Source organism: Aeromonas sp. sif2433 (genome assembly GCF_019218705.1).
GTDB classification, from domain to species: domain Bacteria; phylum Pseudomonadota; class Gammaproteobacteria; order Enterobacterales; family Aeromonadaceae; genus Aeromonas; species Aeromonas encheleia.
The window spans coordinates 1-57671 of sequence record NZ_JAHUXD010000011.1 but is presented as its reverse complement, the minus strand read 5'-3'; the positions used below and the strand labels follow the sequence as shown (position 1 = coordinate 57671).

General features: G+C 62.3%; 49 protein-coding genes and 2 tRNA genes (1 of these 51 running past the window's edge). 26 read left to right on the top strand and 25 right to left on the bottom strand.

The window, feature by feature from the left end; genetic code table 11:
* The 3 genes in view from KW825_RS16490 to KW825_RS16480 are tightly spaced (at most 1 nt apart) and all read left to right on the top strand, a layout consistent with a single transcriptional unit that may run on beyond the window.
* Nucleotides 1-255: the 3' portion of a VF530 family DNA-binding protein gene (locus tag KW825_RS16490; protein WP_042651680.1), read on the top strand. 15 nt of this gene lie to the left of the window's left edge; the window shows 255 of its 270 coding nt (coding positions 16-270); its start codon lies beyond the left edge, outside the window; its stop codon occupies nt 253-255.
* Entirely contained in the window at nt 245-496 is a 252-nt protein-coding gene (locus KW825_RS16485) for a DUF2960 domain-containing protein (RefSeq protein ID WP_042651679.1), read from the top strand. Before KW825_RS16490 ends, KW825_RS16485 begins: the two co-directional genes overlap by 11 nt.
* A 1-nt stretch (nt 497) precedes the next feature.
* On the top strand, nt 498-902 hold the full coding sequence (locus tag KW825_RS16480) for a hypothetical protein (protein WP_042651678.1): 405 nt from the start codon (nt 498-500) through the stop codon (nt 900-902).
* 201 nt (nt 903-1103) lie between these two features.
* On the opposite strand, the gene KW825_RS16475 is transcribed toward KW825_RS16480, so the two are convergent.
* The gene (locus tag KW825_RS16475) at nt 1104-1598 is read right to left on the bottom strand and encodes a hypothetical protein (protein WP_042651677.1); all 495 of its coding nucleotides are present in this window, start codon (nt 1596-1598) and stop codon (nt 1104-1106) included.
* A gap of 166 nt (nt 1599-1764) precedes the next feature.
* Here KW825_RS16475 and KW825_RS16470 point away from each other — a divergent pair, with 166 nt between their 5' ends.
* Nucleotides 1765-3738, top strand: coding sequence for a bifunctional diguanylate cyclase/phosphodiesterase (locus KW825_RS16470; RefSeq protein ID WP_218290475.1), 1974 nt, complete (start codon nt 1765-1767; stop codon nt 3736-3738).
* 82 nt (nt 3739-3820) lie between these two features.
* On the opposite strand, the gene rraB is transcribed toward KW825_RS16470, so the two are convergent.
* Nucleotides 3821-4156 carry a ribonuclease E inhibitor RraB gene (rraB, locus tag KW825_RS16465; protein WP_042651675.1) on the bottom strand — a complete coding sequence of 112 codons (336 nt, stop codon included), beginning with the start codon at nt 4154-4156 and terminating at the stop codon, nt 3821-3823.
* A 426-nt stretch (nt 4157-4582) separates the two neighbouring features.
* On the opposite strand from rraB, the gene KW825_RS16460 reads away from it, so the two are divergent.
* The 3 genes from KW825_RS16460 (at nt 4583) to KW825_RS16450 (ending at nt 7229) form a co-directional block, all read left to right on the top strand.
* Complete coding sequence (locus tag KW825_RS16460) at nt 4583-6859, top strand: immune inhibitor A domain-containing protein (RefSeq protein ID WP_218329821.1); 2277 nt, start codon at nt 4583-4585, stop codon at nt 6857-6859.
* A 213-nt stretch (nt 6860-7072) separates the two neighbouring features.
* Nucleotides 7073-7148: transfer RNA gene (locus tag KW825_RS16455), tRNA-Phe, on the top strand.
* Between the two features lie 5 nt (nt 7149-7153).
* Nucleotides 7154-7229: transfer RNA gene (locus tag KW825_RS16450), tRNA-Asn, on the top strand.
* A gap of 79 nt (nt 7230-7308) precedes the next feature.
* Here the strand turns inward: KW825_RS16450 and KW825_RS16445 are convergent.
* Nucleotides 7309-7530: a hypothetical protein gene (locus KW825_RS16445; protein WP_042651673.1), complete on the bottom strand. Its 222-nt coding sequence runs from the start codon at nt 7528-7530 to the stop codon at nt 7309-7311.
* A 583-nt stretch (nt 7531-8113) separates the two neighbouring features.
* On the opposite strand from KW825_RS16445, the gene KW825_RS16440 reads away from it, so the two are divergent.
* Both KW825_RS16440 and KW825_RS16435 read left to right on the top strand, forming a co-directional pair.
* Nucleotides 8114-9391, top strand: coding sequence for an alpha/beta hydrolase (locus KW825_RS16440; protein WP_218290473.1), 1278 nt, complete (start codon nt 8114-8116; stop codon nt 9389-9391).
* Between the two features lie 105 nt (nt 9392-9496).
* Entirely contained in the window at nt 9497-13060 is a 3564-nt protein-coding gene (locus KW825_RS16435) for an ATP-binding cassette domain-containing protein (RefSeq protein ID WP_218329820.1), read from the top strand.
* 44 nt (nt 13061-13104) lie between these two features.
* On the opposite strand, the gene KW825_RS16430 is transcribed toward KW825_RS16435, so the two are convergent.
* From KW825_RS16430 to trmB, 5 genes are all read right to left on the bottom strand, one after another.
* Nucleotides 13105-13314, bottom strand: coding sequence for a YgdI/YgdR family lipoprotein (locus KW825_RS16430; RefSeq protein WP_042651670.1), 210 nt, complete (start codon nt 13312-13314; stop codon nt 13105-13107).
* 202 nt (nt 13315-13516) lie between these two features.
* Entirely contained in the window at nt 13517-14809 is a 1293-nt protein-coding gene (locus tag KW825_RS16425) for a sulfurtransferase (RefSeq protein ID WP_218329819.1), read from the bottom strand.
* A gap of 29 nt (nt 14810-14838) precedes the next feature.
* Complete coding sequence (gene glsB / locus KW825_RS16420) at nt 14839-15759, bottom strand: glutaminase B (protein WP_218329818.1); 921 nt, start codon at nt 15757-15759, stop codon at nt 14839-14841.
* Nucleotides 15760-15860: 101 nt separating this feature from the next.
* A complete protein-coding gene (locus tag KW825_RS16415) occupies nt 15861-16193 on the bottom strand; it encodes a YggL family protein (RefSeq protein WP_042651667.1) in 333 nt (110 codons plus the stop codon).
* Nucleotides 16194-16224: 31 nt separating this feature from the next.
* The gene (trmB, locus tag KW825_RS16410) at nt 16225-16938 is read right to left on the bottom strand and encodes a tRNA (guanosine(46)-N7)-methyltransferase TrmB (protein ID WP_218290470.1); all 714 of its coding nucleotides are present in this window, start codon (nt 16936-16938) and stop codon (nt 16225-16227) included.
* Between the two features lie 346 nt (nt 16939-17284).
* Here trmB and KW825_RS16405 point away from each other — a divergent pair, with 346 nt between their 5' ends.
* Both KW825_RS16405 and KW825_RS16400 read left to right on the top strand, forming a co-directional pair.
* Nucleotides 17285-18352 (top strand): M28 family metallopeptidase, encoded by a 1068-nt coding sequence (locus KW825_RS16405; protein WP_218329817.1) that lies wholly within the window; start codon nt 17285-17287, stop codon nt 18350-18352.
* 202 nt (nt 18353-18554) lie between these two features.
* Nucleotides 18555-19736: a PLP-dependent aminotransferase family protein gene (locus tag KW825_RS16400; protein ID WP_042651664.1), complete on the top strand. Its 1182-nt coding sequence runs from the start codon at nt 18555-18557 to the stop codon at nt 19734-19736.
* Between the two features lie 65 nt (nt 19737-19801).
* Here KW825_RS16400 and KW825_RS16395 read toward each other — a convergent pair whose 3' ends face one another.
* Entirely contained in the window at nt 19802-21334 is a 1533-nt protein-coding gene (locus tag KW825_RS16395) for a cyclic diguanylate phosphodiesterase (protein WP_218329816.1), read from the bottom strand.
* A 290-nt stretch (nt 21335-21624) separates the two neighbouring features.
* Here KW825_RS16395 and KW825_RS16390 point away from each other — a divergent pair, with 290 nt between their 5' ends.
* The gene (locus tag KW825_RS16390; RefSeq protein ID WP_218290467.1) at nt 21625-22530 is read left to right on the top strand and encodes a TIGR01777 family oxidoreductase; all 906 of its coding nucleotides are present in this window, start codon (nt 21625-21627) and stop codon (nt 22528-22530) included.
* A gap of 147 nt (nt 22531-22677) precedes the next feature.
* On the opposite strand, the gene KW825_RS16385 is transcribed toward KW825_RS16390, so the two are convergent.
* A complete protein-coding gene (locus KW825_RS16385; protein WP_218329815.1) occupies nt 22678-25119 on the bottom strand; it encodes an ABC transporter permease in 2442 nt (813 codons plus the stop codon).
* 97 nt (nt 25120-25216) lie between these two features.
* On the bottom strand, nt 25217-25942 hold the full coding sequence (locus KW825_RS16380; RefSeq protein ID WP_218290465.1) for an ABC transporter ATP-binding protein: 726 nt from the start codon (nt 25940-25942) through the stop codon (nt 25217-25219).
* 234 nt (nt 25943-26176) lie between these two features.
* On the opposite strand from KW825_RS16380, the gene KW825_RS16375 reads away from it, so the two are divergent.
* On the top strand, nt 26177-26776 hold the full coding sequence (locus tag KW825_RS16375; RefSeq protein ID WP_042651659.1) for an arylesterase: 600 nt from the start codon (nt 26177-26179) through the stop codon (nt 26774-26776).
* A 130-nt stretch (nt 26777-26906) separates the two neighbouring features.
* On the opposite strand, the gene KW825_RS16370 is transcribed toward KW825_RS16375, so the two are convergent.
* The 3 genes from KW825_RS16370 to KW825_RS16360 form a co-directional block, all read right to left on the bottom strand.
* Complete coding sequence (locus tag KW825_RS16370) at nt 26907-27851, bottom strand: chemotaxis protein CheV (protein WP_042651658.1); 945 nt, start codon at nt 27849-27851, stop codon at nt 26907-26909.
* Nucleotides 27852-28204: 353 nt separating this feature from the next.
* Nucleotides 28205-29266, bottom strand: coding sequence for a porin (locus KW825_RS16365; protein WP_218329814.1), 1062 nt, complete (start codon nt 29264-29266; stop codon nt 28205-28207).
* Nucleotides 29267-29654: 388 nt separating this feature from the next.
* Nucleotides 29655-30065, bottom strand: a complete 411-nt coding sequence (locus KW825_RS16360; protein WP_042651656.1) for a CBS domain-containing protein — start codon at nt 30063-30065, stop codon at nt 29655-29657.
* Nucleotides 30066-30218: 153 nt separating this feature from the next.
* Here KW825_RS16360 and KW825_RS16355 point away from each other — a divergent pair, with 153 nt between their 5' ends.
* Genes KW825_RS16355 through KW825_RS16345 form a run of 3 tightly spaced genes read left to right on the top strand, consistent with a single transcriptional unit; the run spans nt 30219 to nt 33431 of the window.
* Entirely contained in the window at nt 30219-32129 is a 1911-nt protein-coding gene (locus tag KW825_RS16355; RefSeq protein WP_218329813.1) for an ABC transporter ATP-binding protein, read from the top strand.
* A complete protein-coding gene (locus KW825_RS16350) occupies nt 32122-32583 on the top strand; it encodes a DUF2390 domain-containing protein (RefSeq protein WP_218329812.1) in 462 nt (153 codons plus the stop codon). The genes KW825_RS16355 and KW825_RS16350 overlap by 8 nt, the downstream gene beginning before the upstream one ends.
* Nucleotides 32577-33431: a 23S rRNA (adenine(2030)-N(6))-methyltransferase RlmJ gene (locus KW825_RS16345; RefSeq protein ID WP_218329811.1), complete on the top strand. Its 855-nt coding sequence runs from the start codon at nt 32577-32579 to the stop codon at nt 33429-33431. Before KW825_RS16350 ends, KW825_RS16345 begins: the two co-directional genes overlap by 7 nt.
* A gap of 107 nt (nt 33432-33538) precedes the next feature.
* On the opposite strand, the gene KW825_RS16340 is transcribed toward KW825_RS16345, so the two are convergent.
* Entirely contained in the window at nt 33539-33745 is a 207-nt protein-coding gene (locus KW825_RS16340; RefSeq protein ID WP_218329810.1) for a hypothetical protein, read from the bottom strand.
* Nucleotides 33746-33925: 180 nt separating this feature from the next.
* On the opposite strand from KW825_RS16340, the gene KW825_RS16335 reads away from it, so the two are divergent.
* From KW825_RS16335 to KW825_RS16300, 8 genes are all read left to right on the top strand, one after another.
* On the top strand, nt 33926-34288 hold the full coding sequence (locus tag KW825_RS16335) for a DUF2061 domain-containing protein (protein WP_218329809.1): 363 nt from the start codon (nt 33926-33928) through the stop codon (nt 34286-34288).
* A gap of 244 nt (nt 34289-34532) precedes the next feature.
* The gene (locus KW825_RS16330) at nt 34533-34715 is read left to right on the top strand and encodes a hypothetical protein (RefSeq protein WP_218329808.1); all 183 of its coding nucleotides are present in this window, start codon (nt 34533-34535) and stop codon (nt 34713-34715) included.
* Nucleotides 34716-34843: 128 nt separating this feature from the next.
* Nucleotides 34844-35158 carry a 4-fold beta flower protein gene (locus tag KW825_RS16325; protein WP_218329807.1) on the top strand — a complete coding sequence of 105 codons (315 nt, stop codon included), beginning with the start codon at nt 34844-34846 and terminating at the stop codon, nt 35156-35158.
* 100 nt (nt 35159-35258) lie between these two features.
* A complete protein-coding gene (locus KW825_RS16320) occupies nt 35259-35957 on the top strand; it encodes a hypothetical protein (protein ID WP_218329806.1) in 699 nt (232 codons plus the stop codon).
* Nucleotides 35958-36057: 100 nt separating this feature from the next.
* The gene (locus KW825_RS16315) at nt 36058-36696 is read left to right on the top strand and encodes a hypothetical protein (RefSeq protein WP_218329805.1); all 639 of its coding nucleotides are present in this window, start codon (nt 36058-36060) and stop codon (nt 36694-36696) included.
* 416 nt (nt 36697-37112) lie between these two features.
* Nucleotides 37113-37544, top strand: coding sequence for a MerR family transcriptional regulator (locus KW825_RS16310; RefSeq protein ID WP_042651750.1), 432 nt, complete (start codon nt 37113-37115; stop codon nt 37542-37544).
* A gap of 56 nt (nt 37545-37600) precedes the next feature.
* On the top strand, nt 37601-38206 hold the full coding sequence (locus KW825_RS16305; RefSeq protein WP_218329804.1) for an NAD(P)H-dependent oxidoreductase: 606 nt from the start codon (nt 37601-37603) through the stop codon (nt 38204-38206).
* 162 nt (nt 38207-38368) lie between these two features.
* Nucleotides 38369-38962 (top strand): MliC family protein, encoded by a 594-nt coding sequence (locus KW825_RS16300; protein WP_218290455.1) that lies wholly within the window; start codon nt 38369-38371, stop codon nt 38960-38962.
* A gap of 57 nt (nt 38963-39019) precedes the next feature.
* On the opposite strand, the gene putP is transcribed toward KW825_RS16300, so the two are convergent.
* From putP to KW825_RS16260, 8 genes are all read right to left on the bottom strand, one after another.
* Complete coding sequence (gene putP / locus KW825_RS16295; protein ID WP_218329803.1) at nt 39020-40537, bottom strand: sodium/proline symporter PutP; 1518 nt, start codon at nt 40535-40537, stop codon at nt 39020-39022.
* A gap of 273 nt (nt 40538-40810) precedes the next feature.
* Nucleotides 40811-41737, bottom strand: coding sequence for a L,D-transpeptidase family protein (locus KW825_RS16290; RefSeq protein WP_218329802.1), 927 nt, complete (start codon nt 41735-41737; stop codon nt 40811-40813).
* Between the two features lie 171 nt (nt 41738-41908).
* Entirely contained in the window at nt 41909-43165 is a 1257-nt protein-coding gene (locus tag KW825_RS16285) for a mechanosensitive ion channel family protein (RefSeq protein ID WP_218329801.1), read from the bottom strand.
* A 133-nt stretch (nt 43166-43298) separates the two neighbouring features.
* Nucleotides 43299-44498 carry an acetate kinase gene (locus tag KW825_RS16280; RefSeq protein WP_218329800.1) on the bottom strand — a complete coding sequence of 400 codons (1200 nt, stop codon included), beginning with the start codon at nt 44496-44498 and terminating at the stop codon, nt 43299-43301.
* Between the two features lie 233 nt (nt 44499-44731).
* On the bottom strand, nt 44732-45202 hold the full coding sequence (locus tag KW825_RS16275) for a YhcH/YjgK/YiaL family protein (RefSeq protein WP_218329799.1): 471 nt from the start codon (nt 45200-45202) through the stop codon (nt 44732-44734).
* Nucleotides 45203-45501: 299 nt separating this feature from the next.
* The gene (locus KW825_RS16270; protein WP_042651643.1) at nt 45502-46608 is read right to left on the bottom strand and encodes a 1-acyl-sn-glycerol-3-phosphate acyltransferase; all 1107 of its coding nucleotides are present in this window, start codon (nt 46606-46608) and stop codon (nt 45502-45504) included.
* 227 nt (nt 46609-46835) lie between these two features.
* On the bottom strand, nt 46836-47387 hold the full coding sequence (locus KW825_RS16265) for a GNAT family N-acetyltransferase (RefSeq protein WP_042651642.1): 552 nt from the start codon (nt 47385-47387) through the stop codon (nt 46836-46838).
* Complete coding sequence (locus tag KW825_RS16260) at nt 47387-47941, bottom strand: GNAT family N-acetyltransferase (RefSeq protein WP_218329798.1); 555 nt, start codon at nt 47939-47941, stop codon at nt 47387-47389. Before KW825_RS16260 ends, KW825_RS16265 begins: the two co-directional genes overlap by 1 nt.
* 348 nt (nt 47942-48289) lie before the next feature.
* On the opposite strand from KW825_RS16260, the gene KW825_RS16255 reads away from it, so the two are divergent.
* A complete protein-coding gene (locus KW825_RS16255; protein ID WP_218329797.1) occupies nt 48290-50059 on the top strand; it encodes a M4 family metallopeptidase in 1770 nt (589 codons plus the stop codon).
* A 52-nt stretch (nt 50060-50111) separates the two neighbouring features.
* On the opposite strand, the gene KW825_RS16250 is transcribed toward KW825_RS16255, so the two are convergent.
* A complete protein-coding gene (locus tag KW825_RS16250) occupies nt 50112-51011 on the bottom strand; it encodes a LysR family transcriptional regulator (RefSeq protein ID WP_218290446.1) in 900 nt (299 codons plus the stop codon).
* Nucleotides 51012-51219: 208 nt separating this feature from the next.
* Here KW825_RS16250 and mdtH point away from each other — a divergent pair, with 208 nt between their 5' ends.
* Nucleotides 51220-52413: a multidrug efflux MFS transporter MdtH gene (gene mdtH, locus KW825_RS16245; protein ID WP_218290807.1), complete on the top strand. Its 1194-nt coding sequence runs from the start codon at nt 51220-51222 to the stop codon at nt 52411-52413.
* Between the two features lie 225 nt (nt 52414-52638).
* On the opposite strand, the gene KW825_RS16240 is transcribed toward mdtH, so the two are convergent.
* A partial coding sequence (locus KW825_RS16240; protein ID WP_218329796.1) for a VCBS domain-containing protein occupies nt 52639-57671 on the bottom strand: 5033 nt, incomplete at its 5' end.

Below are 57671 nucleotides of genomic sequence, written 5' to 3'. Positions count from 1 at the left end.
ACTCCGCCAGCACAGCGAAAGAACCCGCTGCACGGGCTGACCCTGGAGGCGATCGTCACCGCCCTGGTCGAGCATTACGGCTGGGAGCAGCTGGGGAAGGAGATCGACATCCGTTGCTTCACCCAGGATCCCAGCATCAAATCCAGCCTGAAATTCTTGCGCAAGACCCCCTGGGCCAGGGAGAAGGTCGAGAGCCTCTACCTGTACGTCCAGCGCAAGCAGGCGAAAAAGAAGGAAGACCCCGATGGCGTTTAAAATTACTTACACCTACGGCAAAAAAACCAAAGAGATCGGCTACGCCAACGACAAGTTCAACAGCATCTACGATGCCATCGCCGCGGCCGAGGGGATCAACCTGGCCAGCTTCCACGCCATGGAGGCCCAGCTGGCCCAGGTCTGCCGCCGCGACAAGAAGAGCGTGAAGGATTACCAGGAGAACTACTTCAAGGAACTGGGCTTCTCCAGCATCGTCATCGAGCGGGATCTGCAGGAGTAATATGCGCACCCTGACCCTGATGGCCGCCTCCCTGCTGCTGGCGGCCTGCAGCACCCCGGAACAGCACCTGGTCGGCAACGATCAGGATGTCCACGGCTGCCGTGCCAGCGCCGGCTACCAGTGGTCCAGCCTGACCAGCCAGTGCGTGCGGCTGTTCGAGCAGGCGGTGCGGCTGCAATCCCTCAAGGCCGATGAAACCGGCAGTGCCTTCGTGCTGTTCGGCCCCGATCAGCGCGAGGCCGAGCTGACTCTGCCAAGCGGCGAGCAGATCCGGCTGGTCCGCCAGGGGGACGAGGGCAACTGGTCCTGGCAGGGCGGCGCCTATCAGCTCTTCCCCTGGAAGGGTTATCTGCTCAAGTCCGGCGAGCAGGTACTGTTCCACGGTGACAGCGCGCTGCAAGGCTGAGCCTTCCATGACAAACCCCGGCCTCTGCCGGGGTTTTTGTTGATGCTGGCTGCTGCTGCACGCAGGCCTGAACCGCCAGGATGCGCCAATGGCGGTTCCCTCTCCTTGATGCTCGCTACCCCCCAAAAACAAACACCCCGTTGCAGGCAACGGGGTGTTTGGTGCGGACCGCCGCCATGACGGGCGGCGGGCAGGGCCGGATCAGTTGCCCAGGGTGGCGAACAGGCTCTGCTCCAGGCTGCCACGAGAGACGCAGACCGGGCTGATGGACGGCGCCAGCACGCGCTCGCCGGAGGACTCGACGAAGTAGAGCTGGGTGTTGCCCTTGACGTTGACGGTCGCCACGCTGTTGTTGCCGCTCTGGGTGATGATCAGGTTGATCTGCAGATTGGGGTTGCCCAGCGCCACTTTGGCGCCCATGGTGCCGCAATCCAGCCACTCGAGACCCTCGGCCGAATTCTCGACGTTGGCGGTCATCAGGCCGGAGCCACGCTGGCTGTTCTCGATGTTCAGGCCGTGATCGCCAAACCACTTCTCGGCGCGGGCCCACACCAGATCCACCGGGATCGCCAGCTCCTGGGTGTTGTTGGTCGCCTTGGCAACCGGCGGGGTATAGCGATACTGCTCGCCGCCATTGTTGTCACTGGCACAACCGACCATCAACAGGGCCAGGGCGCCCCCCATTATCTTCTTCATGTCGCTTCTCTCATCCATACGGCCACAGGCCAACCGGCGGCTATTATGGCGCCCGCGACACAGACTGTCAGCAGGGATCAACAGAAATGGTCAAGCCTTCGGCCACGCTTTACAAAAGTGGCCTGTTATCATAGATTTGCTCGAAGTCTCCCCCGTGAGTATCCCCGTGAATTCCTTGCTCACCCTGGCTCTGCTGCAGCAGATCATCGACCAGTTACCCATGAATATCTTTTGCCGGGATACGGACGGACGCTACCTGTTCGCCAACAAGGTCTTCGCGCGAGAGGCTGGCCTGCAGCACCCCCATGAACTCGTCGGCAAGACGGATGCCGAGATGCCCTGGGGCGATGTGTTCCGGGAGGAGGATCAGCGTCTGCTGGCCGAGCGGCGTCCCCTGCTCCATCAGCAGCTGCACTGCCACAGCGGCGGCACCACCAGCTGGATGGAGATCCACAAGATCCCGCTCTATGACGAGCAGGGCCACCCGCTTGCCCTGTTCGCCATGATCAGCGAGATAGATCAGCGCAAGGAGCTGGAGCAGACCTTCCGCCAGCAGCAGCTGCTGCAGCGTCGCCTGCTGGACGCCATCCCGGACCCTATCCGGCTGGAAGACCACCAGGGCCTGCTCATCGACTGCAACCAGGCCTTTCTCGACTTCATGGGGCTGGCGGCGAGCGAGGCGCTGGGCCAGCGGATCGCCCCTCGCCTGCCCGCCGTACAGCCGCTGGGACGGGGGGAGTATTGCCTGATGGATGCCAATGGCCAGGGCCGCCATCTGGAGGTGACCCGGGTCGACGTCCCGGATGACGAGGGCAACTCCCTCGGCATCCTGACCCTGAGCCGTGACATCACCGGGCTACGCACCACCCAGGCCCAGCTCCAGCAGGAGCAGCATTACGACAGCCTGACCGGCCTGCTCAAACTCTCCCACTTCCTGCAGACCAGCCGCCACCTCGGCGCCCGCCCGGCCAGCCTGCTGCTGGTCGATCTGCAACATTTTCGCGAGATCAACGATCGCTTCGGCATCCGCATCGCCGATCGCCTGCTCAGCCAGGTGGCCCGTCGCCTGCAACGGCTGGCGCCGCCCCAGTCCCTGCTGTGCCGGGTGGCGGCCGATGACTTCGCCCTGCTGCTGCCGGACTTGCCCCTTCCCCTGACCGAGTGGAGCCGCAACCTGCAGTACGAGTTGATGGTGCCCTATCAGGTCGAGGAGCACAGGATCCAGATCCCGGTCTTCCTCGGCATCGCCCAGGGCAAGGCCAACGATGCCGAGCGCCTGCTGAGCCATGCCGAGGCCGCCCTGGCCCAGGGCAAGCGCCAGCAGCAACACTGCACCCTGTTCGACCCCGAACTCGATGCCAAGCTCAAACGCCGTCAGCTCATCGCCGCCCAGCTGCCGCTGGCCATCAAGTCGGCCCAGCTGGTCGCCGTCTATCAGCCGATCATCTGCACCCACAGCAACCAGTTGCACGGCGCCGAACTGCTCTGCCGCTGGCCTCATGCGGAATTCGGCATGATCTCCCCCGACGAATTCATTCCCCTGGCGGAAGAGCTGGGGCTCATCGGCCAGCTCGGCCAGCTGATGCTGGAGCTGGGCTGTGCCCAGCTGGCGCGCTGGCAAGTGGCGGCGCCGGATCTGGTGCTCTCAGTCAACCTGTCGCCGCTGCAGTTCCGTGACCCCGAGCTCTGCCCGCAGATCTTCGCCTGCATCGAACGCCACGGGATAGCCCCCTGGCAACTGGAGCTGGAGATCACCGAAGGGGTGCTGATGGAAAATGCCGACGAGATAGAGAGCAACCTCGCAAACCTGATCGAGGCCGGCTTTCAGCTCGCCATCGACGACTTCGGCACCGGCTACTGCTCCCTGGCCTACCTGCCGAGGTTGCAGGTGGCGACCCTCAAGCTGGACAGAAGCTTCACCCAAGGGTTGGCGACCAACCAGGCCACCACCGCCATAGTGCGCTCCGTCATCGGCCTCGGCCATGAGCTCGGGATCAAGATCACCGCCGAAGGGGTGGAGACCCAGGAGCAGCAAGCCTGGCTGGCCCAGGCGGGCTGCGATCACCTGCAGGGCTACCTGTTCAGCCGCCCCCTCCCCCCGGCGGAATTCGCCCGCAACTACCAGTTGCCCGCGGACTGATGGACAGACAATAAAAAAGGCCACTTCAAGTGGCCTTTTTTATTGTCTGTCGAGGGCATCTCGACAATCTGGCTAGCGCGCCTTACTCCTGGAAGTAGGTGCCCCAGCCGTCGTAATCCACGCCGTATTTCTCGAGGACCGGCAGCATCTTCTCGATGTCGGCGACGATGGCTTCGATCTCCAGCTTGCGCACTACGGTGGCGTCGAAGCAGAAGATGGGGGCGCCGTCGTCCAGCTCCATCTCTTCGGCATCGGTCACTTCAAAACCGGCCTTGAACAGATCGACCGCCGCCTTCTCCAGCAGATCGAAGTCCTGGCAGGCAAAGTGGTGCTCAATCTCGTAGTCCACATCCGGATTGCTGCCGTCGGCCAGCAGCTCGTTGACGATGGCGGTGGTCTCTTCGCGCCACTCTTGCATGTTGATACTCATATAAACCCCAGACGGTATTTGATGGATGTCGACACCCGGCTGGCCGGCAATAGGCACTCTTGCCGCCAGGGGTATGGTTGCGGCAAAGCATACCCGCAGAGTGCATCCGGCTCAATGCGAGGGACCAAGATAACTGCCTCGCCCGCCCCCTCCCAAATGGTGGTGTCCGCAAAAAGGTTAAAAAAGGGTAATCAGCTGCCCAAGAATTAGATGCACATACATAACTTCACATCTTCTCAGCCACACCTTGTGTTCAGCGCCATTAGGCCACTCAAAACCAGTGCATATCACCTTATGGAGCTTGATGACAAATGCCCTGTCTGAGGGTATCAAGGGACGCGGGTGAATCACTGCCCGCCAGGAAAGCGGAGTCCGACGGGCTCCCTTTTTGATCATGTGAAGGAGCACATAGTAATGCCTAAAAAAACAATAATGAGCCTGCTTGTCGGCTCGACCCTTATGATTGGAAACCACGCCATGGCCGCCCCGGTCCATGGTCCCTTCGATGCCCCCCTCGCCGACGAGGTGAAGGTGCTGGAGATGCTTAAAAAGAGCGGCCACATCCCGACCCTGGCCTCTCCCGAGCAGGAGCAGGCCGCGCTGGCCCGCTATTACCGCGACAAGGCGCGGGCCTACCCAGGCGGCAGTGGCAGCCTGGCGCAGAAAGAGGGCAAGGTGCGGGAGCGCATCCTCAAGAAGATCCGCCTGAACGGCACAGCACGGCCGGGTGATCGGGTGCCAACCCTGCTGCTCAAGGCGATCGAGAAGGAGCACTACAGCGGCAAGATGCGCAAGGACAAGATCCTCGCCATCCTGGTGGACTTCCCGGACTACCCGAAGAACAGCCTCAGCCCCGAGCTCACCAAGATGTACTACCCGGACTACACCCCGGCGCACTACAACGATCTGCTGTTCTCGGCCAAGGGCTATGCGGGACCGGGCGGCGAGCGCTTCATCTCCATGCGCCAGTTCTACGAGCAGCAATCCGGCCAGAGCTACAGCGTGGGTGGCCAGGTGGCCGGCTGGTATACCGCCGCCAAGAGTGCCGCCTACTACGGCAGCAACCTCAACGAGACGGCGGTGCGGGAGCTGGTGAAGGAGGCGCTGCACCAGGTGGCGGGGGATCCTTCCATCGATCTCGCCCAGTTTGATCAAGAGGATCGCTACGATCTGAACGGCAACGGCAACAGAGACGAGCCGGACGGCCTCATCGACCACCTGATGATCTTCCACTCCAGCGTGGGGGAAGAGGCGGGCGGCGGCGATCTCGGCGAAGATGCCATCTGGGCCCATCGCTGGAACCTCGGCGCCCCCTACCCGATCCCGGGCACCGACAGCCCGAGCGGGAACTTCGGTGGCCAGTTCGCCGCCTACGACTACACCATCCAGCCCATCGACGCCGCCGCCGGGGTCTGTGCCCACGAATATGGCCACGATCTCGGGCTGCCGGACGAGTACGACACCAAGTACAGCGGCAAGGGGGAACCGGTGGCGACCTGGTCCATCATGTCGTCCGGCTCCTGGGCCGGGGTGATCGGCGGCACCGAGCCGACCGGTTTCTCCGCCTGGGCCAAGGAGTTCCTGCAGGCCTCCCTCGGCGGCAACTGGCTGCACGGCAGCAACCTGCGGCTCGACGATCTCAGCCCCCGCGGCAACGTCTACATGCTGGATCAGGCCAACGACAAGGGCCGCAACGACGACGTGGTGCGCATCAATCTGCCCGCCAAGCAGATCCCGCTCAACCCGCCCTACGCCGGCCAGTACCAGTACCACGGCGGCAAGGGCAACGGCCTCGACAACCGCATGAGCCTGGCGCTGGATCTGACCGGCAGGCAGAGCGCCAGCCTGGCGTTCAAGGCCTGGTATCAGATCGAGGAGGGCTTTGACTATGCGCGGGTGCTGGTCAACGGCGAGCCCATTCCGGGCAACCTGACCACCGCCGACGATCCGAACGGGGTCGGCTTCGGCGTCGGCCTCACCGGCAACTCCAACGGCTGGGTCGATGCCGAGTTTGACCTGAGCCCCTGGGCTGGTCAGCGCATCGAGCTCAGCCTGCAATACCAGAGCGACGCCGGCGTGGCCGAAAACGGCCTGTTCGTGGACGAGATCCAGCTGCTCGCCGACGGAGACGTCGTGCTGAGCGACGGGGCAGAGGGCAGCGCCGCCTTCACCCTGGCCGGCTTCGTGCAGAGCAACGGCAGCGAGGCCAAGGATCACTACTACCTGGCCGAGTGGCGCAACCATGCGGGAGTCGACAAGGGGCTGGCCCACATCAACGTGGCGGATCAGCTGATGCGCTACGAGCCGGGCATGCTGCTCTGGTACGTGGACAACAGCCAGGCCAACAACTGGGTGGGAGTCCATCCGGGTGAAGGCTTCCTCGGCGTGGTGGATGGGGATCAGCGCACCCTGAGCTGGAGCGATGGCGCCGTGGCCGGCACCCGCTACCAGATCCACGACGCCACCTTCAGCCTGGGCTTCCAGCGTCCGCTCGACCTCAAGCATCCGAGCGGCGCCCTGCTGCGCGACTTCTGGATAGCCCCGAACCGGGTGTTCAAGGATTCCCGCAGCTACCAGAGCGACGCCATCCCGGATGCGGGTCGCCTGCTGCCCGAGTATGGCCTCAAGATCAGCGTCACCGGCCAGGCCCGTGACATGAGCACGGGCCGCATCATCATCAGCCGTCATTGAGTCATGACGGAGTGCAACCGGGGGCCGCTGGCCCCCTTTTTGTGGCCGCCAGGCGGGAAGCCGGCGCCTGCTGTCCCTCGTGCCCCCCGGCAAGCGCCCCGGTGGCGGGGCGGCGGGGCGGCGAGCGGATTGCTCGGTTATCGAGCGAACGGCACCGCAATCTGCACCCCATGGTTGACACCCCAGTCCAGAAAGGGTTTAATGCGCGCCGTTGCCCAGATAGCTCAGTCGGTAGAGCAGGGGATTGAAAATCCCCGTGTCGGCGGTTCGATTCCGTCTCTGGGCACCAACAATTCCTCCTTAGTTCAGTCGGTAGAACGGCGGACTGTTAATCCGTATGTCACTGGTTCAAGTCCAGTAGGAGGAGCCAAATTTGAAAGGCCCGCTCACTCGAGCGGGCCTTTTTGCATCTGGCGTTCGCGCGCGGCGGCGCAGCTCTCCCCACAGAGCTATGACAGGTTCTCGTCACCGTGCCAGACGTGGCCGGCATAGCAGGCCCGCGCGACCTCGTGGCAAGGGTCATCGGCGTGGCGGCGGAAAAAATGCTGATCCCGTTGCAGCAGCAGCGAGCTCATCGAATGGTTGATGCTGGCCAGCGCCTCACCGGCGGTCAAGCCGGCGACCCGTTGATCGGTGGCCAGATGGGCCAGAACTCTCTCACGACTATTCATGATCGTCTCCCTCGGTGGATCGAGTCGTGATCTGACCATAGCAGCAGCTCTCCGGCTACCGCAAACTCGGTGCCAGGGGTGGCCCCGGGCCGGTCCCGATCCCCGTCAGATCGGTACTGGTTGGAGTCTCATCACCCGGCAGGCGTCGCCAAATGACAAGGCCCGCTCGAGGGAGCGGGCCTTGTCAGTCTGGTCATCTGCTAGCCGCCGTTACAGGCCGCCAGCAGCAGAGTGGCCCCGCAGGTGGCGCTGAACATCAGCAACCCAGCCTGCAACACCCCTTCCGGATCCGTCTGTTTTCTTCTCTTCCTGAACCTTATCCATTTAGGCTTCATCGAGCCCACCTCATCCTTTCTTGTGCGCGACTCCTGCGCCGGCTCTCCTGCCTTGCTCGGCAGGCGGCTCATCTTTGGACAAGCGCCACTCGCCGTCAATCACCCGCCGATAATAATTCCGGCCAGGCCCTCGCCTGGCTGGCAAGGTGGCTCGGCGGCCGCTCAACAATAGCGAAAAGCGGCGTGACCCATCCCCCATGCCAGGGCTATGATGAGCCGACGATTTCCTACCCTCAGGGAGACCCAAGATGAGCAGCCCCTTGCGTTATGTGCTGGACGGCATCCATTGCGAGCCACACTTCTTCACCGTGCCCCTCGACCACCAGCAGCCTGACGATGAGGAGACCATCACCCTGTTTGGCCGCACCCTCTGTCGCCAGGATCGGCTGGACGATGACCTGCCCTGGCTGCTCTTCCTGCAGGGAGGCCCGGGCTTCGGAGCCCCGCGCCCGACCGCCGCCAGCGGCTGGCTCAAGCGGGCGCTGCAGGAGTTTAGGGTGCTGCTGCTCGATCAGCGCGGCACCGGCCACTCCACCCCCATCCATGCCGAGGCGCTGGCCCAGTTCACGCCCCGCCAGCAGGCGGACTATCTCAGCCATTTTCGCGCCGACAGCATAGTGCGGGACGCCGAATACCTGCGCGAGATCCTGAGTCCGGGCCGGCCATGGAGCCTGCTCGGCCAGAGCTTCGGCGGCTTCTGCAGCCTCACCTATCTCTCCCTGTTCCCGGACAGCCTGCACGAGGTCTACCTCACCGGCGGTGTGGCCCCCATAGGCCGCAGCGCGGACGAGGTCTACCGCGCCACCTACCAGCGGGTCGCCGACAAGAATCGCGCCTTCTTCGCCCGCTTCCCCCACGCCCAGGCCATCGCCAACCGGCTGGCGAACCACCTGCATCACCACGAGGTGCGCCTGCCCAACGGCCAGCGCCTGACGGTGGAGCAGCTGCAGCAGCAGGGGCTGGATCTCGGCGCCAGCGGCGCCTTCGAGGAGCTCTACTACCTGCTGGAGGACGCCTTCATCGGCGAGCGGCTCAACCCCGCCTTCCTCTATCAGGTGCAGGCCATGCAGCCGTTCAACACCAACCCGGTGTTCGCCATCCTGCATGAGGCCATCTACTGCGAGGGGGAAGCCAGCAACTGGGCGGCCGAGCGGGTCAGGGGCGAGTACCCGGCCCTGGCCTGGGCGCCGGGCAAGGACTTCGCCTTCACCGGCGAGATGATCTACCCCTGGATGTTCGAGCAGTTCCGCGAGCTGATGCCGCTCAAGGAGGCCGCCCACCTGCTGGCCCACAAGGCGGACTGGGGCCCGCTCTACGATCCGGCCCGGCTGGCCCAGAACCGGGTGCCGGTGGCCTGCGCCGTCTACGCCGAGGACATGTACGTCGAGTTCGACTACAGCCGCGAGACGCTCAAGGGCCTCGGCAACAGCCGCGCCTGGATCACCAACGAATACGAACACAACGGCCTGCGGGCCGACGGCGAGCAGATCCTGGACCGGCTCATCCGCCTGAATCGGGATCGCTGATCCCGGCCCGGGCAGCAGGCCCGGGGCAATGACATCCTAAAATTGAGGGCGGCCCATGAGCCGCCCCACCCTGTCGGAAGCAACACACAATAATAAGGATCACCATTGGAACACCCGGAAACCTCGGCCGGCTGGCTGAGCCGTCTCTTCTATCACTGGACGGGCCCCTTGCTGCGCAAGGGTCTGAGCGAACCCCAGGTCAGCCTCGACGATCTCTATCCTCTGCTGCCGGAAGACAGGCGTGACGAGCGCGCCGACGCCTTCCTCGCGCTGACCGCCACCCGGCCGGTGCGGCCCTGGCCCATCATGGCCTTCATCTGGCATCACTACCGCGGCCGCATCGGCCTGCTCACCCTGCTGCAGTTGCTCGGCATGCTGGCGACCCTGGCCAGCCCCTGGCTGCTCAACCACAGCATGACCCAGCTCGGCGCCGGTGCCAGCACAGGCCACAAGCTGCTGCTGGCCTTCGCCCTGTTCGCCTCCGTGCTGGCCGCCGGCATGCTGGCGGAGCACTCCCTGCAGCTGGCGCTCAAGATGCACGTCCCCATTCGCCGCCTGCTGGCCGAGTCCCTGCTCGCCAAGGTGATGAAGCTGGGGGGCAAGAGCTTTGACGACCGCGCCGGTGGCCGGGTGCAGAACCTCATCAACCGGGACGTGTGGGACATCACCTGGATCCTGGCCGATCCCGCCATGCCGCTCACCATGGCGCTGCAACTGGCCGGCACCATAGCCCTGCTGGTGTGGCAGGTGGGCAGCGCCGGCCTGGTCGGCTTCGCCGTGCTCACCCTGCTGCTGCTGGTCTCCACCCGGGTGGTACGCCGCATGAACCAGCAGGAGCAGCAGCTCAAGCGCCAGCAGGACGAGCGCAACGGCATACTGGCGGAATACATCAAGAAGCTGCGGCTGGTGCGCCAGAACGGGCTCGGCGCCTTCTTCACCCAGGCGGCTAACGCCAAGCGCCAGCAGGAGCTCGGCGTGCTCGGCCGGGTGCTCAAGCTCGATGCCGTCAACAGCTTCCTGATGCTGAGCACCCCGCTGCTGGTCACCCTGGCCACCTTCACCACCTATCTCGCATCGGGCCAGAGCCTGACCCTGCCCCAGGTGTTCACCACCATCGCCCTGTTCGCGGTGCTGCGCATCCCCATGATGCGGCTGCCCTACCTCATCCGCACCCTGATCAACTTCAACACCGGCTTCAACCGGCTGTGCGACTTCCTCAACAGCGAGGAACAGCACCGGGATCTCAATGATCCCAGCCTGCCCGTCGGCAGCCTGCGGCTCGAGGCCGTCACCGCCCTGCACCAGCACAAGGCGGTACTGCAAGGGGCCAGCCTCGCTATCCAGCCGGGGGAGCTGGTGGGGATCACGGGGGCGACCGGGGCGGGCAAGAGCTGCCTGCTGCACCTGATCGCCGGCTTCGACAACGAGTTCGAGGGGGAGATCCGCCGCCACGGCCGGGTGGCCCACCTCGGCCACAAGCCCTGGCTGATGAACGACACCATCCGCAACAACATCTTGTTCGGCCAGCCCTGGCACGGCGAACGCTATCGCTGGGTGCTCGGCGCCTGCGCCCTCAGTGCCGACCTCAGCCTGCTCAGCCACGGCGATCAGACGCTGGTGGGCGAGCTCGGCACCCGCCTCTCCGGCGGCCAGCAGCAGCGGGTCGCCCTGGCGCGGGCGCTCTATGCGAAGGCCGACATCCTGCTGCTGGACAACCCCCTGTCGGCGCTGGATCCCATCGTCTCGGCCCAGGTGCTGGAGCAGGGGCTCGCCTTCAAGCCGGGCCCGACCCGGCTGCTGGTGAGCCACGATCCGGACGTGCTGGCCCACTGCGATCGGGTGATCCGGGTCGAGCAGGGCCAACTGGTGGAGCTCGACGCCCACCAGCTGGCGGATCTCATCCAGCACCCGCAGCCGGCCCCCATGGTGGCGCCACAGGAGGCGGAGCAGTTCAGCGAGGAGAAGGTGGTCGAGGGCAAGGTCGACTGGGGCCTGTTCGGCTTCATGTGGCAGCGCCTGGCCGCCCCCGGCGCCATCCTGATCGCGCTGCTGCTCACCCTGGGCCAGGAGGGGCTGCGCATCGCCTCGGATCTCTGGCTCGGCGGCAAGGCCGAGGTGGCGGATGTCCGTACCCTGCTCGGCATCTATGTGCTGCTGGGAGCCGGCTCCCTCGTCTGCATCATGGTGGTGCGGATCATCAACTACAAACTCGGCCTCAAGCTGGCCTGGACCCTGTTCGACGGCATGCTGGGGCGCATCAGCCGCGCCCCCATGGCGTTCTTCGACAAGGTGCCCCAGGGGCGCATCCTCAACCGCTTCGATCGGGATCTCGGGGAGGCGCAGGAGATACTGCTGTCCATGCTGATGGGGCTGTTCGCCATGCTCATCTCGGTGTTGCTGCAGGTGGCGGTGATCGGCGTCAACATGCCGCTGCTGCTGCTCATCGCCCCCCTGGTAGGCTGGGCGCTCTATGTGCTGCAGCGCCGCTACCGGGCGGTGCAGCTCAAGCTGCGGCGCCAGTCCTCGGTGCTGCGCTCCCCGCTCTACATCAGCATCAGCGAGACCATCCGCGGCGCCCCCGCCCTGCGCCTGGCCGGCGCCGAGCGTTACGCCCTGGATCAGGTGCTGCTGCACTATGACAACAACCTGCGCAGCTGGTACACCACCACCTCCATCAACCGCTGGCTCGGCATGCACCAGACCCTGCTCTCCGCCGCCCTGGTCGGGGCCGTGGCGCTGATGGTGGCCTTCAGCAACAGCTCGCTGCTGGGGGCCGTGGCCATCACCTACGCCTTCACCGCCTCGGCCATGCTCAACTCCCTGATCCGCACCTTCGCCGAGGTGGAGCAGGTGATGAATGCGGTGGAGCGGGTACGCGAGTACAGCGAGATCGAGAGCGAACGCCAGGAGGGTGAGCCGCTCGCCACCCCTCATCCCAGGGTGCGCTTCGACAACCTGGGGCTGCGCTACCCCGAGGCGAGCCAGTGGGCGCTGCACAAGGTGAACTTCGAGCTGGCCCCCGGCGAGAAGGTCGGCGTCTGCGGCCGCACCGGTGCGGGCAAGAGCTCCCTGCTCGGGGTGCTGCAGGCCATGTATCCGGTCTCCCAGGGCGAGATCTACTACGACGAGCAGCCGCTGTCGGCGCTGGCACCTGAGGCGGTGCGCGATCTGTACGACACCGTCTCCCAGACGCCGCTCACCTTCTTCGGCACCCTGCGCGCCAACCTGGCCCCCCTGACCCGCCACGACGACGAGGCGCTGGAGCTGGCGCTGGCCCGGGTGGGTCTGGCCGAGCGCTGCGCCGGTCGGCTGGACGAGGATCTCGACAAGCTGCAGCTGTCGGCCGGCGAGACCCAGCTGCTGGTCATCGCTCGCATCCTGCTGTCGCGCCGCCCGCTGATCGTGCTGGACGAGGCCACCTCGGATCTCGATCACGGCGGCATGCGCAAGATGGCGGAGCTGCTCTATCGCTACCGGCCCGAGGCCAGCTATCTGGTGATAGCCCACCATCTGGAGCCGCTCTTGTCGGTGGACAAGGTGGTGGTGATGGAGGCGGGTACCGTGGTGGAGCAGGGCTCGCCGGTCAGCCTGCTGGCCAACCCGGACTCCCGCTTCCACCGGCTGTTCGTCGGTCAGGTCAGCCGCCAGGTGGCCGAGATCACCGGTTGAAATAAAAGGGCTGCCCGCGGGCAGCCCTTCTCGTCCTGCGCCCCTCAGCGCTCCATGATCTGGGTGATGTCATCCTTGTTGATCAACATCTCCCGCCCCTCTTCGTCGTAGTAGCGGTACATGCCAGTGTCCTCATCCAGCTTGGGCTTGCTGTCGGTGGTAATCATCTTCCCGTCCCGGGTGCTCATGATGTATTGAGAGCTGCACGCCACCAGTCCCAGCACGCACACCAGGATCATCATCAGTCGTTTCATCGCCCGCCTCTTCTCCCTCCGGCATCCTCAGGACGAGGATGTTTCTTGAAGCCTAGCTCAAGCGCCTCCACCCGAATGAGTGTGGCCAGAATATGAGAACAGCGAGCTTAATCAGCGAGTTAACAGCGGGATGCGGCATGAGATCCAGATGAAAAAGGCCGGACATGGGTCCGGCCTTTGACTGGGTAACGCAGGAGCGCCATCAGCCCTTGGGCTGACGCTCACCGGTGACGGTGGGGTTCTTGGGATCTGAGCTCCACTCGTACCAGCCGCCGTCGTAGACGCTGATCCGCTTCCAGTCCATCAGCCAGGCGTAGAAGAAGGCCTCTGAGGCGCGCCAGCCGGTACCGCAGTAGAAGGCGGCCTGCTGGGTCGGCTCTATGTTCCACTCATCCCACATCGCGAGGATCTCGCGCGCCGGCTTCATGGTGCCATCCGGATTGTGGAAGTCGCTCATGCTGTTCGCATCCACCCCACCACGACCCCACTTGGCGCCGGGGATGTCACCCTTCGGCTTGATGTAGCTGTAGCCGGAGGTCTTGCCGACGAACTCGTCCCAGGTGCGCACGCTGACCAGGGCGCCATCGGGCTGCTTGAGCAGCTCCTTGGCCTGGGTCAGGGAGGTGAGGTACTCGGGGTGCGCCGGAATGGCCACGCCGAACTCCTTCACCGGCTCGTACTTGTTGGCCAGACCGGTCTCGGTGCGCAGGTGCTGCACGAACCAGGCATCCAGGCCGCCATCCAGCAGTCGCACGTCTTCCACCCCGGCGTACATCATCAGGTGAGCGGCACGGGCCGCCGCCATGGTGTTGCGGCCATAGAGGATGACGGTGGTGTCGTGACGGATGCCGTTCTCCAGCAGCAGTTGCTTGAGCGCCTCATCGGACACCTTGTTCCACAGCGGCTCCTCTTCCAGGCGGTTGGTGTCGATGTAACCGGCCCCCGGGATGTGGCTCAGCAGGTAAGCCTTGGGTGAACCCCAATCCACCTCGAACAGCTTCCAGTCACCCTTGGGCTTGGCCACCACCGGCTTGCCTTCCTGCAGATCCGCCAGCCAGCGCGGGTAGACCAGCTGCTGCCAGCGGGTCAGGGCCTCGCGCGGCGCGGCCTTCCAGTCCTGCAGCTCGAACAGCTGCTTGATGCCCTGCTGGCGCAGCAGACGGGCCACCTCGGCCACCCCGCGCGGTTCGCCATAGAGTGCCACCGGACGGTCCGCACTCAGCCCCTTCTCCTTGAGCGCCTTGGCCCATTCCTCGTCACCGTATTTCCACTCGGCGGAGAGGCTCTCGGCGCCAGCCACGTGGCCGCCCTGCTGCTCATCCGCCATGGGCCAGCCCTGGTAGAAGTAGCTGGGGCGGGTATCCAGGATGACGGCCTCCTTGGCCTTGGCATCCGCCAGGGAGAGGGGGGGCAATTCCGCCGCCTGGGCAGGCAAGGCGCACCAGAGCAGCAACGCGGCCAGACCGGCCCGCAACAGGGCTGTGATTCGTTTCATGATGTTGTCTCGATCCATAGTGAACAAAATTAGAAAATAGAGCGGCCAAGGCGCTCCGCCAGCAGCTCCAGCGCGGCCGTGCCGGCCAGCGAGTTGCCGGCCTTGTTGAGCTCCGGTGACCAGACGCAGACACAGAGTTCGCCCGGGATCAGCGCCATGATGCCGCCGCCGACTCCGGACTTGCCCGGCATGCCGACCCGATAGGCGAAGTCACCGGCCTCGTCATAGAGGCCGCAGGTGGCGAGCAGGGCATTGACCTGCTTGGTGGTGCGCGCCGGCAGCAGCGGCGTGCTCTCGCCGAGGGGCACGCCGCGATTGGCCAGGTAGATGAAGGTACGCGCCAGATCGGCACAGCTCATGCGAATGGCACAGGCATTGAAGTAGCTTTGCAGCACCTTGTCCACTTCGTTCTCGAAGTTGCCATAGGCCTTCATCAGGTAGGCGATGGCCGCATTGCGGGCTGCGTGCTGATACTCGGAGCGCGCCACCACCTGATCCGCCATGATGGCCGGGTTGCCGCACAGGCGGCGCACCAGCTCCAGGGTGCGTTGGCGGGGGGCGGTGAGCCGCGTCTCCAGCAGGTCGCTCACCACCAGGGCCCCCGCATTGATGAAGGGGTTGCGGGGAATGCCCTGCTCGAATTCGAGCTGCACCAGCGAGTTGAACGGCTGGCCCGAGGGCTCCTTGCCGACCCGGGCCCAGATCTCATCCTCCTGATAGAGGGTCAGTGCCAGGGTGAGGCTCAGGGCCTTGGATATGCTCTGGATGGAGAAGGCTTCGAAGGCGTCACCGGCGGTGAACAGCTCCCCCTCCACGGTACAGACCGCGATGCCGAGCCGATCGGCGGGAACCTGGGCCAGCGCGGGGATATAGTCGGCCACCTTGCCTTGTCCCAGCAGGGGACGAACCTGCTCGAGAATGCTGGCCAGTAATTCGGATGACAACACCATTGGCTATTCCATGACATGAAGCGGGGTGAGGGGCCGCCCCCACCGACAAAAATCCCGCCGGCGGCGGGATTTTCTATGTGCCCGTGACAGGCAGTCCGATATCAGGCCGGCTCGCCGTACCAGAGGTCGAACAGCTCGGTGACCACCACGGCTTCCATCCCCTTGCCTTCCAGCCAGGATTTGATGACGGCACGGTCTTCCTCGGTGCACTTGCCCAACTGCTGGGTGCAGATCATGCCTTCCCAGGACAGGTGACCCGAACCGGCGAAGGCCAGCTTGCGGGGTTCAATCACTTCATCAATAAACGCATCGACCACGGTATCGATGGTCTCTTCGGCGGTGCCGACCGGGAAGTTGAAACTGATGTCGAATCCCATTTCCTGGAATTCATCGACGCGCAGTTTCTTACGCAGACGGCGACTACGATTGGCCATGCTAGCTCCTTAGGTTTGTTGACACGTTAACTTAGTTAACTCGTTTGAAAATCAGATCCCAAACCCCGTGCCCAAGACGATGGCCACGTTGTTCGAATTTGGTCAGCGGGCGCCAGTCGGGACGCGGCACCCAGTTGCCGCCAGGGGCGGTATTCTCATAGCCTTCGGCGGCACTCATCACCTCCAGCATGTGTTCGGCATAGTTCTCCCAGTCGGTGGCCATGTGGAACACGCCACCTATGGCCAGCTTCTGGCGAATGTCCTGGGCAAACGCCGGCTGCACGATGCGACGCTTGTGATGACGGCTCTTGTGCCAGGGATCCGGGAAGAACAGCTGCAGGCAGGAGAGCGAGCCGTCCGGGATCATGTGCTCAAACACCTCGACCGCGTCGTGGCAGATGACGCGCAGGTTGCTGACCCCCGCCTCCTGGGCGGTGCCGAGGCAGGCGCCGACGCCCGGGGAGTGCACCTCGATGCCGATGAAGTTCTTCTCGGGGGCATTCTTGGCCATCTCCACCAGGGAGGCGCCCATGCCGAAACCTATTTCCAGCACCACGGGCGCGTCGCGCCCAAACAGCGCCACCATGTCGAGTGGGGCCGGTGCGAAATCGATACCCATGACCGGCCAGAGCTCTTCCAGGGCCTTCTCCTGCCCTTTGGTCAGGCGGCCTTCGCGACGGACGAAGCTGCGGATCTTGCGCATGAACTTGCCGTCTTCGTTAAATACATCTTGGGTCACAGGCATAATTGTCTCGTTATTTCATCAATCCGGGTCATACATCTCAGGTCAATCCGGCTGGGGACGACTCGAATGAATAGTCTCGTTATTTCATCAATCCGGGCAACACATCTCGGTCAGTCCGGCTGAGGGTCGACCTTGAGTGGCTCGTTATTTCATCAGTCGACGAAAACAGGGGAGCGAATTATCCCAAGATAGGCCCAAGGCGCAAGTGTTTAGCGCAACAAATCCCCCGTCTCTTGCCAATTCAGCCAGTTCGGTTGACAAATGCCACCCCCTTCACAGAATCTGCCGGGCGTCAGGTGCATCCTGACACGCGATAATAAAGCCATACACAACAAAGGATTGCAGTATGAAAAAAACAGTTTTGTGCCTCGCCATCGCAACCCTGCTGGCCGGGTGCAACCCCTCGGACAATGATTCACAAGCGCCCGCCCCCGCCGACCAGGCCTACGAGTATCTGGTGCAGCTGAGCTCGGGCGCCGAAGGGATAGGGGCCAGACCCACAGGCACCGAGGCCGAGACCCGCGCCGCCGCCTGGATCCAGGATCATCTGACCGGCTGGGGCTACGAGGTACAGAACCAGCCGTTTACCTACCCCAAGGGCGGCGCCAGCAAGCACTCCCAGAACCTCATCGCCGAGCTCAAGGGGCAGAGCGACAGGGTGATCCTCATCGGCGCCCACTACGACAGCACCGGGGACAAGAAGGGCTCTGAGGGGGCCACCGACAACGGCGCCGGGGTCGCCGCCCTCTTGGCGGTCGCCGAGGCGCTCAAGGGCCAGACCCTGCCCTACACGGTGCGCTTCGCCTTCTTCGGCGCGGAAGAGAACGGCCTCAACGGCTCCAAGGCCTATGCCGCCGGCCTGGACGGCGCCGCCGTCGCCCAACTGCTGGCCATGGTGAACTACGACACCATCGCCGGCGGCGACATCGTCTACGTTCACTCCGCCCACTCCGACGTGAGCGAGTACAACTGCGCCGAGCCGGGCCGCTACAGCTTCGATCCCAAGGTGCGGGATCGCCTGCTGGCCATCTCCCAGCAGGGTGCCACCCCGTTCGCCATCCATCCCAGCTACGCCGGCTACCCGGAAGGGGAGACCGGCAGTTGGTCGGATCACGCCCCCTTCGCCTGCCTGGGGGTACCCATCGCCTACGTGGAGGCGACCAACTTCACCATCAACGGGGCGGACGGCTATGACGGCTACTCCCAGAGCACCAACCCGGCGCTGTGGGACTGTTACGATGACGCCAGCAAGAGCGCCTGCGATCGGGACAGCGAGACCCAGTGGGGCAAGATCTGGCACACCCAGTACGACCGTCTCGACAAGATGGCCGAGCTGTTCCCGGGCCGGGTCCAGCAGCAGCTTGGCGCCAACACTGATCTGATGATCCGCTTCCTGAAGGAACCCGGACTCTGAGTCGGCGCTGACGGCCGAGCACGAACGGGTCAGGGGTTTTTACGCCCCGCCCCCGCTCGGAGACGATAAAATTCGGGCAGGTGTCAAACCTGCCCTTTTTTATGGATTTTTGTGACAGCCATTGCCTCATTTCTGAAATCTGATACAAACGGATAACCTGGCGGTTGAATGGAGCGACCGCCACCCAGTCAGAGAGAACCCTATGCAGCCGTTTTTTGCCCAGCGCTTCGAGAAGGTCGAACCTTCCTTTATCCGCGAAATCCTGAAAGTCGCCGCCAATCCGGAGATCATCTCCTTCGCCGGCGGCCTGCCCAACCCGAACCTGTTCCCGGTCAAGGCCATCGACCAGGCCTGCCAGGATGTGCTGCGCGAACAGGGCGCCGCCGCGCTGCAATATGCCGCCACCGAAGGCTTCGCCCCGCTGCGCCAGTACATCGCCGATCGTTACCTGACGCGCCACGGCATGACAGTGGACCCGGACAACATCCTGATCACCAGCGGCTCCCAGCAGGCGCTGGATCTGCTGGGCAAGGTGCTGGTCAACGAGGGGCAGGATCTCATCATCGAGGAGCCCGGTTATCTGGGTGCCATCCAGGCGTTCTCCGTCTATCAACCGAACTTCCGCCCCATCACCCTGGGGGAAGAGGGGCTGGATCTGGCCGCGCTGGATGCGCTGCTGGAGCGAGGCTCCGATGCCAAGCTGCTGTACGGCGTGCCGAACTTCCAGAACCCGAGCGGTGTTTCCTACAGCCGCGCCAATCGCGAGGCGCTGGCCGAGCGACTGGTACGCCACGAGCTGCTGATGGTGGAAGATGACCCTTACGGCGAGCTGCGCTTCGAGGGGGAGCACCTGCCCCCCATCGCCAAGCTGGCGCCGAACAATACCGTGCTGCTCGGCTCCTTCTCGAAGACGGTGGTGCCCGCGTTTCGTCTCGGCTGGATGCTGGTGCCGGACTGGCTGCGCAAGAAGGTCACCATCGCCAAGCAGGCCACGGATCTGCACAGCAACGCCTTCAGCCAGCAGGTGCTGCACCGCTTCCTGACCGACAACTCGCTGGATGCCCATCTGGAGAAGATCAAGGAAGTCTACGGTCGCCAGCGCGCCGCCATGGAAGCCGCCCTGGCTCGCCACTGCCCGCCCGGCGTCAGCTACACCCGGCCGGAAGGGGGCATGTTCCTCTGGCTGACTCTGCCCGCCAGCATCTCCGCCATGGAGCTGTTCGACGAGGCGATCAAGGAGAAAGTTGCCTTCGTGCCCGGCGCCCCTTTCTATGTGCGCCCCGAGATCAAGAACACCCTGCGCCTGAGCTTCTCCTGCGTGGACGAGGCCACCACCGAGGAAGGGGTCAAGCGGCTGGCCCGCGCCCTGGCCCGCATGCTCTGAGCCCTCGCCTGATGAAAAAAACCAGCGACCTCGGTCGCTGGTTTTTTTATGGCCGCCTGCCGGCCTCAGCGGCTCAGCCGCTTGCTGAATTCCGCCATCGGCATGGGTCTGCCGTAGAAGTAGCCCTGCAGGAAGGTCACGTCCCGCGCCCTCAGGTAGGCATCCTGCACCTCGTTCTCCACCCCTTCCGCCACCAGCTGCAGGCCGAGCCGGGTCGCCAGATCGATGACGTTCTCGACGATGTGGCTGGACAGCGCATCGGACCCTATCATGCCGACGAAGCTCTGATCGATCTTGAGGAAATCGACCTGGAAGGTCTGCAGATAGGCCAGGCTGGAGTGGCCGGTGCCGAAGTCGTCGATGGCGATGAAGACGCCAAGATCGTGCAGCTCGGCAAACAGCCGGTCGCTCACCTCGTCCGCCACTATCAGCTCCCGCTCGGTCAGCTCCAGCACCAGCTTGATGGGATTGGCCTCGAACGCCTTGATGAAGGCGCGGCAATCGTCCACCAGGCTGAGATCGTGGCAGTGGCGGGCACAGACGTTGAACGCGAAGTGAAACCCGGCCGGCAACTCATGCACCCTGGACGCGAAGTGCTCGCGCACCTGGCGCATCAGCGCACTGGTCATGGGGATGATGAGGCCGGAGGCCTCCGCCATGGGGATAAAGCGATCCGGCGAGATCATGCCCTGGCGGGGATGCTGCCAGCGCATCAGCACCTCGCAGCCGCTCCAGTGCGCGTCGTCACCCGTCACCACGGGTTGCAGGTGCGGCAAGAACTCCCCCTGATCCAGCGCCCGTTTCAGCTCCTGCGTCGGTGAGGTCGAGCGCCCCATCAGCCAGAACACCCCCACCCCGAACAGCAAGCTCAGCAGGGGATAGACGATGAGACTGATCTTGGAGTAGTCCCAGATATGGGCGCCGTATTCGTCCACCGAGAGGGTGGTCGCCACCTTGAACGGGTACTTCTCCGAGGCCTGCTCCAGGTAGCCAGGCGCATCTGAGGGGAACAGCTGATCGGTGAGCTTGCTGTCGCGCAGCAGCATCTGCGGACCCACCACCAGCCCAAGGGGAGAGGTGCGGCTCAGCATGTCGAGGATGTTGAGCAGGTAATAGCCATCGACCCCGACCAGGATGCCGTACTCCCCCACCTCCTGTCGGTAGACGATGAGCGGCCGATCCGGCGTGACCGGATTGCCCCGCATGAGATCGAGCTTGCCCTGGACATAGTCCTCGAGATAGATCCGGCCCTTGACCGGACCATAGAGGGAGGTGCAGTAGATGGTCTCCCCCTCGGTCAGGTTGACGCTGCGCACATCCGGCACTGTCGCCACCTGATCCCGCAGGCCCTGCACCACCTCGAGGCAGGGCTTGCCCACGTTGCCCATGACCGCCGAGGCGGCCAGCTGGGCGTTGTCCAGCGTGCGGTCAAACATGCGCTGGGCATGCACCAAACGCTCCACCGCATCCTGCTTCACCCCGTCCACCGTCTGCCAGGCGACGATGGCCAGTCCCAGCACCACGGGCAACAGAGCGGCCAGCAGGGCACAGGCCAGCCGGACATAGAATTGACGCACCCTCAGACGACGAAATGGCATGATTCCCCACAATGGCAAAGGCGAAAAAGCAGACAAGTCTACGCCTTGTCACCGACTTGGCAAGTCACGAGGGCGCGAGATGAGTGATCCATGCGGCCCCCGACGAGCCGTGAAACAAGCCTCATCCCCACATCTTATTCCCGCATGCCGGGTCGCCACAGTCTCCCCCAATCTTCGCAGGCCAATCCAGGCGCTGGCGCACAAAAAATTATAATACTTTCAAAAACAGTTGCTTGTTCATCCGGACCCCGCCCTCTAGAGTAGAGCCAACAGCATCAGGGAGGCAGGACATGAAGATACTGATCACGGGGGGGACAGGCTTTATCGGTCGCCGCCTGGTGGCCCATCTCAAGGTGCAGCACGAGGTGGTGGTACTGACCCGCCAGGGCAGCCGGGCCTACGATCTGCTCGGCCACGACATCAAGCTGCTCGACAACCTGGATCGGCTGGACGATCTCAACGACGTGGACATCGTCATCAACCTGGCCGGGGAACCCATCGCCAGTGGCCGCTGGAGCGAGCAGCGCAAACAGCTGCTGTGCAACAGCCGCTGGCTGCTGACCGAGCAGCTGGTGGATCTCATCAAGCTCTCCAGCACGCCCCCCAGGCTGCTGCTGAATGCCTCCGCCATCGGCTGGTATGGCCGCCAGGGCGATGAGCCGCTGGACGAGCAGTGCCGCCAGCCCCATGACGAGTTTACCCATCGACTCTGCCAGCAGTGGGAGAGCCTGGCCCAACAGGCCCGCGGCCCCCGCACCCGGGTCTGCATAGTGCGCATCGGCCTGGTGCTCGGCCAAGATGGCGGCGCCCTGCCCAAGCTGTTGCCCCCCTACCGCCTCGGGCTGGGTGGCCCCATGGGCTCAGGCCGGCAGGTGATGAGCTGGATCCATATTCAGGATCTGGTGCGCGCCATGCTGTTCCTGCTGGAACACGACGAGTGCGACGGCATCTTCAACGGCACCGCCCCCCAGCCGGTCGACAACCGGACCTTCAGCCAGAGCCTGGCCCGCAGCCTGCACCGCCCCCACCTGCTGTGCGTACCGGCCGGGGCACTGCGCCTGCTGCTGGGCGAGGCGGCTGACCTGCTGCTCACCGGTCAGCACGTGCTGCCCACCCGGTTGCAGCAGGCAGGCTTCCATTTTACCTACCCAGAGCTGCCCCAGGCCCTCGACAACCTGCTGCACGCCCCCCGCTGAGACCCACAAAAAACAGCGCCCGGCCAAGGCCGGGCGCTGTTTGAGAGAAGGCCGCAGGGTCAATTAGTCATCGGACGCTCGCGTAGCTGGCAACCAAGCATCAGCATCCCCGTTAGTCCGATTACGCCACTTCGTGGCTAATCGAACCTACAGCAACCCCTGCCCCAGCCCTCGCAGCCGATCGCTCAGGGTCCCCGCCAGCAGCTGGCGGCGCATGCCCTGGCCGGCCAGGGTCACCAGCAGCGCCCCCAGCAGCGGCAGCCCGGCCCAGATGGCCCAGTGGAACTGCCAGCGGCCATCGAACCACCACCACTGCAGGCCGAACGAGCAGAGCTCGACCACCATGGCGGCGCACAGCCCCGCCAGCAGGCCGCTCGCCACCAGCTCCCAGCGCAGCATCTTCTCGAGCAGGGCGCTGCCGGCCCCCAGGGTGCGCATCAGCAGCAGCTCGCGCCGCCGATGGGCCATGCTGGCCTGGGTCTGGGTCAGCAGCACCAGCAGGGCGGCCACCGTCACCAGCCCCAGCATCAGCCCCAGCGCCCGGCTCACCTGATCCGAGACCACGGTGAGTCGGGCTATCAAGTCCTCCACGTCGATGAGGCTGACGGTCGGATGCCGGCGGATCAGCTCCACCTCGGCGCTGCGTCCCTCTGGGGGCAGGCGATAGCTGCCGAGCCAGGTCTGGGAGAAGGGCGCCAGCAGATCCGGCGAGAAGATCATGTAGAAGTTGGGCCTCATGTTGTCCCACTTGATGGATCTCAGGCTGGTCACCCTGGCCTCGAAGCTGCGCCCCTCTATGGTGAAGCTGAGCACGTCGCCGAGGGCGATGCCGAGCTGGCCCGCCAGCACCTCGTCGACGGAGACCTCCCCCTTGCCGGCGAGCCACTGCCCCGAGGTCAGCTGGTTGTCGGGGGGGAGCGCCGCCGTGGTGGTGAAGTTCAGCTCGCGGTTCACCCCCTCCCGCGCCGCATCCTCACCCACCGCCTGGCCGGCGATCCGGGTCAGACGCCCGCGCACCATGGGATAGAAGTCCGAGGTGATGGCGCCGGCCTGACGCAGGTCCGCCAGGATCCCGTCCCGCTCCTGATCGGCCACATTGACCAGGAAGCGATTGGGGGCATCAGCCGGCAAGCGGGCGGAGAAGTCGTCCAGCAAGTCGACCCGCGCCGCCCACAGCAGCCCGAACAGCATGAGCGCCAGCGCGAAACCCGCCAGCTGGAACAGGCCGCTGCCCCGCTCGCGGGAGAGGTGGCTGATGGCCAGGCGCAGGGCATGGGGCCCCTTGAGCCTGCCACCGAGTCGCAGCAACCCGGAGGCCAGCACGGCCAGCAACCCCATCAGCACCCCCATGCCGCCGATGAGCCCCAGCGCCAGCCTGGCGTCGGCGGTGAAGCCCCACACCAGACCAAATAGCCCGAGCAGGCCGACCGGCACCGTCAGCCAGGGGGGCACGCCCGCCTCCAGCTCACGGCGCAGCACCCGCAGTGGCGGCACCTTGAGCAGCCGCAGGAAGGGGATGAAGGCCAGCAGCAGGGTGATGAAGAAGGCCACCGACAGGCCGAGGGCGAAGGGGCGCCAGGAGGGCGGCGGCAGATCGCTGGGCAGCAGATCCCCCAGCAGTTGCAGCGTCAGCCACTGCATCCCGCTACCCGCCACCAGGCCAATGAAGGCACCGATCAGGGTCAGCGAGAACAGGAGCGTGCCCATCAGCTGCCAGAGGGTGCGACGGGACGCGCCCAGCGTCTTGAGCAGCGCCACCATGTTGGTCTGCCGCTCGGCGAAGTGGCGCACCGCTATGCCCATGGCCAGGGCCCCCAGCAGCACCCCCGCCAGGGAGGCCAGGCGGAAGAAGCGCTCGGCGTTGGCCAGGGATTTCCCCACCTGGGAGCCCTGATCATCCGGCTTGATCAGCTTCTGTCCCGCCGCCAGCTTGGGCTTGAGCCAGCGCTCGTAGCTGGCGATCCCCTCACGGGGGCCCTTGAGCAGATAGCGCCACTGCTGGCGGCTGCCCGGCAGCAGGGCACCGGTCGCCTCGATGTCGGCGCTGTGGATCAGGGCCCGTGGCGCCATCTGGAAGGGGCTGAAGCCCTGATCCGGCTCCTGCCCCAGCTCCCCCGCCACCTTCAATCTGGTATTGCCGACCTCCAGCTCGTCCCCTAGCCTGGCGCCGAGCAGTTGCATCACCCGGGCGGAGAGCCAGATCTCGCCGGGCGCGGGCGCCCGCTGCGGCATCAGCTCCAGCTTGCCATAGAAGGGGAAGTCGCTCGGCACGGCCCGGATGGAGGCCAGTTGCAGCCCATCCCCGTGAAACAGCATGCTGTTGAAGCTGACCGTAGTCTGGATGGAGAGGCCATACTGCCGGGCCTGCTCGAGCCAGGCCTCGGGCGCCGGGGTCGCGGAGCGCAACACCCGATCGGCGCCGATGAAGTCACGGCCCGAGGCCTTGAGCCCGGCATCCAGCCTGTCCGCCACCAGCGCCACGCTCAGCACGCAGGCCACACTCAGCGCCAGCGCCAGCACGAACCAGCGCAACTCGCCGCTGAATCCCTCGCGGCGCAGCAGCTTAAATCCCAGTCGCCATTGACTCATGACTGACTCCTCACACCCAGCGCCAGCCCGAGCCCAGGCCGCAACTCGCCGCTGAAACCCTCGCGGCGCAGTAACTTAAATCCCAGTCGCCATTGACTCATGACAGCTCCCTGACTCGGGAGGCAGAGGCGGCTTCGGGTGCCGGCATATCCGACGCAAGTCGTCCCGCCGCCATTACCAACTGCCGTTGGCAGCGCTGGGCCAGTTCATGATCATGGGTCACCACCACCAGCGTGGTGTTGTGCTCGCGGTTGAGACGAAACAGCAGCTCGATCACCGTCTCCCCGGTCTTGCTGTCGAGGTTGCCGGTCGGCTCATCCGCCAGCAGCAGGCTGGGCCTGGTCATGAAGGCCCGGGCGATGGCGACGCGCTGCTGCTCACCGCCGGACAGGCGCGGCGGCAGGTGATGCAGCCGCTCACTGAGCCCCACCTCGGCCAGCAGCTCCCTGGCCCTGGGGGCACAATCGGTCTCGCCGCGCAGCTCGGCGGGCAGCATGACGTTCTCCAGCGCGCTTAAGGTAGGCAGCAACAGGAAAGACTGGAAGATGAAGCCGACCTGCTCGGCACGCAGGCGGGCCCGTCCCTCCTCGTCCAGCCGGGTCAGCGACTGGCCGAGGATCTCGATGTCGCCGCTGCTCGGCAGATCCAGCCCGGCCAGCAGGCCAAGCAGGGTGGATTTGCCGGAACCGGAGGCACCGACCAGGGCCAGCGTCTCGCCGGTATTGACTTGCAGGTCGATCCCTTCAAGGATGGTGAGGCTTTCCTGGCCGAGACGAACCGTCTTGCCAAGGTCCCTGACGACGATAATGGGAGTTGAACTCATGATGCGTTTCCTGTTTACCTTGGCCCTTGCTGACAATAAATAATGGGTACTGAACCCATGATGCATATCCTGTTTGCCCAGGCCCTTGCTGACAATAAACAATGGGTACTGAACCCACGATGCATATCCTGTTTGCCCAGGCCCTTGCTGACAATAAATAATGGGCACTGAACCCACGATGCATATCCTGTTTGCCCAGGTCCCTAATGACAACGAATGATCGGAGTTGAAATAATGACGCGTTTCCTGTTCGCCTTCTGCTGCCTGGTTTCATCGGTGCAGGCCCAGACCCTGCTAGTGCTGGGAGACAGCCTGAGCGCCGGCTATCAGATGCAGGCCGAGCAGAGCTGGCCTGCCCTGCTCGAGCAGAAATGGCGGCAGCAGGGCGGCGAGCACAGGCTCATCAACGCCAGCATCAGCGGTGAAACGACGCAAGGGGGGCTGGCCCGCCTGCCCGCCCTGCTCGAGCAGCATAAACCCGACTGGGTGCTGATCGAGCTGGGTGCCAACGATGGCCTGCGCGGCTTCGCCCCCGCCATCACCCGTGACAACCTGGTCAAGATGGTGGCGCTTGCCAAGGCACAGCAGGTGAAGACGGTGCTGACCCAGATCCAGCTGCCCCGCAATTATGGTGCACGCTATCTACGCCAGTTCGAGCAGATCTTCCCGGAACTGGCGCAGGCCAATGGCCTGCCGCTGATGCCCTTCTTTTTGGATGATATTGCGCTTCGCCCTGAACTCCTGATGAACGATGGCCTCCATCCCACGGCCGAAGCCCAGCCGCAGATCCGTGACAGGGTCGCGAGCTTTATCGAGCCCCTGCTGACCCAATAGCCCCGTGTGATAGGCCGCTAGTCCCTAAAACAAAGCACCCGCCGAGGCGGGTGCTTTGTCATCCTGATTAAAACCAGGCAATGCCGCGATCACCGCCGATCTGCCTGACCATAATGTCGTCGGATCGGGGTCAGGCTTGCAGTATCTGGCGTAGCCGCTCCTGGGCCACCCCCACCAGCAGATCGGGCTGGAACTTGGAGATGAAGCGATCGCAGCCGACCTTCTTGACCATGGCCTCGTTGAAGTTGCCGCTCAGGGAGGTGTTGAGGGTGATGAACAGATCGGCCATGCGCGGATCGCTGCGCACCTCGTGGGTCAGGCGGTAGCCATCCATCTCCGGCATCTCGGCATCGGTGATCATCAGCATGATCTCGTCGGTGACCGACTTGCCCGCGTCGCACCAGCCCTTGAGCAGCTTGAGCGCCTGCAGCCCATCCTGACACTCGATCACCTCGAGCCCGAGCTGGGCGAGCGTCTCCCGCACCTGGTTGCGCGCCGTGCTGGAGTCATCGACGATCAGCACCTTGCGGCCATGCATCTGGGGCAGGATCTCCCTGTCCAGCACCTCGGCCGAGATGCGGATGTCATAGGTGATGATCTCGGCCAGCACCTTCTCCACATCGATGATCTCGACGATCTGATCGGCCCCCCGCTCCGGGACGCGCGTAATGGCGGTGAGATAGTTCGAGCGGCCCGCCGAACGGGGCGGCGGCAGTATGTCCTTCCAGGTCATATTGACGATATGGGCCACCTGCCCGACCAGAAAACCCTGAATGCTGCGGTTGTACTCGGTGATGATGAGGTTGGAGTCGCTGTCGACCGCCATGGGGCGCATGCCGATGGCGCCGCGCAGGTTGATCACCGGGATGGAGACCCCGCGGATGTTCGCCACCCCGCTGATGTTGTGGTGGGCCCCGGGCATCTTGTTGAGGCGAGGCAGTTTCACCACCTCCCGCACCTTGAACACGTTGATCGCAAACAGCTGCTGGGAGCCCAGGCGGAACATCAGCAGTTCCAGGCGATTCTCCCCCACCAGCTGGGTACGTTGATCCACTGAATCCAATATGCTCGCCATATAAAGCCCTTACGTCCGTTTCCCGAGTGCCGCCACCGTAGCACGGCGTCGACATGCCAATCAGACCCGCATTCCCCCGCCATAGGCGCAACGCAAGTCCCTATAGAAATAATGAAAAGGGTCGAGGAAAGATAGGATCTTGACCGCGGGGCGTGATCCTCGCCCCATAGCCACCGCATAGAGCGGGAAACCCGATCGCCATCAGCCCGACAAGAGGGTTATCGACCAGGAGGGGACAATGCTGAGCTGGGGATTGGTCTGAGGTTCCAAAAGCGCGAGCTTATGCTGCGCCCATAAAAAAACCGGCCGCAAAGCGGCCGGTCAAAAAATACAGTAGGCAGTCAGGGAATGACTTAGAAGTGGTACTGCATGGCCACGCCAACGACGTCGTCGGTGTTCTGACCGAACTCGTTGTAACCATCAGTATCGCCACCGCTCAGCAGGTTGGCCTTGTAATCAACGTAGACGTCGAAGTTCTCGTTGATGTTGTACCAGGCACCGATGGAGACGTATTCGGTCAGGGTGTCGTCGAAGGTTTCACCCTTCACGTCCAGACGGTTATACGCCAGGGACGGCTTCCACTGGCCCCAGGTGTATTGAACCACGGCTTCGTAACCGTTGCTCTCTTCGGCGTAGCCGTTGTAGCCAGACTGGTTCACATAGACGTGGTCTTCGCCATAGGCGTAGGTCGCGGCAGCGTACAGGTTGTTGGCGTTGTACTTGATACCAACGGCGGTCAGCTTCGCATCTTGAGCACCGAAGTTGATGTTTTCAACCTGCTCGGTGGTCTTGCCAGCCTGGTTATAGGCCAGACCCAGGCTGATGCCCATGTCGAAGTTGTAGTTGGCAGACAGGGCGTAACCTTCGTTGGAACCCTTGGTCCAGCTGGTGGAGCTGTCGTTCTGGGCTTCGTTTTCGCCGGTGAACTGGGCACCCAGTACCAGACCGTCGAAGGTGTAGAAGTACTGAGCCAGGCCGTTGGTGCGACCGGTACCGAATACTTCAGTACCTTTGCCCAGGCCATCGCCGCCCCACTCAGGCAGAACGTCGGTGTAGTCGTTTACGGCTTTGGCAATCAGGCCATCCTGACGACCGTAGCTGAAGGCACCGAAACGATCGTTCTTCACGCCAACGTAGGCATAACGCAGCTCGGTGTCGGAGTCGTTGGTCGGTACGTTGTACTCAATGAAGCCGTTGGCCACGGTTTCGCTGTTGACGCGAGTCTCGCCACCGATACGCAGACGCAGATAGCTCTGATCGCCATTCTCGTTGTCGTTATCGCTGCCGTAGTACATGCCTTGAACACGACCACCGATGTCCAGCTTGGTACCATCTTGGTTGTAAACGGTAGAAGCTTGAGCACCACCGGCCAGCAGCAGGCTGGAGATGGCCATAGTCAATGCTGTTTTTTTCATTGTTCGTTCCTCTGGTGTAAACGCTATCAGACCTGTTGCTCGGTCGTTGTCATTTAGAAATTTAGAATCGGGTTCATTTCCGATGACCTAGGGTAGATCTGCGAACCTTGATAGGAACTGAAGCAGTTGACGATTAATTGATGAATGGAGGCCAAACAAGGCTTCTGACCGACATAAATAGTCGCCAATTGGCTACATTTTATACGCTTCATTTGGAGACAGAGCGACACCGTCAGCCAGTCTCTGCTGAGTACAGGGCGGGAGGGGCAAGATGAAGAAAGGAAAAAAGGGTAAACAATGCGTCACCCTGACTGGCGAGGGCTGCCAGACCACAGGCGAGCTGTCATAGCGGCTGATACTGTGTCAGGGCCTCAGCGGGTGGTGGCACTCAGGCGGGTTGCCAGTCGAGCATGACCCTCAGCAGGTCTTTCCAGCTGAGAATGCCGACCAGGGCCCCCTTCTCCAGCACCGGCAGGCAGGAGACATGCTGCTCCAGCATCACCCTGGCCGCCTCCTGCAGCGAGCGATCGGCGGCGATGGTGATGGGCTGGCGACTCATGATCTGATGAGCGCGCCGGTTGAGGGTCTCGGTGTCGCGGTTCATCTCGGCATCGGTGTCGAGATAGGGGCTGAGGGCGCGCAGCAGATCCCTGTCCGAGATGACCCCCATCAGCACCTCGTCTTCCAGCACCAGCAGGTGGCGAAAGTGGGCCTGCTCGAAGATCTCCTTGATGACATTGAGCCTGTCATCCATGGAAACGGTCGCAACCCGGGTCGTCATGATCTCTTTAATCAGCATGGCAGCCTCCTGTCCCCTGACAGATGTCTCTGTTATGGCACGTTTTTCTTGCCGCAGCCAGCCAAGTCCCCCAGCCTAAAGTGCAAATCTGCGCCATTTCACGTAAGATCCGCGCCAGTTTTCTCCTTCATCTTGAGCCAAGCAGATCCATCCATGATAGTTGCCAGTCAAATCGAACTGATCCGCGGCGGCCGCACGCTGCTGGACAACGCCTCCGCCACCATACACCCCGGCCACAAGGTGGGTCTGGTAGGCAAGAACGGCTGTGGCAAGTCCACCTTTTTTGCGCTGGTGCGTGGCGAGCTGGCCATCGACAACGGCAGCTTCAGCCTGCCCGCCGGCTGGCAGATCGCCGGCGTCGCCCAGGAGACCCCGGCGCTGGACTGCTCCGCGCTGGACTACGTAATAGATGGCGACAAGGAGTTCCGTGCCCTGGAGGCCCAGCTCGCCCAGGCCGAGCAGGATGACAACGGCCTGCTGGTGGCCGAGCTGCACGGCCGGCTCGACACCATAGGCGCCTACAGCATCCGCGCCCGCGCCGCCGAGCTGCTGCACGGTCTCGGCTTCGGCGGCGATCAGCTCGACTCTCCGGTAAGGAGTTTCTCCGGTGGCTGGCGCATGCGCCTGAACCTGGCCCAGGCGCTGCTGTGCCGCTCCGACCTGCTGCTGCTGGATGAACCGACCAACCACCTGGATCTCGATGCCGTCATCTGGCTGGAGAAGTGGCTCAAGGGCTATCAGGGCACGCTTGTGCTTATTTCTCACGACCGCGACTTCCTCGATTCGGTCATCAACCGCATCATCCATATCGAAAACGGCAAGCTGAACGAATATACCGGCGGCTACTCCGACTTCGAACTGCAGCGCGCCGAGCAGCTCGCCCAGCAGCAGTCCATGTACGAGAAGCAGCAGCGGGAGATATCCCACATGCATGCCTATGTGGACCGCTTCCGCTACAAGGCCTCCAAGGCCCGCCAGGCCCAGAGTCGCCTCAAGGCCATGGAGCGGATGGAGAAGCTGCTGCCGGCCCACGCCGACTCCGAGTTCAGCTTCGAGTTTCGCGAGCCGTCGGCCCTGCCGACCCCGCTCATCGCCATGGAGAACCTCAGCGCCGGTTATGGCGACAAGGTGATCCTGGAGAAGATCAAGCTCAACCTGGTGCCGGGCTCGCGCATCGGCCTGCTGGGGCGCAACGGCGCCGGCAAGTCCACCTTCATCAAGATGCTGTCAGGCACCAACCCGCCGCTGTCGGGCAAGCTGGAGGTGAGCGCCGGGGTCAGCATCGGCTACTTCGCCCAGCATCAGCTCGAAACCCTGCGCCTGGACGACACCCCGCTCGATCACCTGGCCCGTCTCGCGCCGGACAAGACCGAACAGGAGCTGCGCAATTATCTCGGCAGCTTCGGCTTCCACGGCGACAAGGCGCTGGACAAGGTGGCCCCCTTCTCCGGCGGCGAGAAGGCGCGGCTGGTACTGGCGCTGGTCACCTGGCAGAAGCCGAACCTGCTGCTGCTGGATGAACCGACCAACCACCTGGACCTGGAGATGCGCCACGCCCTGACCATGGCGTTGCAAGGCTTCGAGGGCGCCATGGTGGTGGTCTCTCACGACAGGCACCTGCTGCGCACCACCACGGATGACTTCTATCTGGTGCACGGCGGCCGGGTCGAGCCGTTCGACGGCGATCTGGACGACTACCACAAGTGGCTCGGCGAGCAGGACAAAGAAGCGAACGCCAAGCCGAGCGACGGCCTCGTCTCCGCCAACTCGGCGCTGGCCCGCAAGGATCAGAAGCGGCGCGAGGCGGAGTTCCGCCAGCAGACCCGGCCCCTGCGCCAGAAGCTGGAGAAGCTCGAGGCCAGCATGGAGAAGCTGCAGACCCGGCTCGCCGCGGTGGAGGAGCAGTTGGCGGATCCAGCCATCTACGAGGAGGGCGCCAAGAGCCGGCTCTCCGAGCTGCTCAAGTCCCAGGGCCCCCTCAAGGAGGAGCTGGAAGGGGTAGAGCTGGAGTGGATGAGCCTCTCCGAGGAGCTGGAAAGCCAGGAGCAGGCCTTCTTTGCGTGACGAACCAGGGGTGGCGGCCGAGCGGGTCGCCATCCATGAACTGCCCACCCCGCTCGCGTTCTGGCACTGGAGCGGCAAGGTCTATGGCGCACGTAGCCAGGACTGGCTCAGCCTGCAGGCGCAGGGGGGCAACATCAACCTGGCCCTGCTGCTGCACCGGCTGGATCAGGATGGCATCCCGGTCGAGCTCGGCACACTGCAGCCGGCGCTGGTGCAGACCGAGGTGGTGCTGACCCCCTGGCGGGCCCTGCGCCAGAACGCCAAGGCGCGGCTGGATGAAGCCGAGTACCAGTCCATGCTGGCCCACGAGCTGGAGCTGGAGCGGCTGCAGCAGGGTGTCCTGTTGCAGACCCTGCGCAACCTCAGTCTGACGCGGGGCGAGAGCCACAATCTGTTGAACTATCTATCGTTACTGGGGGCCCAGCAGGGCCCCCTCAGAGACCTAATATGCTGAGTTATCGCCACGCCTTTCACGCCGGCAACCACGCCGACGTCCTGAAACATGCCGTCCAGGCCCTGATCATCGAGTCCCTCAAGAAGAAGGAGAAACCCTTCATCGTGCTGGACACCCATGCCGGTGGCGGTCTCTACGACTTGCGCGGCGACTGGTCCCAGAAGAAGGCGGAATACGCCGACGGCATAGGCCGACTGTGGATTGATCGGGCGCAGTGGTCCGCCATGGCCCCCTATCTCGGCGTGATCGAGGAGATGAACCAGGGCGGCGAGCTGCACTACTACCCGGGCTCCCCCGAACTGTCGCGCCGCCTCGCCCGCGAGCAGGACAAGCTGGCGCTGATGGAGCTGCACAACAACGAGGTGGAAGACTTGCGCGCCAACATGGGCTACGACCCCCGCGTCGCCGTGCACCATCGCGACGGTTTCGAAGGGTTGATCGCGCTGCTGCCGCCGACCCCGCGCCGTGGCCTGGTGCTGATCGACCCACCCTACGAGCTGAAGGAAGACTACTTCGCCGTGGTCGATACCCTCAAGAAGGCGCAGAAGCGCTGGGCGACCGGCATCTATGCGCTCTGGTATCCCATCCTCGGGCAGGAGGCGGACAAGTCCCGCGACATGCTCAAGGCGATCAAGCGGGAGAACTTCGGCAACGTGCTGGTGGCCGAGCTGGAAGTGGCCGGCCAGACCAGCGACTGGGGCATGAACGGCTCCGGCATGCTGATCGTCAGCCCCCCCTGGATGCTGGCCGAGCAGATAGAGGCCTTCCTCAAGCCCCTCTGCGCCAAGCTGGCTCAGGGCGCCGGCGCCCAGTACAGGGTGGAGTGGCTCAGCAAGGCCGAGGGCTAACCCCCGCGCCCACGCTGTACCCGCCACGCTGAAAAACAAAAAGCCCCATCATGGGGCTTTTTGTATTGGTGCGGCGGCCTGTGCTTGTGCGACAACCGGTGCAGCCCTTATGCGCGGGCGGGCAGATCCCGCCGCAGCGCCAATATCAGCAAGGCCAATATGGCAAATGGCGGGAACAGACAAAGCAGCACGCACAGGAAGGTGATCAGCACGGGATGCTGGCTCTTGCGGCGCGCCAGCCGCCAGGCCACGACACCGACGATGATCACCAACAGCAAGATGAACTGCCCAAGCAGGGTGGCATTGAGGGTCATGAAAGCTCCTTTTTCATGGCAAAGGCACACTCTATCGCCACCGTGCCCCCAGACAAGTCCCCAATCTGGTGGTTTCGACCTCGGTCGATAGGCTTTTTCTATCCAGCCGATAGATGAGAATAGTTTTCATTTGATGTCATTCCGGGTGATACTGCACTCATCGCCAGAGGAGACACCATCATGAAAAAGACCATCAGCTTTGCCGTTCTGCACTTCAGTGTCGCCTTCACAGTGGCTTACCTGCTGACCGGTGAACTGCTCACCGCCAGCCTGATCGCCCTGATAGAGCCCGCCGTCAACACCGTCGCCTTCTACTTCCACGACCTTGGCTGGCACAAGCTCAAGCCCGACCACAGCCTGAATGCCAAGACCAGCAGCTTCGCATTGGTGCACTTCTCGGTGGCCTTCGCCGTCGCCTTCCTGCTGAGCGGCGAGCTGCTGACCGGTGGCGTGATGGCGCTGATAGAGCCCGCCATCAACACCGTCGTCTTCTTCTTCCACGAGCGGCTGTGGCGCGCCCGCCAGCAACTGGCACTGGCATAAGGGAGGGCGACCAGCCCTTCCCCTTCACGAGCGGCTATAGCAGCCGCCAAACCCTGCTGCTGGCCTAAAGGAGGCCGGCACAACCGGCCCCATGAGGGGCTCAGAGCTCGACTACGCCGACACTCCCCTTGCCATAGCGACTCATTATTTGATCCCGCCCGAAAATCCATCACCCTGCCCTTCCCCTCCGCGCCACCCTCGCTAACATACCCGAATGGCAATACATGCCTCGTTGGAGTCACCCATGAGCCCTGCCAACCACGTTCCTTTGGTCAAAAATAGCAATCTGGAAGCTGAAATCCAGTGCGGTAGCCATGCCGGCGTTTGCCATGGCCAACGTCACACTGCTTTTCTATGCAGTCGAAATGGTTGTGCAAAAAAAGAAGAGCTCAAGCAAATACAGTCCGCTTCAGATGTCGGCAGGTAAATCATTGATTTAAAATATTATTTACAACACCATGAATCAAGGTGAAGAGGAGTTAGATAGAAGGCGGTATTAATGTGTGAGTATTGCCTTCTATCTAATCACTGTTAGGGTCCAAAGGAGTTTACCCAATGTCTACCCAATTCCTTTTTAACTCCAGAGGCGAGTGGATCGCCTTTCGTATTGAACAGTTTGTATACAACAAAGAAGCTAAGTGGATAGGTTGGCTTCCATGGGATGATTATGATGTTGTTACAGAAAAAGGCGAATACCTTGGAACCATCCATGATGGTGACCGGCTTTACAAAATAAGCTGTCATCCCTACCGAGGGTATCCAGGCTACCCCGGATATCCTGGCTACCCCGGTTATCCGGGCTATCCAGGTTTTGCTGGATATTCTCCGCTCCCGTTTGGCACCACAGATGTCAACATTCCCTCCAAATAATGTGTCCACCCTAACTTGTGGTTCAAATCGTTCGCTTCGCTTTCTGGGACGGGCTAAAGCCAGCCCCTTAACCAAACGTTAGCTGTACAAGGAGGTTTCATTGGCAGATTACATAAACAAGAATATTCTAAGCCAAGCTTATATTCACATTGAATCAGAAGTTGCTAAAAATGAGCAGCAACTTGAAGAGTTCAAGCAACTGATCACTGAGTTTGCTAGAAGTCGTGTGGATTTCTTTTTATCTCCAGATGCACCTATAGAAGTCGATTTTGAAGAAGGCTCCCTAATAGCCAGAATTACGGTTTTAGGCACTATAGGACTATTATTCCAAGGTGTTACTAATTACAAGGACTTTAGAGAAGGGATTCAACTAATTTATAGTGATGCTAAACGCGTTACAGATTATATAATATCAGAAGGTGTTTTTTCCGCAGGTTCAAGGCAACAAAATGTCATTAGACTTGAAGCACGAGTAGGTATTATTGGTTCGATTCAGAAGGTGATTAATCAACTTGAAGGAATTAAATCAGGTGCAAACGGCAGAAAGTTAGCAACTGACCTTGTTGAAAAACTAATAGAGTCAAATAAAGAAATAGAGAAGCTGATATCAAACTTGGCTGCTGAATCTGATGTAGAGCTTGTAAAGAAAGGTTTTTTGGAAATAGTCGATGAAATGCCAGAAGAACCTCAACCACCGAAGAACAAAATTAATGAAGTAGCTGCGGCGAATTCATATAGAAATCAAAAGAAAAAGCTTAGAATTAGGCTAATAAGTCCAGCTAACAAGCCAATACAGTAACGGGACTGCTAACAGCTTGCTCAGTTCGGCTTCGTTACACATTTTAGTAAGTTATTATCAGCCCCTGATTGAGGCGTTAGGCTATAGGAGAAGTTAAACATTGGAAAACGTATTTGAAAAAAACGCAATTATCTTATTAGGTGCAATGTTTGCGGCTTTGGTTGCTGGTTTCTTTGCATTCATGAATCTGATTGCTTCTAAAGAAAATAAGACATCTGAATTCAGACAAGATTGGATTAACTCATTACGTGATTCTATATCCTGTTATGTATCATCTTTAACTTATTTGTCGACCCTATATAAACATCACGCTGAAAGAACTGGTGAAAAAAAAGACAGGTTTGAAATGGCTCGCGATGTTGAGGAAATCTACTCTAAAGTAAATGAATCATATAATGACATCATTTTTAGGATAAATGATAGCGAGAAGAACAAAGAAGGTAAGCAACTTAACGATACCTTTTTATCCGCTTTGAAAAAAACTAGGGATCATTACAATAAAAACGAATTATCAGAAGCTCGAACTGCCTGTGACGACGTAAGGAACACGGCAAAACCACTGTTGAAATTTGAGTGGAAGCGAGTAAAAAACGGGGAGTTGAATTATAGAATCTCTAAATACTTTTCAATTTTTGTTCTTCTCATTGGTGTGGTTTCGGCATCAGCAAATGCCTACATAATATGGAATGAAAATTCTATGAACCATCCAATGCAAGCAGAAGCCCATAGGTTCAAATAGCGAAACGTATTCTGACACTCACATATAACCCAGCCACGATATAAACCAGGTTCGGGAAATCTCCTTGGGGTGCCCTTTCGGCCCCCTGATGGCCCAGTCTGGCGTTCCAGAGCCACTATAAGCTGAATTTATTGGTTTTCCGATAATGACACAATATTTGCTTATAGCTGCGATCACCTGTCCATGTACGCCCGTTCTAGCCCCATCAGGGGTCAGCCCGGCCATCTCCCGCCCCGACGGGCGGGCGAACCCCCGTCGAGGGCAAGGCCCTCCCATTCGATGGGGCAACGCCACGTCCAGAGCGCGGCTGTGCAATGCACGGCGCCGATGGTGCGTCCCTCCCCCACGGGGATTCAATCCCCCCTGCCACTGGCCTATAGTGAGCCCCTACTCGAACAACCTTTGCGAGCAGCAGTATGTATATCGGCGAATTTGCCCGGCTGGCGGGCACCACACCCAAGGCAGTCCGTCTCTACGAGCAGCTCGGGCTGCTGCCCGAGCCCAGGCGGCGCGGCAAGTATCGCGTCTACCGGGCTGAGGATCTGGAGTGGGTCGGCTTTATTCGCCAGGCTCAGCAGCTCGGCTGCAAGCTGAGCGAGCTTGTCCCCTTGCTGGCAGGCCTCACCAGTCTCGCCCAGTTTCCCTGGCAGAAGGTGGAGCAGCTTATCGCGGGCAAGCTGGCCCAGATCGCGGCAGAGGTGGCAAGGCTGCAGCACCAGCACCACTCCCTGACCCAGTGCGCCGCGCTGCTGGCGCAGCACCCCTGCCGCTATGGCGCCCCCGGCCAGACCGAGCCGCTCCCACAGGCTGAGCAAGGGCTTGCAGGACGGGCGCACAAGGTGGCTTGACTCTGCCCTATGGGACAAGGGGTGTAATGGGGGCTCACTTCATCAGGAGCCACGCCATGACACCCAAGCTGCTTATCATCAACGGCAACCCCAAACCCGACAGCCTCTGCCATGCCCTGGCCCGGGAGTATGCTCGCAGCGCCGAGAAGGGCGGCGCAGAGGTCACCCTGCATCACGTGGGGGAGCTCGCCTTCGAGCCGGATCTGCACCATGGCTATGACGAGTTGCAGCCCCTCGAGCCCGATCTGCTGGCATTGCAACAGAGCCTGAAGCAGGCCCAGCATCTGGTGATCGTCGCCCCCCTCTGGTGGGGCCACCTGCCGGCCCGGCTCAAGGGGTTGCTGGACAGGGTGCTGCTCTCGGGATTCGCCTTTCGCTATCAGAAGGGCAAGGCCCTTCCCGAGCGCCTGCTCGCTGGCAAGACGGCGCGCCTGCTGCTCACCATGGACAGCCCTGCCTGGTACTACCGCTGGTGGCTGGGCTCCCCCGTCGAGCGCACCCTCGACAAGCCCGTGCTGGGGCTCTGTGGCATCAGGCTGACCCATCGCCAGCATCTGGGGCCTGTCCATACCGCCAGCGAGCGGGAGCGACAGCGCTGGCTGGGCCGGGCGGCGGCCGCGGCCCGCCATGATGCGCAGAGGCTGGTGCGGCGACTCACATAAGCAAAGGCCACGGCAGCCTGTCTGCCGTGGCCCTGATGACGGGTGTTGTCGGCAACGGGGTCCAGAGAGACGGGCAAGCTTGCCTGGGGTGAAAAAGTCCTCGGCGGCCCGGCGCCCTTGTGTTGTAGTAAGTGGGAATCCCCTCTTGCTGGAGCCTTTCCGATGAACAAGATGTTGCTTGGCACCCTCTCCCTCATGCCGCTGTTGGCCAGTGCCGCCACCCCCTCCTTCGACTGCGCCAAGGCCCACGGCACCACCGAGCAGCTTATCTGCCAGGATGCCGGGCTGGCTGCGCTGGATAACCAGCTCGCGACCCTCTATCCCAAGGCGATGAGCAACCTCTCGGCCGAACAGGCGAAGACCGAGAAGGCGATGCAGCGCGGCTGGATCAAGGGCCGCAACGAGTGCTGGAAAGACACGGATCCGCGCAAGTGCATCGACGCCAGCTATCAGACTCGCATCACCGAGCTGCAGATCAAGGGCGGCCAGTTGGTGGTGCCCTCCCCCGTGCTCTATCAATGTGGCGACAAGCTGAGGCTGACCACCTACTTCTACCAAGACGCCAAGATCCCCGCCGCCGTCATCAATCTGGACCCGGATCAGCAGGTGCTGGCGCTCGGCGTCCCCGTTGCCAGCGGTGCCCGCTACGAGGGGCAAAACCTCAGCCTCCTGACCAAGGGCAAGGACGCCACCCTGGAGCGTTACGGCGAGCCACCCCTGCAATGCCAGGCGCAGGGCAAGGCCAGCGCCGAGTAAAATACATTCATAAAAAAGCCCCGCGATGCGGGGCTTTTTTCATTCAGCGTGCTTGATTCAGCGTGCAATGACCGGCTCGCCCACCGCATCCGGCGAGGTCTGGAACTCACGCTCTGCCTCGTCGAAGCGATCCAGCATGGCCTTGGAGGGCGCCTTGTCCAGCAGGCTGAACACCAGGATCGCCAGACCGGAGAAGACGAAGCCCGGGATGATTTCATACAGCCCCAGCCAGCCGAACTGCTTCCAGACGATGACGGTCAGGGCACCGACCAGCATGCCGGCCAAGGCGCCGTTGCGGGTCATCCGCGACCAGAGCACCGAGAGCAGCACCACGGGACCGAAGGCGGCACCGAAGCCGGCCCAGGCGTAGCTCACCAGCCCCAGCACCCGGTTCTCCGGGTTCACGGCCACTGCGATGGCGATGAGCGAAATCACCAGCACCATGGCGCGACCGACCCACACCAGCTCTTTCTGGGAGGCGTTCTTGCGCAGGAACGGCTTGTAGAGATCCTCAGTGATGGCGCTGGAGCAGACCAGCAGCTGGCAGCTTAGCGTGCTCATCACCGCCGCCAGGATGGCGGAGAGCAACACACCGGCAATCCAGGGGTTGAACAGGATCTTGGAGAGCTCGATGAAGACCCGCTCCGGGTTGGCGGTGACGCCGGCAGCCTGCTCCGTGAAGGTGGAGAAGTAGGCCAGGCCGAAGAAGCCGATGGCCACGGCGCCGCCGAGGCAGAGCACCATCCAGGTCATGCTGATGCGACGGGCGCTGGCCATGGAGTGGTGGGAATCCGCCGCCATGAAGCGCGCCAGTATGTGGGGCTGGCCGAAGTAGCCCAGGCCCCAGGCCATCAGGGAGATGATGGCGATGAAGTCCAGATTCTTGAACATGTCGAGGTTGCTGGCATTCTGCGCCGCCACCTGCACCATGGCGGTGTCGATGCCGCCGACGGCGATGATGACGAACACCGGGGTCAGGATCAGGGCGAAGATCATCAGGGTGGCCTGCACCGTATCGGTCCAGCTCACCGCGAGGAAGCCGCCGAAGAAGGTGTAGGTGATGGTGGCCGCGGCGCCGACCCAAAGGGCGGTGTCATAGCTCATGCCGAAGGTGCTCTCGAACAGGCGGGCCCCCGCCACCACGCCGGAGGCGCAGTAGATGGTGAAGAACAGCAGGATCACCAGGGCGGAGAGGATGCGCAGCACCCGGCTCTTGTCCTCGAAGCGGTAGGTGAAGTAGTCCGGCAGGGTCAGGGCGTTGCGGTTCTTCTCGGTGTGAACCCGCAGCCGACCGGCCACCCAGCGCCAGTTGAAGTAGGCGCCTATGGTGAGGCCGATGGCGATCCAGCTCTCGGAGATACCGCCGATGAAGACGGCGCCCGGCAAGCCCATCAACAGCCAGCCACTCATGTCGGAGGCCCCGGCGGAGAGCGCGGTGACCCAGCTGCCCATACGGCGGCCGCCGAGAATGTAATCGTCAAAGTTGCGGGTGGCGCGATAGGCGATGAAGCCGATCAGGACCATCCCGAGGATATACACCAGGAAGGTGATAAGCATTGGGGTGCTAGCTGTCATGCAAAACTCCGTTATGTGACTCTTGTACCCGTTCTCACGACGGGCTCTTCCTTAAAAACCGGCCTAGAGTAATCAGCAGATACACTAAGCTCAACTGTTTTTAACAAATAAAAAACACAATGAAAACGTTTCACCCTTAACTAAGCAACTACTCAAGGATGAATTAGCCGAACATTCTGCCACTACAGCAACGACTTATCCTGACTGCCAGCTTGCTCTGGGCCACAAAAAAGCCCCGGCCTAGGCCGGGGCTCGATATCGATGACGGCAGGCTCAACGACTGATGGCGATGGGCATGCCGCTGCGCTGTTCCAGCGCCTGCTTGATCAGCTGGGAATCGCTGTCGGCATGGGCGATGAAGCGGGTCACCGCCGGGGTGATGGGCAGCGGGGCCGGCAGGCTGGAGTTGAACTCCTCCTGACTGCGGGACAGCGGCTGGTGCACTTCCAGATAGCGGCGGCCATCAGGCTCGACCGAGGCCTTGATCGGCTGGTTCACGAACTGCACCCGGGTACCGACCGGTACCTGCTTGAACAGGTATTCGATGTCTTCGTTGCGCAGCCGCACGCAGCCGTGGCTCACCCGCAGACCGATGCCGAACTGGGCATTGGTGCCGTGGATGGCGTACATCTTGCCGATGTAGAGCGCGAACAGCCCCATGGGGTTGTCCGGGCCGGCCGGCCAGACCGCCGGCAGGGGCTCGCCACGGGCGGCATACTCGGCGTGCATCTTGGCGGTCGGGGTCCAGGTCGGGCCCGCCTTCTTGCGCTGCACGCTGGTCACCCAGTTCTCAGGGGTATCGGTGCCGAGCTGGCCGATGCCGATGGGCAGCACTTGCACCACCTGCTTGCCCTTGGGGTAGTAGTAGAGGCGCATCTCGGCCACGTTCAGCACTATCCCCTCGCGCGGGGCATCCGGCAGGATCAGCTGATGGGGCACGATCAGCGTCTCACCGGCCTGCAGCAGCAACGGGTCCGCCTTGGGGTTGGCCTCGAGCATGTTGGTCAATCCCAGCTGGAACTTGGCCGCGACCGCTTCCAGAGGCTGGCCCGCCTCTTCTACCGGCACCACGTATTCCAGATTTTCACCCACCAGGCGGCTGTTGGCCGCAGGCAGGGCATATTCGACAGCAAGCGCAGGCGTGGCGCTCAGGACGAGGCTGCAGCACAGCATGGCCGCAGTTTTGTGGAGGAGCTTCATAACTTTCCTGTGATGAATGGGGTGATTCGAGACTCTGGGCCCGGCCGGGATAGGCGGTGCCATCCCGGGGCGAAGAGAAGGCCGCCATTTTTCTCCTCTGCGGGCAAAAATTCAACCGGCAAATGGGCTTATCCGCGCAGGATTGTCAGCCCCGCGCGCTCCCCATAGACCCTAGCTGTTGCCCGTGGCGGCGCCTTGCCAGGCACGCATGTCGTAACCTGTGGGCGATTGATGCAACCGCAGATGAAATTGCCCAATAATGGCAAATATGTGGTCGAAAATATCGGCCTGGATCCCCTCGTAGTCGGCCCAGGCGGTGGTCGCGGTGAAGCAGTAGATCTCAAGGGGTATCCCCTCGCTGGTCGGTGCCAACTGGCGCACCATCAGCGTCATGTCCTTGCGGATGCTGGGGTGGGCCCGCAAGTAGGCATCCAGATAGGCGCGCAGGGTGCCGAGGTTGGTGAGGTGGCGACCGTTGATGGGGCAGCTGATCGCATCGCTGAGCTGCTGGTTGTAGCTGCTCAGCTCCTGCTGCTTGCGGCTGAGGTAGGGCGCCAGCAATTTGGCCTGCTTGAGTGTCAGCTGCTCGTCTGCGGTCAGGAAGCGCACGCTGGTCATGTCGATGTTGACGCTGCGCTTGATGCGGCGGCCGCCGGACTCCGTCATCCCCTGCCAGTTCTTGAACGAATCCGAGATCAGCGCATAGGTGGGGATGGTGGTGATGGTCTTGTCCCAGTTCGACACCTTGACCGTGGTGAGACCTATGTCGATCACCTCACCGTCGGCGCCGTACTTGTCCATCTGCAGCCAGTCACCGACGCTCAGCATGCGGTTGGCCGAGAGCTGGATCCCCGCCACCAAGCCGAGGATGGGGTCCTTGAACACCAACATCAGCACCGCGGTCATGGCCCCCAGGCCGCTGAACAGGAACAGCGGTGACTTGCCGAGCAGCAGGGCGATCATCAGGATGCCGACCAGGATGCTGCCTACCAGCTTGACCCCCTGGAAGATGCCGCGCAGGGGCAGATCCCGTCCCAGCCGGGTGTAGCGGCTCAGGGACAACATGCAGTCGAGCAGGGCAAACAGGGAGAGCAGCAGGAACAGCAGGATCCAGAGCTGGGCCAGCATCTCGATCAGTTGCAGGCTGTCCGAGGCCTTGGGCAGCCAGATCTCGGCCTGACCGAGCAGCACGGCCCCCTGCAGCACCAGGGCGAGCCGGTAGAACAGCCGCTGTTGCAGCTGGGGTGGCAGCCACATCTGCTTGGTCTTGCCGAGCAGTCCCACCAGGCGCACCAGCAGGATGCGGTGCAGCACCAGGTGCAGCAGCAGCGAGGTGAGGACGATGAAGCCCAGGGCGATCACCAGAGCCATCAGGCTGCTGACCTCGACCCCCATGCCGGTTAACCAGTGAAAAAATGTCTCCTTCATCCCTATCTCCGCTACGTGAAACTGCCGTCAGGGTACGTATCTGCCACCTCATGTCAAATGACAAGCCGCTCAATCGGCGCCAGAAACGACAACGCCCGGCACGGGCCGGGCGTTGATTCAGCGCGAGGGGGCCTTAGCCGACCAGGCTCAGGGCATCGCGGGCGATGACCAGCTCTTCGTTGGTGGGCATCACCAGCGCCAGGCGGCTGTCGGCGGTGGTGATGGGACCCTCACCGCCCAGCACGGCGGCGTTGTTGGCGTCCTTGTCGACCTTGAAGCCGAACAGCGCCAGCCGCTCCAGCACCATCTCGCGCACCATGGCGGCGTTCTCACCTATGCCACCGGTGAACACCAGGGCGTCGAGGCGACCGTCCATGGCGGCGGCATAGGCGCCGACGTACTTGGCCACCCGGTAGGTGAAGACATCCAGCGCCCGCTTGGCACCGGCGTCGGTGGCATAGTTGGTGGTGACATAGCGGCAGTCGCTGCTCACCTCGGTCAGGCCCAGCAGGCCGGACTCGCGGGTGAGGCAGTGGTTGATCTGATCCACGCTGTAACCGAGCTGGTCGTGCATGAAGAAGACCACGGCAGGATCGATGTCGCCACTGCGGGTGCCCATCGCCAGCCCTTCCAGCGGGGTCAGCCCCATGGAGGTGTCGACGGACTCACCGTTACGGATGGCACAGACGGAGGCGCCGTTGCCCAGGTGGCAGTTGATCAGGTTCAACTCGCCGAGCGGCTTGCCCAGCGCCTTGGCGGTCTCTTCAGCGATGAAGCGGTGGGAGGTGCCGTGGGCGCCGTAGCGACGGATGGCATGCTCCTCATAGAGCTTGTACGGCAGCGCGTAGAGATAGGCCTCTTGCGGCAGGGTCTGGTGGAAGGCGGTGTCGAACACGGCCACGTTCTTCTCGGCCAGGGCCGGGAAGACCTTGAGCGCGGCACGGATGCCGATGAGGTGAGCCGGGTTGTGCAGCGGCGCGAACGGGATGGCGGCCTCGATACCAGCGATCACGCCGTCATCGATGCGCACTGAGCGGGAGAACTGCTCGCCACCGTGTACGATGCGGTGACCTATGGCCACCAACTGCTCGGAGAGGGTAGGATCCAGGGGCAGGATCTGGGTCACGATATGGTCGAGGGCGGCCTGGTGAGCGGCGCCCGCTCCCAGCATGGCTTCACCCTTGACCCCATGGAGTTTCCATTTGATACGTGCATCATCCAGATTGAAACATTCGGCCAGGCCGGACAGCATGTCCTCACCTGTTTCAGCGTCCATTACGGCAAATTTCAGGGAAGAGCTACCGCAGTTAAGGATCAATACCAACTTGCTCATGTTCTACATCTTCCTGTGCTTCGGCTTTACGCCGACAGTGTCGTGTCATCCAACATGGATGGGATTCCCCTGCCGGGGGCTTTATGGTCGCAGAAGGGTGCGCCCAATTTTTCAATGCAGTGAGTGCCGGCTACAGGCTCTGGCGCACTCATCGAGTCTTCAATGCGGGACCAGCCACCGTTCATCCGAAACGGCCTCGTCGTGGGCGGGAGCCTAAACCCCCGCGCTGCTGACTAACATCCGGTCAGCAGATCTTTATGAACCTTGACCACCAGTTTCTTCACCGGGCTCGGGGTGGTCAGGGTACAGAGAGGGCGATGCAGTTCTCCCGGCCAGAAGATGGCAAAGTCGCCGGGCTGCAACGCCAGATAACTGGTCTGTTCGTCTGCGACGAACCAGAGATCGGGATGGGGGTGATCGGCATCGTCGTTCCGGTAGGCATGGGGCCCCACGCCGATCCACTCCGCACCATGCAACAGCAGCTGGATATCCAGATACTGCTCATGAAACTCGCCGCGACGGGCCGCAACCGGCTCGGTCGGCTCCTCGCTCACCAGACAGAACAGCCGCAGGCCATCGATCTCGCGCTTGCCGAGCGGGGCATCCCGCCAGTGCGCCACATCTTTCACCACCTCGGCCATGATGCGAGCCAGCGGGGCGGGCAAGGGGGTGCGTTGCAAGGTATCCAGACTGCCGGTGATCATGAGATGCGCATCCTTAGGTGTATCCGTGGTCTATCTTTGTCTACCAATGAAAAAGGACCCGTTAAAGGTCCTTGTCTAGCGCCGTCTGCCATCCATGCAGACCGAGAAGAGTATGAGTCATCTCGTTGACGTTGGGTCACTGTTGCACAGTCGCCCGCTCCTTGCCAAGAGATACCCGCTCATTCACCAGATGATCGTACCAGCTGAAACAATATTATTCACTAGTCGATTGCCGCCAACTTTGACCAGACGCAAAAACGGGAGCATCAGCTCCCGTTTTTTCGCACCTTAGGTGTCATTCAAACCTTGTTGGCGTTCTCAACCGGCTTCGCATACATGGCACGCCAGAGGGCCTTGTGCTCTTCTGGCACCTCCGACTGGCGGGTCAGGAAGGCTGTCTGCTCTATGGTGCTGGCCTTGCCGGGCACATCGGCGGCCAGATAGTTGCCCGGGAAGAGACGGTAACTGCTCCAGATGGCCTTGTCGATCAGCGCCGCCAGCTCGTCCGGATCGCTGAAGCCCTCGGTGATGGGGGCGCCGAAGGATACATGTACCCGCCCCTTCTGGCCGACGATGCCGGCGACTATGCTCTCGATATCCTCGAACTCGCCCTTCTCGTAGCTGCCGTTGACCGACTTCTCGTACAGCTCGCGCGCCTTGGCCTTGTCGGTGGGATCCACCTCGTAGCTGATGCTGACCGGCACTATGTTGAGGCTGCGCATGTAGTCGACGAAGTCCAGCTTCTGCTTCTTGCCGTCCACGTAGAACATCTTGAGGATGGCCGGATCCGTCTTGTCGTCGCCGTTCTTGGCGCGCCCTTCCTTCTGAGCGATCCAGATGGAGTGGCCTTCGTGCACCGACTGGCCGATGTAGGCCGACAGCTCGCCGAGGGCCTTCATCATCTCCCGTGGCCCCTTGGCGGAGCGCTTGACGATGAAGCTCTTGTTGAGCTTCATCAGCTCGGTGGCGCAGGGTTTGCGCAGCAGGTTGTCACCGATGGCGATGCGCACGGTGTCAAAACCGTGGGTGTGCAGCCCCCAGTTGACGAACGCCGGATCCATGGCGATGTCCCTGTGGTTGGAGACAAACAGATAGCCCTGCTCCTTTTTCAGGTGCTCGAGACCGGAGAAGGTCACGCCTTGGGTGGAGGTGGCGATCATGCGGGCCATGTAGCGGGTGACCCCCAACTGTACCTGACGAACCGTGGTGACCTTGGCCCACTTGTGGCGCAGGAACTGGCGGATCAGCGGGCGAATGGCCCAACCCAACCAGCTCATCAGGGAGCCGAAACGGTACTTGGCGATGGCGCCGATAAACTCATCATCCTGGATCAGCCGCTCGATGGCAGCCGGCACTTCATCATCGCGATAGGGGCGAATATCCGCGAATCTATCTACTTCTGTCACAATGTCAGCCTTGCAAGTATGGAGTCGCGGCCAGCTGCTGCTGACCGGGAAAATTCAGGGCGCAATTTTACACGCTTTTATGGTCAGGGGTATGAGATGCGCACAGATAGTGCCGGCTTATCGTGAAAAAGCCGTCGCAATCACATCTGGTACGACCAATTGGAACCACTGCGCGGGTTGATTGACCGACATATGGCTGACCATGGTAATGCCGGCCACACACCAGTCTATCCCGCCGGGTTGATCAGCGCGGTGAGGACATGATCCTCCCAGCGGCCATTGATCATCAGGTAATCCCGGGCGTACCCCTCCCGCTCGAAGCCGAGACGCTCGAGCAGGGCACCGCTGCGCCGGTTGGCGGGCATGTAGCTGGCCATGATGCGGTGCAGGCCGTGCTCCCGAAACAGATGGTCGATGGCGGCGGTCAGCACCTCCTGCATCAACCCCTGCCCCTGGTGCTCCTCATCGACGGCGTAACCGAGGTGACAGGCCTTGAACATGCCCATCAGGATGTGAGTGAAGTTGCAGGTGGCGAGCACCCGCTCCCCCCGGGGATCGAGCGCCACCAGTTGCACGGCGCTGCCGTCGAAAAACTGGCCGTAGCCGTCACGCAGGCGGCCGTGCCAATGGCTCAGGGTATAGAAATCCTCGTCGCGCCTTGGCTCCCAGGCCATCAGGTGCGCCCGGTTGCGCTGGTAAAAATCCAGCATCAGGGAGGCCCGCTCCGGGGGCAGTATGGTCAGCTGGCTGCGGGGGGTGACGATATGCGGCAGCACCATCAATGGTCCCTCTGCATGAGCCAGTCGTCGCGCAGCAGGCCGTAGCGGACGTGGTCCACCACCCGATCCGCCAGCCGCTCCGCCCGCCGGGTGATCCCCTCCTGCTGCATGCCGAGCCGCTCACAGACAGCCCGGCTCGGTTCGTTCTCCTGCGCGGCGCTGATCTCCACCTTCTCCATCCCCATCTCCTCGAAGGCGTGATGGATCAAGGCCTGACAGGCCCGGGTGATGATGCCGTTGCCCTGCCAGCGCTCGGCCAGCCAGTAGCCGATGGTAACCTTGGCCAGCGCCTGATCGATCTGGTTGTAGCCGATGACGCCGACCACCTCCCCCTGATACTCGATGGCGGTGGTCAACCCCTCGCCGCGCGCGAACTTCTCGATGGCGTGGCGGATGAAGGTGGCGCTGTCTGCCGGCTGCTGGATAAGCGGCGGCCAGGGCAGCCACTGGGTCAGGTAGTCGCGATTGCGTTGGCACAGACCAAAGAGTTCGCTGGCCATGTCGGGCTGCAGGAACAAGAGCGCCAGTTCGTCATCCAGTTGCCATGAAAACATCCATCCTCCTCCGATGATGACCGTCAGAGGGTCATCCGTGAGCCACTGTAGTCAATCAAGCCATTGTCTGCCAAGGGCTTTCTACACCTTGCACCGACAGGCAACCCCCATATGGACGGGCCCGCTTGGGCCGCCATTTCGCAGGATCCGCATTCACCTCTTTCTTTGGCATAACGCGCCAGCATCCCGTCATTACACGGGATGGAATGGACGCAGCAGTCGATCCTGCTATCCCTTTCTGCTGATCTGTCACATATGACAGGCAGTTATTTCAGACCGGCGCACTAGTGTAGGAACGCCGGGCAACGGACCCGGCGTGCAATCTTCATCGACTTAAGGAAAGACGAGATGAACAAAGTCTATTTGGCCGTGGTACTGGCCTGCTGGGGAAGCGCCGCCTTGGCGGCACAACAGGTGGAAGTGAGTCAGGCTGCGGGCCTTCAGGGGGCACCGAGTGGTGCCGCCGGAGTGAGCGCGCTGGCGGGGGATGGCGAGTTTCGTCAGGTCAGGGTAGTCAAGCTACCCAACGGCCAGCAGCGGGTGCGCTATGAGCAGACCTGGCACGGCATCCCGGTCTGGGGCCAGAGCTTGGTAGCCGAGCAGTCCCTCGGCGGCCAGGTAAGCCAGGTCTCCGGCCAGATCCTGCGCCAGATCGATGCCGACCTGAGCAGCCCCGCCGCCGCCCTCTCCCCCGCCGATGCCGCCCTCAAGGCGCGTGCCGGTGCCAAGGGCAGCAACGAGCGGGTCAAGCTGTTCGTGATGCAGGACGAGGCCGGTCAGGCCCGCCTGGTCTACCTGGTCTCCTGGCTGGCGGCGAGCGAACAGCCGAGCCGTCCCTTCGTGGTGGTCGATGCCCAGAGCGGCGCCGAGCTCAAGCGCTGGGAGGGGATCAACCACAAGGACGCCACCGGCCCGGGCGGCAACCTCAAGACCGGCAAATATTTCTACGGCGCGGATTTTGGCCCCCTGCTGGTGGATGACAGCTGCCGCATGAGCAGCCCGAACGTGGACACCATCAACCTCAACCACGCGACCTCCGGCGGCAGCGTGCACCAGTTCACCTGCCCGGAGAACACGGTCAAGGAGATCAACGGCGCCTACTCACCGCTCAACGACGCCCACTACTTCGGCAACGTGGTGTTCGACATGTACCGCAACTGGTACAACACGGCGCCACTCAGCTTCAAGCTGAAGATGCGGGTGCACTACAGCCGCAACTACGAGAACGCCTTCTGGGACGGCAGCCAGATGACCTTCGGCGACGGTGCCACCACCTTCTACCCGCTGGTGAGCCTGGATGTGGCCGCCCACGAGGTGAGCCACGGCTTCACCGAGCAGAACTCGGGGTTGGTCTACTCCGGTCAGTCCGGCGGCATCAACGAGGCCTTCTCCGACATGGCGGGGGAAGCGGCCGAGAACTACATGAAGGGCAGCAACGACTGGCTGGTGGGGGCCCAGATCTTCAAGGGCAACGGCTCGCTGCGCTACTTCGAGGATCCGACCCGGGATGGCAGCTCCATCGGCCATGCCAGCGATTACTATGACGGCATCGACGTGCACCACAGCTCAGGGGTCTACAACCGCGCCTTCTACCTGCTGGCCAATAGCAATGGCTGGAACACCCGCAAGGCATTCGAGGTGTTCGTGCTGGCCAACCGCCTCTACTGGGGCGCCAACACCACCTACGATCAGGGTGCCTGTGGCGTGACCAAGGCGGCCACCGATCTGGGCTACAGCCTGACCGACGTGGCCACCGCCTTCAGCGCGGTCGGCGTCAACGCGAGCTGTGGCACCACACCGCCGCCGACCGGCAGCGTGCTGCAAAACGGTGTACCGGTGACCGGGCTGGCCGCCGCCAAGGGGGGCAAGCTGAGCTACACCATCGAGATTCCGGCCGGCAAGAGCCAGCTGGTGGTCGCCAGCAGCGGCGGCAGCGGGGATGCGGATCTCTACGTGAAGTTCGGCTCGGCGCCGACCGGCAGCAGCTATGACTGCCGTCCCTACAAGAGCGGCAACGCCGAGACCTGCACCCTGAATTCGCCCAAGGCGGGCACCTGGCATGTGCAGCTCAGTGCCTTCAGTGCCTTCTCCGGAGTGAGTCTCAAGGCCAGCTATTGATGAGCCGTTGAATCTTCATCAGCCCTGAGCGCCGGACATGTCCGGCGCTTTTTTATGCGGACTTGCCCGACCAGCGCCGGGCCAGGGTGCGGGCGGCCTCCAGTACCCGCTCCTTCTCCCGGTTCGGCCGCTTGCCGCTGCGCCAGGCCATCATCACGTCCCAGTGATCCGGCGGCAGATCCACCACATCCAGCCGCACCAGGCGACCAAACTCCAGATCCCGGCTGATGGCGAGCGCCGGCATCAGGGTGATGAAGCCGTGCTCCAGCGCCAGCTCCCGCGCCGCACTGGCGGGCTGGATGGCGTGCAGCGGGCTCGCCACCTGGCGCAGCAATCGCAACTGCAGGATCAGCTCGTCACAACCTGTGCCCCACTGCTGAGGGGCCAGCCGTTCGTTGGCGATGTCCTGCAGGGTCAGCCCCTGGCGTCCCGCCAGCGGGTGGGTGGCACAGGCCACGGCGATGATGGGGGAGCGATAGAGCAGCTCGAGCTGGATGCCCGCGATGGCGGGGCACTTGAGGATGAAGCCGACGTCGGTCTCGCCGGTCAGCAGCTGCTGCATGATGATGCCGGAGTGATCCGTGTTGCAGCGGATCTCGAACGCCTCATCCACCAGGGCCAGCAGCAGCGGGCCGAACATCACAGTCGTCAGCGAGGGCAGGCAGGAGAGCCTGATCCGCGGCAGGGCCGGCGCCCCCTGCATCGCGAGGCGGCCGCTTTCCAGTGCGCTCAGGGCCGCGCTCGCGGCAGGCAAAAACTGCTCGCAGGCCGGGGTCGGGGTGGCACCACGGCGATGACGGCGAAACAGCGGCTGTCCCAGCTCCTGCTCCAGCACGGCGATCCGCTGGCTGACCATGGGTTGTGACCAGCCGCGAATGGCCGCCACCTTGCTGAAGCTGCCACGGTTGACCACATCCAGCAGTAATTGCAAATCATCGAGCGTCATAGCCATAACCAAATCCAATATGAAATATAGCCAGTTGTCGGCTACCACTATATCTGGCCCCCTCCCAGAATAGCAGTATCAATTGTCATGATATGGCAGATCGCCAGCGAGTCAGGGACTTACCTCCGTCCTTGGCTCTGTTTGGTGACGGCGCCATTCAGGCAGTGAACACACATCCAATAATGTTATCGATGCAAGCTGGGGTTTGAGTGTCATGGTAGAGCGGGCGAGGCGGTTGGGGCGGTGGTTCTTGGCATTGGATTCCCTCTTGGTGATCCTGGGATTTTTCGTGGTGATGCCCATGATCAGCCTGCGGTTTGTGGATCAGCTTGGCTGGGCGGCCGGGTTGGTCGGGCTGGCGCTGGGGCTGCGTCAGCTGACCCAGCAGGGGCTCGGCGTGCTGGGGGGCTCCCTCGCCGACAAGTTCGGCGCCCGCCCGCTCATCGTCGGCGGCATGCTGCTGCGGGCGGCCGGTTTTGCCAGCCTGGCCTATGCCCAGAGCGGGCTGGATCTCATCCTCTCCTGCATCCTCTCCGGGCTCGGTGGCTGCCTGTTCGATCCGCCCCGCGCCGCCCTGGTGATCAAGTTCACCCGTCCGCACGAACGGGGTCGCTACATCTCGCTGCTGATGATGCTGGAGAGCGCCGGCGCCGTGGCCGGGGCCCTGCTCGGCAGCTGGCTGCTCAACTTCGATTTTGAATATGTCTGCCTGCTGGGAGCCGGCCTGTTTGTCTGCGCGGCGCTGTGCAACTTATTGATCCTGCCCCCCTACAAGCTCTCCCAGCGGCCGACCCCGATCCGGGCCGGTCTCGGTCAGGTGCTGGCGGACAAGGCATTCTGCCGGCTGGTGCTGATCCTGAGCGGCTACTACGCGCTCTGGGTGCAGGTGATGCTGATCTTCCCCATCCTGGTCAAACAGATGGCGGGCAGCACCACGGCGGTCGGCTGGATGTATACCCTGGAGACCGCCATCTCCCTGGCCCTGCTCTACCCCCTTGCCCGTTACGGCGAGCGCCACTTCAAGCTGGAGAGCCGGCTGATGGCGGGGGTGCTGCTGATGACCGCCGGCATCGGGCTGGTGGCCTTTGCCACCACCCTGCCCGCCGTCTTCATGCTGCTGGCCTGCTTCTACCTCGGCATCGTCATCGCCGAGCCGGCCCGGGAGACGCTCATGACCAAGTTGGCGCAACCCGGCGCCCGCGGCAGCTACATGGGATTCAGCCGGCTGGGGCTCGCCCTCGGCGGCATGACCGGCTATGTCGGCGGCGGTGCCCTGCACGACTACGCCAATGCCCAGGGCCAACCCTGGCTGCCCTGGCTGGTGCTGGGTACCGTCGGGATCACCACTTTCCTGCTGTTGGTGAACTGCTTCCAGCGTGACTCTCGCCTGGCCCACGTCAATGCCTGAGCGGCTCCCCGGATAAAACACTCCCGGTCCTGACCCCCAAGGCGCCGGCTCCTCTGAGCCGGCGCCTTGTTTTTATCCCGCAATACGACGACAGAGACGAGCCACTCGCCTCCCCACTCTCTCCCTGTTTAGTGAATGCCTCATGGGCTGACCGAATTGCACCCATAAAAGAAGCGGCAGATTGCTCTGCCGCTTCTTAGCGCTACAAGATATCCCAGACAGGCGTTAGTGCTTGTCGATCTCCAGCAGATGGTTGCTCAGCATGTAGTCGATGACTTGCCCGGAGGTGGAAGCAGAGCCACCGGTCAGGCTGTCGAAGGTATGGTTCGTCAGCACTATCTCCTGGGTGACCGGGGCAGTGCTGCTCTCTTTGACCTGCAGATGCACCCCTTCGTTGTCCTGGAAGACCGAGAGCAGGCCCTTCAGTGAGCTCTCCGTCTTGCTGCCATCGTGGTCCAGCAGATCGCTCAGATCCAGCTTGTCCCCCTCCGCCTTGGAGAAGTCGACGACGTAATCCTTGGCTACCGTGCCTGCCGTGGTGTCGCCCTGCATCCAGCTGAAGGTATCGGCACCCGCATCCCCCTTCAGGATGTCGTTGCCAAGTCCCCCGGTCAGGATGTCGTTGCCCAGACCGCCGCTGAGGTTGTCGTCGCCGACGCCACCGTACAGAGTGTCGTTGCCGCTGCCACCTGAGAGATAGTCATTGCCCAGACCGCCAAACAAGGTATCGTCACCGGCCCCACCGAACAGGATGTCATTGCCGGCCCCACCGTCCAGAATGTCGTTGCCACCCTGACCGAACAGGATGTCGTTGCCATCCCCCCCGATCAGCATATCCGCCTTGTCATTGCTGGAGGATTGATCAAATTCGGCGGCATGACCCTGGATGTAACTGTGTACGTCGGCATCCAGCACATCCGTGCGGCCAAGCTGACCCGCCACATAGCTCTTGATGGCCTCATAGCCTTCCCCCTGGATCCCGGCGAAGTGCACCGCATCACCGAACAGGATATCGTCGCCAGCCCCGCCATCGAACTTGTCGGCCCCTGGCAGGTTGTTGATGGAGGTGCCCAGGATGGCATTGGCCAAATCGTTGGCCGACACGTTGGACTGCACAATCTGGTCGCTATCGAACTGTTTCAGGGTAGCGATAGAGACATTGCTGCCAATACCGATGGCCTGCAAGATCACGTTATTGGCCGCCAGCAGTGGCAACACGGCCAGCGCATTCTGCAATGCCCAATAATTGTCGTTGTAAGAAGTGGAGATCTCGAAGGTACCATCACCCTGGGCACGCAGAGTACCGATAGGAGTGGAGCTCCATTTGCCATTGCCATGATTGCCGTTGCTGCTGTATGACCATTGGTAGACTTTGCCGCTCGCATCAATCAGCAACCTGTTTTCACCGCCGATGTTGGCGTAGAAGGCCTCTCCCTTAACGTAATTGTTGACGTTGACGAACGCATCGAGCCCCTCGTTCGTCTTCGTATTGACGATCGGATTCAGTTTTTCATAATCGAAATAGGTGCTAGGTGCCCCATCGGTGATGAAATAGGTCAGATTCTTGGCGTTGGTATTGTTCTTGGCCACATCGCTGTTGAACCAGTTGGACGTGGTCTTGAGCACATCCTCATAGTTGGTCGCGCCGCCGTTCCAATAACTGCCATCCATGCTATCGATGACAGCCTGCAACTTGGTCAAGGCGTTGGGGTCTTTCAGATCCACGCTGATCGACTTGTTGGCCTGGGAATCAAAGTCCACCAGGAACAGATTGACCTTGCCCGCCCCCTCGGTACCCGCGCTGGCCTTGAGGGTAGCGAACACCTGAGTCAGCTGTAACTTCATGGTTTCCATGGCGCTGGTGCCGATACTGCCGGAGCTGTCGACCATGAAGGCGATGTTGTAGTTCTGGCCCGGCAGCACCACGCTGCCATCCAGATCGCCGACCACTATGTTGTGCTCGCTGCCATAGGTCCGGTTCTGGTCGCCCGGCTCCCCTTCGGTAGTACCGAAGTAGTTCAGGCGGATGCTGTCGTCATCGGTGGCCGTGCTGATCTGGTCGGTGCCCGCCTCCTTGGCGATGGCTTCCACCCTCAGATCGACCTGGCCGGCCTCGGCACCCGGCACCCGCAGGGTCAGCCCGCCCAGTTTCACATCGAGCGCACCCGCACTCCACAGACCGCTACCGGCAGCAAGGGTGATCTTGCCGTCGGCCCCGGCGGTGCCCAGCAGTTGGTTATTGTGATAGAGCTGGGCGCCCTGCGGCATGCCGCTCAGCACCAGGCTATCGAACACCTCGCTGCCATCGCGATCCGTGAGGGAGGCATTGATCTCAACCGGATAATCGACCACGGTCGGCGGCACCAGGGTCAACTCCCCCGTGCTCTGATCAATCCGGTAGATGCCATCGTCGAACTGCACATACTCGATGCTGTGCAGCGCCTTGGTCACCCCGGCGCCATGCTCGTTTACGCTGAAATCGAACCAGCGATCGTTGGTCGAATAACCCGTGCCCTTCTTGATCGCATAGTCGGCCCGGTTGCCCGCCAATACGGCAATGTCATTTCCGGCATCACCATAGAGGCCATCATGGCCAAGGCCCGCGACCAAAATGTCATCGCCGTCACCGCCGGTAAGGGTATCTCCCTGTGCGGAGTTACCGCCAACCAGTACGTCGTTACCCAGACCACCGGTAAAGTGATCGCCCCCCCCATTCTGGCTAACCATGTAGTCGTTACCAGCGGTGCCAACAACAGTATCTTGACCTGTTGTACTGTCCGACAGGGTCTTGGTGATCCCGAAGGCCCCCTTGTTGAAGTTGCCTGACTGGAACTGGCTGCTGGTGATCCCGGCGCTCGGGAAGCTCTGACTGTAAAGCGGTATGCCATTGCCCGTGAGGCTGATGTCGACCGTCGGCTTGTCGGCCACGGCCGTCACATCGATCACCAGCTTGCCACCATTGCTGAGGTTGGCACCGTCGCTGATCTGGAAGTCGAAGCTGGCATAGTCCCCATGCAGGTTGCCGGTATCGGCACCATGGCCATTGGCGGCGCTGGAGCTCGACTCGTTGGCCCCAGGCACGAAACGCAGGTGGCCGCTGTCGATGTCGGCATGGGAGATGAGATCCCCCGCCTTCACGGCAATCCATTGGCCGGCCGCATTGAGGTACTCCAGCTTGCCATTGAGCGGCAGCGTGCCGATCTTCACGCCGAGATCGCCGGCGGCCTGATCGTCAGTGGCGCCAAACTGGGCCCACTTCAGTACCTGCGGCTGATCTTCCGCCCCGACGCTGTGACCACCCACAGTGGTCGGTGCCCGATCGTTGTCGATGATGGTGCCGGTGCCGTTCTGGCCACCCACAGTCACCGTCAGCGTTTCGTTCGACTCGACCAGACGATCATCCACCGTCGGGATGGTCACGGTGAAGCCGGAGACCCCGGCCGGCACAGTGAGCTTGCCGGTGGCGCTGTCGTAGGTCACCCCATTGCTGAACTGGGCGCGACTCCAATCGGTGCCGGATGCCGGATGGCCGCCACTGCCATTGATGGCGAAATCATACTGGGTCGTTTCCTGAGTCTGGTCAGACAGGGTCACTGTGTGATGCAGGCTGCCCCCCTCAGTCACGCTGTCGGCCGAGACCGACTGCACAATAGGCATGAACAGCGGCTTGGTGGCGAAGGAGCCGGTGCTGGCGTCGCCATCCGCATCCACCGCCTTGAACTGGAAGTCGATATCCCCATCGCCGAACGGCTTGGACATGTTCTGATACTGGAAGAATTCCCACTTGCCGGTGGCCGGGGTGAACTCCAGACGGAATACCAGGGTGCCATCGCTGGTTTTGCCGACCAGGGTATTGGGCGACTCCATGGAGGTGGTGATCGACTGACCCGTGGCGGTGGTCAAACCGGTTTCGGACGAGCCAAGCAGCTGCAGGTGCCCCTGGCCGTCCGCACCCCACTGTGGAGCCACGGTGCCGGAGCCATAGGCGATGGCCTGTTCCGTGGTAGAGCCGAGGAACTCGATGCTCTTCACGGTGAAGTCACTGTTGTCGGAGTAGGTATTGTTACCGTTGTTGGTGGCCTTGATCACCATGGTATCGAAGCCACCCTGCTGCACCTGGAAGTTCCCGGCATAGTCGCCGCCAGCAGCGTTGGAGCTGAAGCTCTGGGTGCCGATCAACTTGCCGTCACGGTAGAACTCGACCACCCCTTTCTCCAGCTCGCCACCAAACATCTGGCTGAACTTGATATTGACGCCATAGGCGACGGTGCCCGGATCCAGCTTGACGATCAACTCTTCGGAAGCGGAAGTTCCGTTAGCAAAGTGGCGGAAATCGATCTCGTTGGCGAGATTGAGGTTCGGCGCCGCCACGCTGGAGACCCCCAGCCCAAAGTAAGTCCCATTGACATTGGCATCGATCAGGTCTGAGTTGGTCGCCGAGGTAAAGCCCTTGGCGGTGATGGTAAAGCCAGCCATATCCAGGCTCAGCTTGTTGCCGCTGTATCTGGTCAGGTCAAACAACCCGGTCAGGGGGTTGGGAATATCGGTCTTGGTCACCGCCACGGCGGCGGCATCCCCGGCGATGGGGGCATCATCCTCGACGGTGACATCCAGCTTGCCGGTGGTGGTGCCATGATCATCGGATACCCTGACGTCCAGCTGGAACGACAGCTTGTCTTCCAGGGTGACATCAGCGTGATCGAGCGGCCCCTTGAGGGTCAGATCATAAGACCAGTCCCCCTTGCCGCTGCCATTTGGCGCGGTGAGAGTGACCTCGACCACCTCTTTGTAATCGCCAGTTCCCATGGTGCCGGTATAGCCGACCAGGGTCTTGCTGCCGGCATCCCAGTTCCAGTGAACCTCGGCACCGCCGGAGGTTAGCCCTGCGGGTCCGCCCAGGGAGATATCAAGCGTGCCGCTGTCCACGTCACCGACGGACAGGGTGCCGGACATGCTGGTGCCATCCGTGGTATCCGAGTTGCCGGTCGTGTCGGCGATCCCGTTTGCCAGACCCTCTTCGGACACCACGGCCCCATTGGAAATGGCCAGGGTAGGCAGATCGTTGGTGCCATTGATGGTGACGACCACCTCGTGGCTGGTGCCATCGGCACTGTGCACGGTGAAGGTCTCCACCTTGGTCTCACCCTCTTTCAGGTACTGCACCTTGTCGTTGGCGACTTCATAGCTCCACTTGCCATCTGTGGTGATGGTCAGGCTACCCAGCACACTGCCGGTCGGGGTACCGGTACCGGCCTTGA

Bases quoted from the DNA above. Each gene is read 5' to 3' on its own strand.
- KW825_RS16485 (WP_042651679.1), top strand. From the start codon at position 245: ATGGCGTTTAAAATTACTTACACCTACGGCAAAAAAACCAAAGAGATC.
- KW825_RS16480 (WP_042651678.1), top strand. From the start codon at position 498: ATGCGCACCCTGACCCTGATGGCCGCCTCCCTGCTGCTGGCGGCCTGC.
- KW825_RS16475 (WP_042651677.1), bottom strand. From the start codon at position 1,598: ATGAAGAAGATAATGGGGGGCGCCCTGGCCCTGTTGATGGTCGGTTGT.
- rraB (WP_042651675.1), bottom strand. From the start codon at position 4,156: ATGCAAGAGTGGCGCGAAGAGACCACCGCCATCGTCAACGAGCTGCTG.
- KW825_RS16460 (WP_218329821.1), top strand. From the start codon at position 4,583: ATGCCTAAAAAAACAATAATGAGCCTGCTTGTCGGCTCGACCCTTATG.
- KW825_RS16445 (WP_042651673.1), bottom strand. From the start codon at position 7,530: ATGAATAGTCGTGAGAGAGTTCTGGCCCATCTGGCCACCGATCAACGG.
- KW825_RS16440 (WP_218290473.1), top strand. From the start codon at position 8,114: ATGAGCAGCCCCTTGCGTTATGTGCTGGACGGCATCCATTGCGAGCCA.
- KW825_RS16430 (WP_042651670.1), bottom strand. From the start codon at position 13,314: ATGAAACGACTGATGATGATCCTGGTGTGCGTGCTGGGACTGGTGGCG.
- KW825_RS16425 (WP_218329819.1), bottom strand. From the start codon at position 14,809: ATGAAACGAATCACAGCCCTGTTGCGGGCCGGTCTGGCCGCGTTGCTG.
- glsB (WP_218329818.1), bottom strand. From the start codon at position 15,759: ATGGTGTTGTCATCCGAATTACTGGCCAGCATTCTCGAGCAGGTTCGT.
- KW825_RS16415 (WP_042651667.1), bottom strand. From the start codon at position 16,193: ATGGCCAATCGTAGTCGCCGTCTGCGTAAGAAACTGCGCGTCGATGAA.
- trmB (WP_218290470.1), bottom strand. From the start codon at position 16,938: ATGCCTGTGACCCAAGATGTATTTAACGAAGACGGCAAGTTCATGCGC.
- KW825_RS16405 (WP_218329817.1), top strand. From the start codon at position 17,285: ATGAAAAAAACAGTTTTGTGCCTCGCCATCGCAACCCTGCTGGCCGGG.
- KW825_RS16400 (WP_042651664.1), top strand. From the start codon at position 18,555: ATGCAGCCGTTTTTTGCCCAGCGCTTCGAGAAGGTCGAACCTTCCTTT.
- KW825_RS16395 (WP_218329816.1), bottom strand. From the start codon at position 21,334: ATGCCATTTCGTCGTCTGAGGGTGCGTCAATTCTATGTCCGGCTGGCC.
- KW825_RS16390 (WP_218290467.1), top strand. From the start codon at position 21,625: ATGAAGATACTGATCACGGGGGGGACAGGCTTTATCGGTCGCCGCCTG.
- KW825_RS16385 (WP_218329815.1), bottom strand. From the start codon at position 25,119: ATGAGTCAATGGCGACTGGGATTTAAGCTGCTGCGCCGCGAGGGATTC.
- KW825_RS16380 (WP_218290465.1), bottom strand. From the start codon at position 25,942: ATGAGTTCAACTCCCATTATCGTCGTCAGGGACCTTGGCAAGACGGTT.
- KW825_RS16375 (WP_042651659.1), top strand. From the start codon at position 26,177: ATGACGCGTTTCCTGTTCGCCTTCTGCTGCCTGGTTTCATCGGTGCAG.
- KW825_RS16370 (WP_042651658.1), bottom strand. From the start codon at position 27,851: ATGGCGAGCATATTGGATTCAGTGGATCAACGTACCCAGCTGGTGGGG.
- KW825_RS16365 (WP_218329814.1), bottom strand. From the start codon at position 29,266: ATGAAAAAAACAGCATTGACTATGGCCATCTCCAGCCTGCTGCTGGCC.
- KW825_RS16360 (WP_042651656.1), bottom strand. From the start codon at position 30,065: ATGCTGATTAAAGAGATCATGACGACCCGGGTTGCGACCGTTTCCATG.
- KW825_RS16355 (WP_218329813.1), top strand. From the start codon at position 30,219: ATGATAGTTGCCAGTCAAATCGAACTGATCCGCGGCGGCCGCACGCTG.
- KW825_RS16345 (WP_218329811.1), top strand. From the start codon at position 32,577: ATGCTGAGTTATCGCCACGCCTTTCACGCCGGCAACCACGCCGACGTC.
- KW825_RS16340 (WP_218329810.1), bottom strand. From the start codon at position 33,745: ATGACCCTCAATGCCACCCTGCTTGGGCAGTTCATCTTGCTGTTGGTG.
- KW825_RS16335 (WP_218329809.1), top strand. From the start codon at position 33,926: ATGAAAAAGACCATCAGCTTTGCCGTTCTGCACTTCAGTGTCGCCTTC.
- KW825_RS16330 (WP_218329808.1), top strand. From the start codon at position 34,533: ATGAGCCCTGCCAACCACGTTCCTTTGGTCAAAAATAGCAATCTGGAA.
- KW825_RS16325 (WP_218329807.1), top strand. From the start codon at position 34,844: ATGTCTACCCAATTCCTTTTTAACTCCAGAGGCGAGTGGATCGCCTTT.
- KW825_RS16310 (WP_042651750.1), top strand. From the start codon at position 37,113: ATGTATATCGGCGAATTTGCCCGGCTGGCGGGCACCACACCCAAGGCA.
- KW825_RS16305 (WP_218329804.1), top strand. From the start codon at position 37,601: ATGACACCCAAGCTGCTTATCATCAACGGCAACCCCAAACCCGACAGC.
- KW825_RS16300 (WP_218290455.1), top strand. From the start codon at position 38,369: ATGAACAAGATGTTGCTTGGCACCCTCTCCCTCATGCCGCTGTTGGCC.
- putP (WP_218329803.1), bottom strand. From the start codon at position 40,537: ATGACAGCTAGCACCCCAATGCTTATCACCTTCCTGGTGTATATCCTC.
- KW825_RS16290 (WP_218329802.1), bottom strand. From the start codon at position 41,737: ATGAAGCTCCTCCACAAAACTGCGGCCATGCTGTGCTGCAGCCTCGTC.
- KW825_RS16285 (WP_218329801.1), bottom strand. From the start codon at position 43,165: ATGAAGGAGACATTTTTTCACTGGTTAACCGGCATGGGGGTCGAGGTC.
- KW825_RS16280 (WP_218329800.1), bottom strand. From the start codon at position 44,498: ATGAGCAAGTTGGTATTGATCCTTAACTGCGGTAGCTCTTCCCTGAAA.
- KW825_RS16275 (WP_218329799.1), bottom strand. From the start codon at position 45,202: ATGATCACCGGCAGTCTGGATACCTTGCAACGCACCCCCTTGCCCGCC.
- KW825_RS16265 (WP_042651642.1), bottom strand. From the start codon at position 47,387: ATGGTGCTGCCGCATATCGTCACCCCCCGCAGCCAGCTGACCATACTG.
- KW825_RS16260 (WP_218329798.1), bottom strand. From the start codon at position 47,941: ATGTTTTCATGGCAACTGGATGACGAACTGGCGCTCTTGTTCCTGCAG.
- KW825_RS16255 (WP_218329797.1), top strand. From the start codon at position 48,290: ATGAACAAAGTCTATTTGGCCGTGGTACTGGCCTGCTGGGGAAGCGCC.
- KW825_RS16250 (WP_218290446.1), bottom strand. From the start codon at position 51,011: ATGGCTATGACGCTCGATGATTTGCAATTACTGCTGGATGTGGTCAAC.
- mdtH (WP_218290807.1), top strand. From the start codon at position 51,220: ATGGTAGAGCGGGCGAGGCGGTTGGGGCGGTGGTTCTTGGCATTGGAT.